This window comes from Aeromonas sp. A600620 (assembly GCF_029479985.1).
Taxonomy (GTDB): Bacteria; Pseudomonadota; Gammaproteobacteria; order Enterobacterales; family Aeromonadaceae; genus Aeromonas; species Aeromonas veronii_A.
Map to the genome: position 1 here is coordinate 56,182 of NZ_JAAKXB010000003.1, position 57,671 is coordinate 113,852.

Consider the following 57,671-nt stretch of genomic DNA (forward strand, 5'->3'; position numbering starts at 1 on the left):
GGCCCGGGTCGGTTACAGCGATGGGGCCAACTTTGCCAACTGCTTTCGCCGTCTGACTGGTCAGACCCCCGGCGCCTTTCGTCGACTGGGTCGCAAACCTTTTGCAACGGATGTGCAAACTCTTTGAAATTAATGACACAAGCCCCTAGGATCGGCGGGTCCCTGCGTCTAGCTAACCGTTTAGGTACCAAGATCCATGTTTGAAGATAATAACCAGAAACGTCCTCTCTACATTCCCTACGCCGGTCCCGCCCTGCTGGAGACCCCTTTGCTCAACAAGGGCAGCGCCTTCACCAGCGAAGAGCGCAGCAACTTCAACCTCGAAGGTCTGTTGCCCCAGAATATCGAGACCATCGAAGAGCAGGCCGAGCGTGCCTATCGCCAGTTCATGGCGTTTGGCAACGACATGGACAAGCACATCTATCTGCGCAACATCCAGGATACCAACGAGACGCTGTTCTACCGTCTGCTGCACAACCACTTGACCGAGATGCTGCCCATCATCTACACCCCGACGGTGGGCAAGGCGTGCGAGGAGTTCTCCAACATCTATCGCCGCGCCCGTGGCCTGTTTATCTCCTATCCGGACAAGGACAGGATCGATGACATGCTGCAAAACGCCACCAAGCAGAACGTCAAGGTGATCGTAGTGACCGATGGCGAGCGGATCCTGGGTCTGGGTGATCAGGGGATCGGCGGCATGGGCATTCCCATCGGCAAGCTCTCCCTCTACACCGCCTGTGGTGGCATCTCGCCCGCCTACTGCCTGCCGGTGGTGTTGGATGTCGGCACCAACAACCAGCAACTGCTGAATGACCCCTTCTATATGGGGTGGCGCAATCCGCGTATCTCGGGGGATGAGTACGCCGAGTTTGTCGATGCCTTCATTCAGGCGGTCAAACGCCGCTGGCCCGACATCCTGCTGCAGTTCGAGGACTTCGCCCAGAACAACGCCATGCCGCTGCTTAACCGCTACAAGAACGAGCTCTGCTGCTTCAACGACGATATTCAGGGCACTGCAGCGGTGACCTTGGGCAGCCTGATCGCCGCCTGCAAGGCCTCCGGCGCCAAGCTCTCCGAGAAGCGGGTTGCCTTCCTCGGGGCGGGCAGCGCCGGTTGCGGTATCGCCGAGCAGATCGTGGCGCAGATGAAGGCCGAAGGGCTGACCGATGCGCAGGCCCGCAGCCGGGTCTTTATGGTGGACCGCTTTGGTCTTATCACCGACAAGATCCCCAACCAGCTCGACTTCCAGCGCCGTCTCTCCCAGCCGGTGGAGCGGATCAAAGACTGGCCAGTGGGGGACAATATCTCCCTGCTGGAGGTGATGGAGCACGGTCGCCCGGACATCCTGATCGGGGTATCCGGCCAGCCTGGGCTGTTTACCGAAGAGGTGGTCAAGACCATGCACAAGCACTGTGCCCGTCCCATCATCTTCCCGCTCTCCAACCCCACCTCCCGGGTCGAGGCGACGCCGGCAGACCTCATCCGCTGGACCGACGGTCAGGCGCTGGTGGCAACCGGCAGTCCGTTTGCACCGGTGGAGCACAAGGGCAAGCGCTACGTCATCGCCCAGTGCAACAACTCCTTCATCTTCCCGGGGATCGGCCTTGGCGTCATCGCCTCCGGCGCCACCCGGGTGACCGACGCCATGCTGATGTCGGCCAGCCGCGCGCTGGCGGAGTGTTCGCCGCTGGTGAAAGGGGAGGAGGGTTCTCTGCTGCCGGATCTGGCGGATATCCATCAGGTCTCCCGCTACATCGCCAAGATGGTGGCCAAGACCGCCATGCTGCAGGGCAAGGCGGTGCAGACCCCGGACGAGGTGATCGATCAGGCCATCGACGCCAACTTCTGGCATCCGGAGTATCGCCGCTACCGCCGCACCTCGTTCTGATTTCTGCGAGAAGATGCAAAGCAAAAGGGATGCCTCGGCATCCCTTTTTACTGCACGTCTGACATGGTTATCGCCTCAAGATCAACTACTCGCTGGCGCCCTGTACGCCGGTGACGCGCACCTCGACCCGGCGATCCGGCCCAAGGCAGTCTATGAGGGCGGCTCTGGCCTTGATGTCGTCACACTGGTTGCCGGTGACCGGATTGCTCTCGCCATTGCCCTGAATGCTTACCTTGTCGGCAGGCAGCCCTTTGTTGATCAGAAAGTCGGCAACGGTTTGGGCCCGAGCTTCTGACAACCTCTGATTGCTGGCATCCGAGCCGATACGGTCGGTATATCCCATCACCACCGCACTGCCATCCTTGGGTTGTACATCGACGATCTGCTGGTAGAGAGCGTCCAGCGCGCTCATCCCCTCCGGTTTTAGGTCCGCTTTGCCAAAGGCGAACAACACATCGGAACTGAGGTTGAAGGTCTGATCTACCACCTCCGGTTCGGCCGGTGGCGGGGGGACCACGACCGGTGCGGGCGTGGGAGCCGGCTCTGTCGGCTGGCTGCGATTGGGATGGATCACTACTTCCAGGGTTGCTGTGCTGATGTCGCTGACCCAACGCTGGGTGCCGCTGTTTGCCTTGTCATTGTCAGGATCATCGCCGACCCTGACCAGATAACGATACCTGGCCTGGAGATCGACCCAGTCATGGAGCCGGGCCGTCACTCCCAGACCTGCCAACGGTGCCAGGTTGTCGTCCCCGCCATTGATCGATTCAACGTGATAGATATAGCCACCACCCTCGGCAAACACCGAGAACATCTCGCTGAGCGGCAAACGACCAATCACAGACAGGGTAGCTCCCTTGCTGTTGAACTCATGACCGCTGATATCCCAGTCACCTGTGGAGAGGTAACCAATTTCGGCGCCCAGGTTCTCCGTGAAGTTGTAGCCGCCAAACAGGGAGAGCGCAGTCGCATCCTTGCTGACATCCTGGCTGAAATCATTCAGATCGTGGGCTATCGCCCAGCCACCGCCTATCCCGGCATACCAGTCATGGACCGGTACCGCTTGTGCGCCTGTGCTCGCCAATGCCAGTGCAATCCACACAGGTTTTAATCTTATGTTCATCGCGTATCCTCGTCGATGTGTGGTTTAGTGGGGCTGCTTGTTGGTCAAACCCCACACTTATGTATAGGTGACAGGTTGTATTTAACCACTCAAGAGGTGTGGATTGCGGCCATAAGTGAACCTATGTCACTGAAACCATGCGGGAAGAGGAAAGATAGCCTGAGGTGGGCGGCATGGAAGACAATAAAAAGGAGGCCATATGGCCTCCTGCTTATCCAGGTGATCAGGATTATTGTGTGACTTGTTGCACACCGGTGACGCGCACTTCAACGCGGCGATCCGGCGCCAGGCAGGAGATCAGCTGAGCCTTGCCCTTGACGCTGTTGCACTGGGTGCCTGTGACCGGATTGGCTTCACCGCGGCCTTCGATGGCAACTTTGCCAGCCGGCAGGCCCTTGCCAACCAGGAAGTCGGCTACGGTACGGGCGCGTGCTTCGGAGAGTTTCTGGTTGTAGGCGTCAGTGCCGATACGGTCGGTGTAACCGACGACCACGGCACTGCCATCTTTTGGCTGTACGTCGACGATCTGCTGATACAGGGTGTTGAGCGCTGCGACACCTTCTGGCTTGAGGGTGGATTTGCCAAAGGCAAACAGCACGTCAGAGCTCAGGGCGAAGTTCTTGTCAACCACCACAGGTTCTGGGGTTGGCTCGGGTGCTGGTGCCGGAGCGGGGGCCACGTAAGTGGTGCGGTTCGGGTGCATCACCAGCTCCAGGGTTGCGACGCTCATGTCGCTCTCCCAGGTCTTCTGCTCGTCACCCAGACTCCACATGTAGCGGTAGCGGGCTTGCACATCGATAAGGTCGGAGAGCTTGGCTGTCACCCCCAGACCGGCCAGCGGCGCAGTGCCGTTGTCGCTGTTGCCATTGCCGTTGACGTGGTTGAAGTAGGCACCACCTTCGGCAAACACCGAGAAGATGTCACCCAGTGGCAGGCGGGCGATACCGGAGAGGGTTGCACCCTGGGTTTTGAAATCGGCACCGTCAACGCCCGCTTTACCGGCGTAGAGGTAGCCCAGTTCAGCTGCGTAGTAGTCGTTGAAGTTGTAACCGCCGAACAGGCTCAGCGCAGTGGCGTCTTTGTCAGTGTCTTTGCCAAAATCATCCAGACCGTGGGCATATGCCCAGCCTGCACCAACACCGGTGTACCAGTCATCGGCAGCCTGAGCTGTGGTGCCTGCGGCGGCCAGCGCCAGTGCAATCAGGGTAGGAGCCATTTTGAGTTTCATCGGTTTATCCTCGTTGTGTTAGCCCATGTCGGGCAATGCACTTGTTTTTATTGCTGCGAAAAATCGCCAGCAAAGTGGATAGCGAAGGCTTTGGACTCTCATGATGCATTGGCGTCATGGACAACAGACCGGACAAGAAGCGCTTTTTAGTGCTTATCCAATACCTTACAGGCGCAACTACTTTATGCTTTCGGGGCGGGGCAGGCAAGGGTAGGGAGGCGGGAGTGAGGGATGAGGCAAGCGAGAATGAGGCAAACAAAAAGGGATGCCGCAGCATCCCTTTCTTTTGCATTATCTGAACGAGGTCAGATTATTGCTGAACTTCTTGTACGCCAGATACGCGAACTTCTACGCGACGATCCGGAGCCAGGCAGGAGATCAGTTGAGCTTTAGCGGTGATACCGTTGCACTTGGTGCCGGTAACCGGGTTGGCTTCGCCACGACCTTCGATGGCAACCTTGCTGGCAGCCATACCTTTGCTCACCAGGAAGTTGGCAACGGTACGGGCACGGGCTTCAGACAGCTTCTGGTTGTACGCGTCGGAACCGATACGGTCGGTGTAACCAACAACAACAGCGTTGCCATCTTTCGGCTGGAACTCAACGATCTGCTGGTACAGCGCATTCAGGGCTGCAACGCCTTCCGGCTTCAGAGTCTCTTTGCCAAAGGCAAACAGCACGTCTGAGTTCAGTGCGAAGTTCTTCTCTACAACTTGCGGAGCAGGAGCCGGTGCTTCTTCAACAACCGGGGCAGCTACCGGAGCTACGTAGGAAGTGCGGAACGGGTGGTATACCGCTTCCAGAGTAGCGATGCTCTGGTTGGCCTTGTAACGCTCACCGTTGGCGTGCAGGTCAGCCACGTCCCACATGTAGCGGTAACGAGCTTGCAGATCCAGCGCGTCATTTACCTTGTAGGTCACACCGGCGCCAGCCAGCGGGGAAACTTTAGTGTCGCTGGTGCCCAGGCCGTCGGTGTGACCCCAGTAGGCGCCGCCTTCAGCGAACAGGGAGAAGTCGTTGCCAACCGGCATACGGGCGATACCGGACAGGGTGGCACCCTGGCTCTCGTAACGGTTGCCGTCGGTGTTGCCACGACCGGTGTACTGGTAGCCCAGTTCGGTACCGAAGTTTTCGGTGAAGTTGTAACCCATGAAGGCGTTGGCGGCAGCCGCGTCTTCCTGGCCTACATTGGTGCTTTCCAGCTTGTTCAGGCCGTTGAAGTGAGTAGCACCGACACCGGCACCGAAGTAGATGTCGTCAGCGGCGTGAGCAGCGGTAGCACCCAGAGCAGCCATGGCGATGGCGATCATGGAAGGAGCCATTTTCATCATAAAAAAATCCTCGTTGAGATCGCACGTTATTCACGTGCTTCACACTTTGTAATTTATGTAAGCTGCAGGCTCCGCCGTACGGCTGGCGTCGAGTCTGGCAGATGACCCGGTACAACCGGGTTGCACACTCTCCTGGTGTGTCGAGTGCGCTGGCATGGCACGCAATGCGTGAGAAACCACTGCCAGGCAACTGATGTCATTCCGATGACGAGGCGCACTCTATGCCGATTTTAAAACATGATCAAGCTCACAAATGAGCCTTGTGGCAAATTGTGTCGTGACCTTAAATGGCTGTTTATCCAGATTAATTAGTGATCCAGATAGGCCCTGTGCAGTTTTTTTTCCAGTTTCATATAGGCCTGAACCCAGTCGGAGTGCGGGTTGGCAGGGTTTGCTCTGGCAGTGAACACCTCGAGGTAGTCTGCTTCCGTTGCACTTTTCAGCAGGGGAGTAAACGCCATCAGGTAGTGGCGGGCCAGATAGGGATCCAGGGGCCAGATGTTGAGGATGGCTCGTGCCACAGGCTGAACCGCGGCTGAACAGATGAAATGGCGGTGTCCCGCCTCCAGCCAGTCGGCCATCTCGCACATGCCCGATTCAGCTACCAGACCACCATCACCCGGGGCGCTTGCCAGCGCAATAAACTGGCCATTTACCGTGGTGAGCTCTTCATTGTTATGCAGGGCACCATCGTGGCTGCGCAAGGGTAGGTTATGCGATTCCTGTTCAAGAAACAGGCTGCAGCTCTCCGGCAGGGCGGCCAACAGCTCGCTGGCCTGGCTGGACATCAAGGCCGGAAGCCAGAATGCTTCGGCACGATATTGTGCACCTTGACTGAGCTGTTGTTGCAATTGGGCCGGGTCAGAAACCGGGTGCAGGCGAGAGATAATGCCGGGAAACGCCATACTTATTCCTCTTAATGGGTAGCTGGCGGATTATACGAGTTATTCTGGTGGCAACAATAAAGGTTTCTTTTCGAGACTGTTTACCTGAGACAGCTGAGCGATTACCATCCCCCGTTGAAGATAAGGGTTGTCGCCGAAAGGCGCTCATAAAGATAGAGGCTCGACCATAACGAGTCCGTACAAAACTGATACACTTGACTACGAGTCGTCGCGAAAAATAAAGACGGATTTAATCCGTCAAACGGAGTATGGAACATTATGAATTCAAATATCGTCACTGTTGGCAAGAAGATCCGTCAGATCCGTGAAGCGGTCGGTTTGAGCCGTCCGAAGTTTGCTGATTTGCTCGGTGTTCCCCCCACAACCCTGAAAAACTACGAGCTGGGTTACCGTGAAGTTGGGGGCGCCTTCCTGGTTGCCCTGGCGCACCACCCGGATCTGCACAAGTTCACCCTCTGGCTGCTGGCAGACAAGAAAGTCGCCGAAATCGGCCAGATTGGCCCGGATGACCTCGCCAAGGCGTGATCATCGATGTGAATAGAAATGCCGCCTTCGGGCGGTATTTTTTTGGGTCGCCGATCGATATTTTGATCTAACACGCTTTGAATTATCCATGCAGGCCAACGAGAATAAGCGGCCCCGAAAAGTGGGCCCCTGGTGGTATCTGGCCACCTGAACACTATTACATTCAGGATGATATGAGCAATCGTATGGAGTATGGGTATGAGCAGTAATGAGTTGGATAAACGCTATGGCCTGATGACTGCCATTGCGATGGTGGTCGGCGTGGTGATCGGCTCCGGTGTCTTCTTCAAGGCCGATGATGTACTGCGTCTGACTGGCGGTAATCTGGCCATTGCGCTGCTGGCATGGGCGTTGGGGGCATTTTCGATGATCTTCGGCGCGCTGGTGTTTGCCGAGTTTGCCCAGCGGATCGAAAAGTCCAACGGTATCGTCGATTATGCCGAAGCGGCATACGGCAAAATGTTTGGTTATCTGGTGGGGTGGTTCAAAGGCGTACTCTATTACGCCCCTCTTTCCGCCATCCTTGCCTGGGTCGCCGCTCTGTACACCATGATCTTGCTTGGTAGTGATAATCCGACCAACTCTGGTGCGACCTGGATACTGGCGGCTGTCTATATGACGGTCACCTATCTGATCAACTTCTACACCCCGGTCCTGGCGGGGAAGCTGCAAGTGGGCTCTACCCTGATCAAGTTGATCCCGCTGATCCTGGTTGCCATTGTGGGCACCATTTCAGGCTTGCTCAATGGTGTCACCGTGACCAACTTTGTGCAGGCAATGGATGGGATAGGAAGCACCGGAGGCACGCTGGCCACGGCCGTGGTTGCCACCGCCTTCGCTTATGAGGGGTGGATCGCCGCCGTGACCATCAACAGCGAAATTCGCGATTCCAAGAAGAATCTGCCCAGAGCACTGGTGATTGGCACCCTGATAGTCTTTGTGGTCTATGTCACCTATTTTCTGGGGATCGCCAGCGTCTTGCCGACGGACGAGATAGTGGCGCAAGGGGATAACGCGGTTAATCTCGCGACAACCAGCCTGTTTGGCGGGACTGCCTCGACCATTTTGACCGTGTTCGTGATTATCTCCTGCCTCGGCACCCTCAATGGTCTGGTGTTGGCGACCATGCGCATTCCCTACTCGCTGGCGATCCGCAATCAGGGGCCAGCCCCCAAGTGGATGAGCCGTATCGAACCGCATCACCACATGCCAATCAACTCGGCCCTCGCGGCAGCGTTGTTGTCGGTGATCTACTCAGTGCTGTGGTACTGCAGCATCAACGAGACATTCGGTCGTTACATCGCTCTGGACGAGATGCCGATCGTGCTGATTTATGGCCTCTATCTGTTCCTCTATGTCTGGTATATGCGCACCTTTACCGAGTTGGGCCGGATAAAGCGGTTTGTGATCCCGACCTGCGCCACTTTGGGGGCACTCATCATTCTGTATGGCGGTATCACCAATCCCAGTCTGGGACTCTATCTGCTGGTCTCTGTGGGGGTGATTCTGCTCGGGTTGCTCTTCTACCGTAAGGAGTGACCGGGTAAGTGAGTTGAAAAAAAGCGCCGAATGGCGCTTTTTTTCATTTGTAAACCGCAGCATGTCGACAACTAATTGCCCAGCAACCCGAGGCGGCCCAGTTCATCCTTGAGCTGATCGAGGTTGCGCTCGACACAGGCTTCCCCCTCGTTGATGGCATCGCTGGCGCGATGAAAATCCATGATGGAGAAGCTGCCAAGGCGCGGGCAGAGCTGGATCTCCGGTGGGTCACCGGCCATCCGGGCGCGGGTGATCCGCTCCTGCATGATGTTGATGGAGCCACTCATCACGCTCCACAGACCCGGGGTGGTTGGCGCGGATTCTCCGCGATTGAGCCACTGGCTGAGCAGACCGCCGCTGCCGGGTTGATCCGGCTCGTCGGTCCAGGGTTGGTGCATATCGGTGTTGAGGTTGACCGCAATCACCACCTCGGCCCCCATGGCGCGGGCCAGCGAGATGGGCACCGGATTGACCACGGCGCCATCGACCAGCCAGCGGTCGTTGATCCGGGTCGGGGTTAGGATCCCCGGCATACCGCAGGAGGCGCGCACCGACTGGCGCAGCGGGCCCTGTTGCAGCCAGATCTCGCGGCCGGTATCGAGCTCGGTGGCGATGCAGGCGAAGGGGATGGGCAGGCTCTCGAGATCGGGATCCCCCAGATGGCTGGCGGCAAGACCAAACACCTTTTCGCCGCGAAACAGACCGCCGGAGAGGGCCGGGTCGAGCAGGCTGACCACCTGCAGGCGGGTAAAGCCGCGCACCCAGGTTTCCAGCCGATCCAGTTCTCCGGCGGCATAGGCGGCACCGACAAAGCTGCCGATGGAGCAGCCAGCGATCAAATCCGGTTTGATGCCGAGACGTTCAAGGGCGCGGATGACGCCGATATGGGCCCATCCTCTGGCTGCGCCGCTCCCGAGAGCGAGCCCTACGCGGGGTTTACGTGCCACGACAGTCCTCCAAAAAAGGGGTTGAGGGCTCAGCTTACTCCGAGAGTCAGGAGGCGTCATCCTGCCATCTTTCGCTGCGGTTGCGACCGTTGGCCTTGGCCTGATAGAGCGCCACATCGGCGCGGCGTACCGCTTCGTGCAGGGGAAGGTTCTCCTGGTGGGGCAGATAGCCGAGACTGATGGTGACCTCCAGCTCGGGCTCGATGGCGGCCCAGTCGTGATCTGCCACCGCCTTTCTCAGCCGCTCCGCCAGTTCGCCGATCTGTGCGGCGTTACTGCGGCCAATCAGCAGCAGAAACTCTTCACCCCCCCAGCGGATCAGGCGATCAGTGGGCCCAAGCTGCTGCTGGCAGATCTGCACCAGCCGGATCAGCACGATATCGCCGACGGCATGGCCGAAGTTGTCATTGACCCGTTTGAAGTGATCCGCATCGAACATCAGGATCCCCGCTTGCAGCCGGGCCAGCTCTCCCGCCTGCTCCAGTAGCACCACATAGTGGCGGTTGAAAGCGCCGGTAAGGGCATCGTGGCAGGAGAGGTAGTTGAGCCGCTCGTTGAGGCGATGGGATCTCAGGTTGGAGAGGACGGCCAGCAGCATAAAGAGGATGGCGAGCAGGGTCGGCGCGGACTGGCAGAGCATGGCCCACACCAGCGGTAGCAGGGTCACGCTGTGCACCAGCCGCAACGGGGTATCAGGTATCGCCATGGTCAGCTGCAATGTGCCTTGCCGCCATTGATATTCGCCGGTCGGTTCGGTGTTTTGCGGCGCCACGGGTTGGCGCGCGCTGCTGGCCAGCACCTGGTGGTACTGATTGAGCAGCAGATATTCCCCCAGCGCCGGGGTCATCTGATCGAGCTGCTGCTGCAGGCGGGCGAGCAGCACATCCATGTTGATCATTCCCACCAGAGTTCCCTCTTTGTAGAGGGGCTGGGACATGGTGACCATGGGGCCGCGCCCGATAAAGTCCTCATAGGGGCGCGAGAGAACGGTCTTCTTGTCCGGATTGGTGCTGTGCAGCGCATCTTGCCAGAAGCTCTTCTGGTAGATGGTGGGATAAAAGCGAAACCGGCTGGAGGGTTGCCAAGGGTAGAGATAGATAAAGTTGTCCACACCGGTGAAGTAGACCCAGGCGATCTCGTTGCCAAGGCGCTGGCTGGCGGTGGCAAGCAAGGGGGAGAGGCTCAGGGCCAGATGAATGCGTGCCTCACGCTCGCTGCCGGGGGGCGGCAGCGGGCCATCACCGGTGAGGTTGCCTGCCAGTCCGGCCGGCAAATCACCGGGGAGCTTGTCGAGAGCCAGCCCCTCTGGCAGCGCCTCGATATGGCGATAGAGCTGGCGGGTGAGCACCGACTGGGGGTCGCTGCGCAGTCGCTCCTCAGCCTGCCCGCGCATCGCCTCCAGAAATACTTCGGTCCGTTTGAACCGATCCCGCAGGTAGATGGCACTGTTGAGGGTATCGCTTTGATAGAGGCGTTCAATCTGTTTCAGGCTTTGCCACAAAGTCAAACCAATCAGCAGGATGACCACGGCGAACAGGAGCCAGGTCAGGCGTGTGAGAAAACGGTGGCCAGACATGTTGGGCATAGGCAGTCAGTCGGGTTGCGAAGGAAATTGTCGTTAGTGTATGCGATGTGGTGTGAAAACAAACTGAACTACCTGAAACCGGGTGAGTTCACCATGCACCTGTTACGTTTTGTCACATTTATACATAGTCACGGCATAGTCTGGGGCTAAAATGGCCCCCACTCAGATTTCCCCTTCTTAACACTTCATGGATTGTTTGATGAAAATGCGTATCTGGATTGGCCTCGGCCTGCTCTCTCTGGTAGCGGCCATCTGGTGGGCGGTTGGCCACTTGCAACCAGCAGCCAAAGCCCCTTCCCGCGAGATAAATATTCGTACCCAGACCGTCAAGCAGAGTCTGGCCGAGCCGACTCTCAAGCTGGTAGGTAAACTGGCGGCCAACCACTCGGTGGTGATCACTCCCGAGGTGACCGGGCGCCTGGTCAAGATTGCGGTGCAGTCGGGTCAGCAGGTCAACAAGGGCGATACGCTGGTCGCGCTGGATGCGGGCAAGCAACAGGCGGAGCTGGCCGAGCAGAGTGCCAGTCTGCGCGACGAGAATCGCAAGCTGACCGAGATGCGCAAGCTGGTCGCCCGTGGAGCCGTCACCCAGTCGGTGTTGGAGGGGCAGGAGGCCACCGTTGATCAGGTGCAGGCGCGGGTCGATGCCGCCCGTTACGAACTCTCCCAGCGCACTCTCACCGCTCCCTTTGCCGGTACCGTGAGCCTGATTGATTTGAGCGAAGGGGCCCTGGTCAATAGCGGCGATACCCTGTTGCACCTCGACGATATCGACACCCTGCGCCTCGATCTGGCAGTGCCGGAGCGCTACCTTTCCCTGCTGCGCCCCGGCATGGCGGTGACAGCGACCAGCGCAGCCTGGCCGGATCAGCGCTTTAACGGCACCCTCACCACCCTCGATAGCCGTATCTCCAACGAGACCCAGAACATCAAGGCGAGGGTCGAGTTACCCAATAATAACGGCCAGTTGCGCCCGGGCATGCTGCTCAACGTGGAGCTCTTGCTCCCTTCCCGCCAGCTCACTCTGATCCCTGCCCAGTCGGTGGAGTACGCCGGCGAGCAGCGTTTCGTCTATCGCCTTGAGGCCGATGGCCGGGTCAAGCGGGTGCCAGTGGTGCTCGGCGAGACCGAGGGTGAGACTGTCTGGGTTACCGAGGGGCTGAAAGTCGGCGATCGCATCGTGGTCGAGGGGCTGGTCAACTTGCGTGATGGTGCCAAGGTGCACGATCTGGCGGAGGTAAATGGCTGATGTGGCTCTCCGATATCTCAGTACGCCGACCGCTGGTGGCGGTGGTGCTCAGTGCCCTGCTCAGCGTGTTCGGTCTGGTCGCTTTTAGCAAATTGACGGTGCGGGAGATGCCGGACGTGCAGATCCCGTCGGTCTCCATCACCACCACCTATGAGGGCGCGGCTCCCGCAGTGATGGAGAGTCAGGTCACCAAGCCCATCGAGGATCAGCTCTCCGGCATCAGCGGTATCAAGAATATCAACTCGGTGACCCGCAAGGGGCGCTCGATGATCACGGTGGAGTTCAAGCTTGGCTGGAACATGGTGGAGGGGGTCTCCGATGTGCGCGACGCCCTGACTCGCGCCAAGAGCAAGCTGCCGGAGGATGCCGACGAACCGCTGGTGACCAAGGATAGCGGCAGCGGTGATGTGGCGGTCTGGCTCAACTTCAGCAGCAGCCAGATGGATCGTACCGCCATGACCGACTACGCCACCCGGGTGCTGGTCGACCCCTTGAGCCTGGTGGACGGGGTGAGTGAAGTGGCGCTCTCCGGCGATCTGACGCAGGTGATGTATGTGCGGTTGAGGCCGGCCGATATGGCGGCCCGCGGCGTGACGGTGGCGGATGTGCAGGATGCCCTCAAGCGCGAGAACATCGAGCTGCCGGGTGGCGAGATCCGCAACAACTCCATGACCATGTCGGTGCAGATTGCCCGGCTCTACCACACCGCCGAAGATTTCCAGCAGTTGCAGGTCCGTACCGCGACCAACGGTCAGAGTGTCTATCTGGCCGATATTGCCGATGTGGAGGTGGGAGCCAAGAACGAAGACAGTGCCTACCAGCGCAATGGTAAGGAGAGTCTGGGTATCGGCATCGTCGCCCAGTCCACCGCCAACCCGCTGGCGGTGGCACAGGGGGTGGAGAAGAAGCTGGTGGAGATGCAGCGCTTCCTGCCGGAGGGGGCCACCCTTGAGGTTGACTACGACTCCACCATCTTTATCAAGCAGGCCATCGACGAGGTATATGAAACACTGGCCATCTGTGCCGTGCTGGTGGTGGCAGTGCTCTATCTGTTCCTCGGGCAGGGGCGCACCACACTCATTCCGGCCATCACGGTCCCGGTGTCGCTCATCTCCGCCTTTATCGGCGCCTGGTATCTCGGTTTTTCCATCAACCTCATCACCCTGCTGGCGCTTATTCTCGCCATCGGTCTGGTGGTGGATGATGCCATCGTGGTGGTGGAGAACATTCACCACCATCTGCAGCGGGGTGAGCCCCCCCTGCTGGCGGCTTGGCACGGCACCCGCGAGGTGGGCTTTGCGGTCATCGCTACCACCGCCGTGCTGGTAATGGTCTTTATTCCCATCGCTTTTATGGATGGTATGGTGGGCAGGCTCTTTACCGAGTTTGCGATGTTGCTTTCGTTGGCGGTGCTCTGCTCCTCGCTGGTGGCGCTGACCCTCACGCCAGCCATGGGCTCCTGGCTGATGCGCCCGCTCGACAAGCCGAACCGGCTGACGGCGGCCCTCGATCGCGCTTTGGGCCGGATGGAGGGGCACTATCGTCACCTGCTGCAGGGGCTGCTTCGTCGCTCCCGCTGGATGCCGCTGGCGCTGCTGCTCTGTCTGGCCGGTATCGGTGCCCTCTTTACCCAGCTGCCTAGCAGTCTCACCCCGACCGAGGATCGCGGTGTGGTCTTCGTCTTCGTCAAGGGGGCGGAGGGGACCAGCATCGAGCGGATGAAGCGCAACATGCAGCAGGTAGAATCGACCATCATGCCGATGCTGGGCCAGGGGGTGGTCAAGGCGATGAGCTTCAGTACCCCCGCCTTTGGCCGCGGCGGTGATCAGACCGGTATGGTGATTATCCAGCTCACCGACTGGGCCGAGCGTGATGTGACCGCCACCGAGTTTTCCCGCTCGCTCGGGGCCAAGCTGTCGGTTATTCCCGATGTGATGATCCGCACCTTCCAGCCAGGCTTTCGTGGCGGCTCTACCGCTGCGGTGCAGTTCGTGCTGCAGGGCAACGACTATGCCGAGCTCTACCAGCAGGGGCTGGCGCTGCAAAAAGCGGCGCAGGCGAGCGGCCTGATGATAAGCCCGGATCTCGACTACGCCGAGAAAACGCCGGAGCTGCAGGTGACCGTCTCACGTGACAGCGCCAGCCAGCTCGGCATACCGGTCTCCACCGTTGCCAGCACTCTGCAGGCGATGCTGGGCGGGGTGAGCAAGACCACCTATGTGGACAGGGGCGAGGAGTACGACGTCTACCTGCGCGCCAACCAGAAGGAGTTCAACGGCATCTCGGATCTCGGCCGCATCTACCTGAAGGCGGCCAATGGCGAGATGGTGAGCCTTTCGACGCTGGCGACCGTCAAGCAGGTGGCGACCGCCAACCGCCTCAACCACTATCAACGCCAGAAGGCGGTGACCCTGACCGCCGATGTGGCACCGGATCACACTCTGGGCGAGGCGCTCGACTTCCTCGATGGCTGGGCCAACGAGCATCTGCCGAGCGGCATGACGGTCGATTACGCCGGTGACTCCAAGGATTACCGCGACAATCAGGGGGAGATGGCGATGGTCTTCGGCCTCGCCCTGCTGGTGGTCTATCTGGTGCTGGTGGCCCAGTTCGAGAGCACCCTCACCCCGACCGTGGTGATGATGACGGTGCCGCTCGGCATCTTCGGCGGTCTACTTGGCCTCTGGTTGACGGGGCAGGAGATGAGCATCTACAGCCAGATCGGGATGATCATGCTGATCGGCATGGTGACCAAGAACGGTATTCTCATCGTCGAGTTCATCAACCAGTTGCGTCAGCGCGGTGAAGGATTCGAAGAGGCGATCATCGCGGGTTCGGTGCGCCGTCTGCGGCCGATCCTGATGACCTCGCTCACCGCCATCATCGGCGCTGTGCCGCTGATGCTCTCCATGGGGGCTGGCTACGAGAGCCGGATGGCGGTGGGGACCGTGGTCTTCTTCGGTCTCTCCCTGGCGACCCTGGTTACCCTGCTGGTGGTGCCCGCCACCTACCACCTGATCGCCCGTCACGCCAGCATGACCGGGCAGCGGGATCAGCAGGTAGATGAGGCGCTGGCCGCCAGGGGGGACACTTCTGAGCCATAACGGCAGTGTCCGATGCCAGCTTTGACTGGGGCCGCGGAGCGTATCAGTCCGCACCCGCAAGCGTGTAGAGCCCGATAGCCGGCTCTGCACGCACCATCCCCCCGGACTGATAGCCCGTCGAGTGGTTAATCTTTACAACAAACCACTGGTCAAGTGGCTCGACAAACATCACGGTTCTACGGTGTGGCCGGTTACGGAGCCGTGCCGTGCGTGAAGCGGCCTATTCCCCGATCCCCCTCATCATCTCTTTCTCCCCTCCATTTCTGCGGCTTGAGATCGTTTTTACCTAATTGGCACTTTTATTGCTTTGGTCCGTCAGCGTCAATGATTTGTCTGGGGACAGAAAATGGAAATTAGTGCAAGCAGCCTGATGCAAGAGATGCAGGCTCTCAAGGTAGAGGCCGGTGCAACCCCGCTGTCACAGCCTGGCCGTCAGGTGACCTCCGATTTTGGCCTGCTGTTGCAGCAAGCACTCGGTAACGTCAACGAGTTGCAGGGCGCAGCCAATGATCTGCGCACCCGTTTCGATATGGGCGACAAGTCGGTGGATCTGGCCGAGGTGATGATCGCGGGCCAAAAATCCTCCATCGCCTTTGAGGCGACGGTGCAAGTGCGCAACAAGATGGTTGATGCCTACAAAACCATCATGAATATGCCGGTCTGAGCGATGACCGTGCATCATGACATGTCAGCAATAAGGACATAAATCGTGGCTACTGACCAAAATGGCGATCTGCTGATAAACGATGAGGGCACCGCCGCCCTCGATGCCAACGAGCAGAAGAGCTCGGCACTGGGATTCTTGTCCAATACCGATGTACTGCGCCAGATCACTCTGATCCTGGGGCTTGCCATCTGCCTCGCCATCGCCGTCTTCATCCTGCTGTGGGGCAAGGAGCCGGATATGCGCCCTCTTGGCACCTATACCACTCAGGAGCTGGTGAAGACTCTCGACTTCCTCGATCAGCAGAAGATCCCCTATGAGGTCGATGGCAAGAGCGTGCTGGTCAGTGCCGAGAACTTTGCCAGTATCCGGTTGGCACTGACCCGGGCCGGCCTCACCAATGCGGCCGATGTAGCCAATGGTGGAGAGGATATTCTGCTCAAGGACTCCAGTTTCGGTGTCAGCCAGCGGATGGAGGCCGAGCGGCTCAAGTTGAGTCGCGAGCGCCAGTTGGCGAGCGCCATTGAACAGTTCCAGAATGTGGCCAAGGCCCAGGTGCTGCTGGCCATCCCCAAAGATAACGTCTTTGCCCGCAACGAGCGCAAGCCCAGTGCTACCGTGGTACTCAACCTGAAAGGGGCGGCACTGGGGCAGGGGGAGGTGGACTCCATCGTCGATATGGTGGCCTCTGCGGTACATGGCCTGGAGCCGACTCGTGTCACCGTCACCGACCAGAATGGCCGCCTGCTTAATTCCGGCTCCCAGGATCCCGTCTCTGCCCAGACGCGCAAGGAATTTGCGATGCAACAGAAGCAGGAGCTGGAGTATAAGCAAAAAATTGACGCCATTCTGATCCCGGTGCTTGGCGCCGACAATTATACGGCGGAAGTGGATCTCTCCCTCGACTTCTCCCAGCAGGAGCAGACCCGCAAAACCTACAACCCGGATCTGCCTGCAGTGCGCTCCGAGATGACGTTGGAAGAGAACAGCTCCGGCGGCAGCAATGGCGGAGTGCCGGGGGCTCTCAGCAACCAGCCCCCTGCCGCGTCCAATATTCCTGAACAGGCCACTGGCGGTGATGGGGCCAGCGTTGCTGCCTCGGGGCGTTCTCGCAAAGAGGCGACCCGCAACTTCGAACTGGATACCACCGTCAGCCATACCCGGCGCCAGATGGGGGGCATTCGCCGCATGACCGTCTCGGTCGCGGTGGATTACAAGGCGGTGCCCGGTGCCGACGGGGCTGTGACCCGCGAAGCGCGCACCCAGGCGGAACTCGATACCCTGCGCCGTTTGCTGAGCGGTGGCCTTGGCTTTGATGTGACCCGTGGTGATACCCTCGAGGTGGTCGCCATTCCGTTCAATCGTCCCGAGCTTGATACCGTGGCCGAGGTGCCGCTCTACGATCAGCCCTGGTTCTGGCGTGCGGTACGGATTGCCGCCTCGGTACTGGTGATTATTGTCTTGATCGTCACCGTGGTTCGCCCCATGCTCAAGCGGTTGCTCTATCCGGATGCCAAGCCGGAAGGGGAAGTTGACTTTGACAACCACACCGTATTGGGTGGTGACGACGAGCTCAGCTTGCTGGCAGCCCAGGTTGAGGGAGAGCAGGTATTCGGGGTGCGCGATGGTCAGCTGAAACTGCCGGATCTGCACCGTGACGAAGATTTGCTCAAGGCGGTGCGTGCGCTGGTGGCGAACGAACCGGATCTGGCCGCTCAGGTCATTAAAGAGTGGGTAACCAAAGATGCCTGAAGAAACTAAAAGCCAGGTGACCGGCAACGACATTACCGACAGCCAGCGCCAGTTGCTGGATCAGATGTCCGGTATGGAGATGGCGGCTGTATTGATGTTGAGCCTCAACGAAGAGGATGCCGCCCAGATCTTCCGCCATCTCGAACCCAAGCAGGTGCAGCGGCTCGGTATGTCGATGGCCTCCATGTCCGATTTCAGTCACGATCGGGTGGCGGCGGTGCACCGTCAATTCATCGACGATATCCAGAAGTACACCAACATAGGTATCGGTAGTGAAGACTTTGTGCGCAAGGCGTTGGTGGCGGCCCTTGGCGAGGACAAGGCGAGCAATCTGGTGGACCAGATCATTCTCGGTTCCGGCGCCCGTGGCCTCGATTCGCTCAAGTGGATGGATGCCCGTCAGGTGGCCAGCATCATCCAGAACGAACACCCGCAGATCCAGACCATAGTGCTCTCCTATCTGGAGCCGGAGCAGTCCGCCGAGATCCTGAGCCAGTTCCCGGAGCAGGTGCGCCTCGATCTGGTGATGCGTATCGCCAACCTCGAAGAGGTACAACCGGCGGCACTGCAAGAGTTGAACGACATCATGGAGAAACAGTTCGCCGGTGCGGCCGGTGCCCAGGCAGCCAAGATGGGCGGCCTGAAGGCAGCCGCCAACATCATGAACTATCTGGATACCAATATCGAAGGCCAGTTGATGGACTCCATCCGCGAGTCGGACGAAGAGATGAGCCAGCAGATCCAGGATTTGATGTTCGTGTTCGAAAACCTCATCGATGTGGACGATCGCGGTATCCAGACTCTGCTGCGGGAAGTGCCTGGGGATCTGTTGCAGCGCGCCCTCAAGGGGTCCGACGATCAGATGCGCGAGAAGATCTTCAAGAACATGTCGAAACGGGCGGCAGAAATGCTGGCAGACGATCTGGAGGCCATGGGGCCGATCCGGGTCTCCGAGGTGGAGGCTGCCCAGAAGGAGATCCTCTCCATCGCCCGCCGTCTGGCGGATGCCGGCGAGATCATGCTGGGTTCCGGCGGTGGCGAGGAGTTCCTCTAAGCCATGGCCCATAAACCGAATTGCGATGCCAAACCCGCATCAGGCAGTGGTGAGGAGCCGCGCAAAGCATGAACAACAAACTGCGTGGGTATGTGCTCCCCGAGGGCGATGATGCCCGGGTTGAGACCTGGGGCTGGCCCGAGATGGAGGTCGAGGTAGAGGCGGGAGCGCCTACCAATGCCCTTGGCCTGGCCCCTGACTGGTATCAGCAGGAAGAGGAGGTGGTGGAGCCGGAGCCCGAACAGGAGCCGGCCCCCAGCATCACCGCCGAAGAGCTTGAAGCGATCCGTCAGGCTGCCTGGGAAGAGGGGATGGCCGAGGGGCGCGAGTCCGGTTATGCCAAGGGGATGGAAGAGGGCAAGCTGGAAGGATTGCAACAGGGCCACTCTGCCGGTCTCGAACAGGGGCGCGAGGAGGGGCTGGCTATGGGGCGCGAGCTGGTGGAGCAGGAGATCGCCCACTGGCAGGGGCTCGCCGCCCGCCTTGCCAATCCGCTTAACGAGCTGGATCAGGCGGTGGAGCAGCAGTTGGTCTCGCTGGTGATGCAACTGGCTCGTGCGCTTATTCGTCACGAAGCGGAGACCTCCCCCCGCATTCTGCTGGAGGCGCTTAAAGAGGGGCTGGCCTTGCTGCCTGCCGCCGAACAGGGGGTGACTCTGATGCTGCATCCCGACGATATCGCGCGAATCGAACAGGCATTTGGCGCCGACGAGTGCGCCAAGCGCCACTGGCGATTGCAGAGCGATCCCACCCTCTCCCCCGGCGATCTGCAATTGGCTACCGAGCTCTCCAGCATCGATTTGACCCTCTCCGGGCGCATCGATCAGTTGCTGCGCAACTTCTTGCGGGACAATGCGTCGCAGAAACCGGCTTCGCAGGATCCACGCCCATAACCGATGCCGGACGTTGCTGTCCGGCTGCACTTTTTAGCTCTCAGGAGGCCAGATGAGCGGCTCGCTACTGAACCGGTTGCAAGGGTACAAGGTACGCGACAGCGCCCCCAAACCGCCGGTCGCCGGTAAATTGACCCGGGTGGTGGGGCTGACCCTCGAAGCCATCGGCTGCCGTGCCGCCATCGGTGCCCTCTGCCGTATCGATACCCTTGATGGGACGCTGGAGGCTGAGGTGGTCGGCTTCTCTGGCGATCGCCTCTATCTTATGCCGAGCGAGCAGCTCAAGGGGGTCATTCCCGGTGCTCGGGTGGTGCCCATCACCGAAGAGCACGGTATTCCTGTTGGCATGAACCTGCTTGGTCGGGTCATCGACGGCATCGGCCAGCCACTCGATGGGCTCGGCCCCATTTTCTCCTCCCAGACCGTGCAGTTTGCCCAGCATCGCATCAACCCGCTCTCTCGCCGCCCGATCCATCAACCGATGGATGTCGGGGTGCGCGCCATCAACGCCGTGCTGACGGTGGGTCAGGGCCAGCGGATGGGGCTGTTTGCCGGTTCCGGTGTCGGTAAATCGGTGCTGCTTGGCATGATGACTCGCGGCTCGGTGGCGGATGTGGTGGTGGTCGGCCTCATCGGTGAACGGGGCCGGGAGGTGAAAGAGTTTATCGAGGACATTCTGGGGGAGGAGGGGCGTGCCCGCTCCGTGGTGGTGGCCGCTCCCGCCGATGCTTCGCCGCTGATGCGGCTCAAGGGGTGTGAAACGGCGCTGGCCATTGCCGAGTATTTTCGCGATCAGGGGCTCAATGTGCTGCTCTTGATGGATTCGCTGACCCGTTACGCCCAGGCTCAGCGGGAAATCGCACTGGCGGTGGGCGAGCCGCCAGCGACCAAGGGCTATCCACCGTCGGTATTTGCCAAATTACCGGCGCTGGTAGAGCGGGCTGGTAACGGCAGCGACGGCCAGGGCTCCATCACCGCCTTCTTCACCGTACTGACCGAGGGGGATGACCTGCAAGATCCCATTGCCGATGCGGCGCGGGCGATCCTCGATGGCCACATAGTTCTGTCGCGCGATCTGGCCGATGCAGGCCACTATCCGGCCATTGACATCGAGAAATCCATCAGCCGGGTTATGCCCATGGTCACTTCACCTGAGCACATGGAGTTGGCGCGCACCCTCAAGCAGTTTTACTCCCTCTATCAGCAGAACCGGGATCTCATCACCATCGGTGCCTACAGTCAGGGTTCCGACCCCCGCATCGACCGCGCCATCATTCAAAAACCCTACCTGGATCAGTTCTTGCAGCAGGGGATGCGCGAGGTCATTCACTACGATGATGGCCTGCAAGCCTTGCAGATGGTGGCGATGCCCTTGATGCGTTGATGACGGTTGGGAAGAGAGGGTGCGGCTATGAGTAAAGGGTTGCTATTGTTGGCAGAGCGGCTGGCTGAGGCAGAGCAGCAGTGTGCGCTGGCGCTGGTGAAGGCGCAGCAGGATCTCAAGCTGTTTATGGATCAGCAAAATGCCCTCAACCAGTACCGCCAGATCTACCACCAGCAGTGGACCGATCGCGGTTTACAAGGGATTTCACCCCAGCAAAACAGCCAGTATCACGCCTTTATCAACAAGCTTGAGCAGGCGGCGACCCAGCAATACGAAGGGGTGCTGCAGGTGCGTCAGGCGCTGGAGCAACGTCGTGGAGAGTGGCTGGCTGCCCAGCAGCGACGCAAGGCGGTAGAGCTGTTGCTGGAGAAGCAGGCGAGCCGCGAGCAGCAGAAAGCTCTGCGTCAGGAGCAGAAGATGCTGGATGAGTACGCCATGTTGCGGCGTTTTCATCAATCTGGCCTGTAACTTGCTTTGATCTGGACATTGTCGGCGGCCATCTCGTAGGGGGCCGCCAGAATTCAGGGATGCCATCATGATGCAGACAGTGTTGACACAAACGCCTTCGGCTGCGGCCAACGGATTGGACAAAGCGCCTCTGAGCAGCTCAGTCGAGAGCAATGGCATCGATCTGGGGGGGCGCGACAGCAAGGGTGATTTCGCCACTCTGATTGCCAAGGCCCGGAACAGCGAACAGGGCGCCGCCGAGGCTACTCAGGGCGATAAAAATGTCCGATCAGCCAAATCTTTGGCGACCGAGGGCGCCTCTCCCAAAGAGGAGGCCAGCAAGGAGCAGGAGCCTGGCGCCGACAACAAGGCGGAGGAGCTCCCTGCCACCGACTTTCTGCTCCGTCTGCAAGACTCCCTCAAGCTCGATACCTCGCTAGTGACACCCCAACTGGCGGTGGCGGCCCAACAGAGCGCCACTGCGGCAGACGGCAATCCGTTGCCGCAAGAGGGTGCGCTGGAGGGGATTGCGCTTGATGAAAGCGAGCAGTCCCCTGCAACTGTCAGGACTGTACGCCAACTTGCCGATCAGTCCGGGGCGCAGTCGCTTCTGGCTACGACTGGTAAATCTTCCCTTGAAACTCCGGTTTCACTCTCTGCAGGAGGAGTGATTGAGCAGGGCGACGCCTCGACCGCCGTACTGTCCTCCGCTCCCAACACTTCTGAGGGGAAGGATGCCGCCGCCACCCAAGATGGTCAGCCCGGGGAGAAAGTCTCTGCCAAGGGTGAAACTCTCGGGGCAGATGGCAAGCTCACCAAGCCCCTTACGGGGGCTGAGCGGATGGCCCAACTGGCCAGGGTGTTGCCGGTTGAGGCGTCCGCCAATGCGGCAAATAGTGGTGAGTCACCCGCAGTGAAAGAGGGAGATGACAGCAAATCCGACCCCGCTGCCAGCAGCGTCGTGACCGGCAAGGGACAAGCTGCTCAAGCCACGACTCAGGGGGCGGTGCTCAAGGCATTCGGTGAGGGGGGCAAACAACCAGATGCGGGTAGCTCAACCACTTCTACTGCCGTAGAGAGCACCGCTAATGGGTCTGGCAAGGGAGCTGATAAGAGTAGCGCCGAGGGGGGACAGCAGGCAGCGACAACCACATCCTCCAATCCAGGTGCGGCGCAAGTGACGACAGTGCAAAGTGCCACAGCCCAGAGCAGCGTGACGGCAAATGTGACGACTCAGACCGATAGCGCTGCCGCACCCGTGATGGTGGCGCCGCAGCAGGTGTTGGCGCAGTCCGAATCTCAGGGGCCGCAAGCGCCGCTGTCGAGCATTTCAGCCGGGATCAGGCAGATGGAAGTGACGGGCACCGACGAGGTGCGCAAAGCGGTTTCGCTTGAGGTAAAACCGAAGGTCGGTGAGTCTGAGAAGAGTCTTGTCGCTACGACATCGAGCAGCGAGAGCAGCCAGAGCCAGACTGTACAGCATGGCCAGAACAGCCAGCCTCAGCCCCAGGTGGCCGACAGCCGGGCGCCCGCCGCTGAGGGCACGTTGCGCCGTGAACCGCAGAATTTACCCCATTTGAAACTGTCTAGTCAGGAAGCACCCGCCGAATTGCACCAGAAGGTCAACCTGATGCTGGCCGACAAGCTGCAGCAGGCCGAGCTTCAGCTAGACCCCATCGGCCTTGGCAAGATGAAGATCAAGATCCAGATCGACGTATCCAGCCAGGCGAGCGTCCATTTTGTAGTTCAGCACGGACAGACCCGTGAGATGCTGGAGCAGGCGATGCCCCGTCTGCGTGAAATGCTGGCGGGGCAGGGGATCCAGCTTGGCCAGACCCAGGTGCAGCAGCAGTCACAACAGTCACCGCAGCAACAACAGCAGGGTCAGTCGGCGTTTGCCGGGCAGGGACAATCAGGAGAGGGACACTCCGGTCATAGCCATCTTGACGGGGAGGTCACTACGACCAACCCCAATTTGTCGGTGGAATCGACAAACGGTTCAGGAATAGATTTCTATGCTTGATGCAATCCCGAGTAAGTTTATGATATCGAACAAGTTTGAGACTAGGGTGGACAAGGGATGGCTGACGATAACGAATTGACGCTAAAAGACCCGGCTGCGGGCAAGAAAAAGAAGCTGATTATTATCATTGCCCTGGCGGTCATTTTGCTGGGCGGTGGTGGAGCTGGCGCCTGGCTTATGCTGTCCGGCTCGGATACCCCCCCTGCCGAAGCGGCGGAGGGCGCCGAGGCCAAACCCAAGGTGGAAGCACCCCAGCCATCCCTTTATGTCGGGATGCCGCGCCCCTTTGTCTTCAACGTCGCGGGAGCCCAGCGGGATCGACTGGTGCAGATCAAGATCCAGCTGATGGTGCGCGGCACCGCCGACGAGACGCTGGCCAAACAGAATATCCCCCTGATTGAAGGCACCTTGCTGCGGGTGTTCAGTGCAGCCAGTGCCGAACAGCTGATGACCTTTGAAGGCAAGGAGAAGCTGCGCAAGGATTCACTGGAAGAGTGCCGTCGGGTGCTTAAGGACCTGGTCTCTTCCCCCGTTATCGAACAAGTGCTGTTTACCGGCTTTGTAATGCAGTAGGTGAAGCGTGAGCGATCTGTTAAGTCAGGACGAAATTGATGCCCTCTTGCACGGTGTCGATGATGTCGAAGAGGAAGAGATAGGCGGCGCCGGAGACCCCGGCGTTGCCCAGTTTGACTTCTCCTCCCAGGACCGCATCGTCCGTGGCCGGATGCCGACCCTGGAGCTGGTGAACGAACGTTTTGCTCGCCACATGCGGATCAGCCTGTTCAACATGATGCGTCGTACCGCCGAGGTCTCCATCAACGGGGTGCAGATGCTGAAGTTTGGTGAGTATGTTCACACCCTGTTCGTGCCGACCAGCCTCAATATGGTGCGTTTCCGGCCATTGAAAGGAACCGCACTCATCACCATGGAGGCACGACTGGTTTTCATCCTGGTGGAGAACTTCTTCGGTGGTGACGGGCGCTACCACGCCAAGATTGAGGGGCGCGAGTTCACGCCGACCGAGCGACGGATCATCCAGATGCTGCTCAAACTGGTGTTTGAGGATTACAAGGATGCCTGGGCGCCGGTGATGGACGTAGGGTTCGAGTATCTCGACTCTGAAGTGAACCCGGCGATGGCCAACATCGTCAGCCCGACCGAAGTGATTGTGGTGAGCTCGTTTCACATCGAACTCGATGGTGGCGGCGGCGATTTCCACGTGGCCATGCCCTACTCCATGCTGGAGCCGATCCGTGAACTGCTCGATGCCGGTGTACAGAGTGACAAGGGTGACACAGACGTGCGCTGGAGCAAGGCACTTCGTGACGAGATCATGGATGTAAAGGTCGAGTTGAGGGCCAAACTGCTGGAGACCGAACTCACTCTGCGTGAACTGATGGAGCTGCAGCCGGGAGATATTATTCCGGTCGACATGCCCGAACATTTGCTGGTCTACGTGGAAGATTTGCCCACCTTCCATGCCAAGATGGGGCGGACCAAGGAGAATGTGGCACTCAAGATCACCGACAAGCTCAAGCGCCCGGAAGGGGTCAAGACCGAGATGCATCTGGTGACCCGGGGTGGTGTACGTATCGATGGTGAGGCCGAGCTTGAAGAGCTTGAGCGCAGCATCGAAGAACAACAGCGTTAATCGACGGTTTGCAGTTATTGATCGTCACGAAGTGGCATAAGGAAACAAGATGAGCGGAACAGAGGAAGAGGATCTGATGGCTGATGCCTGGGCGGCAGCACTGGAGGAGCAGGTGACGGCGGAAGCCAAACCGGCCCCGCTGGAAGAGCTCAAGGACGATGCCCCTATCAGTGCCGAGGAGCGGCGCAAGCTTGACACCATTCTGGATATTCCGGTCACCATCTCGATGGAGGTCGGTCGCAGCCAGATTAGCATTCGTAACCTGCTGCAGCTCAACCAGGGCTCGGTCGTGGAGCTGGATAGGGTGGCGGGCGAGCCCCTCGACGTGCTGGTTAACGGTACCCTGATCGCTCACGGCGAGGTGGTGGTGGTGAACGACAAGTTCGGTATTCGCCTGACCGACGTCATCAGCCAGATTGAACGGATTAAGAAACTCAAATGATGCGTCTGCTGCTGTTGTGGCTGCCATTGCCGGTGTTTGCCGAGGTGGGGGGGGCCGCCAACCCTCCCAGCCTGAGTTCCTGGCTGCTCTCCAGCCTGATGGTGATCGGGCTTATTCTGGTGCTGGGTTTCTTGCTCAAGAAGAGCAAAATTGCCACCGCCATGGGGGGCGGGCAGATGAGAGTGATTGCTACGCTGCCTGTGGGCTACAAGGAGAAGTTGCTGGTGGTCAAGGTGGGTGAGCAGCAGCTGCTGGTCGGCGTAACGCCGCAGCAGGTCAACTTTCTCTATCGGCTGGAGGAGCCGCTGGACGAACAGCAGCCGCAGGCATTTTCCCAGCAGCTGGGTAAGTTGATGGGCAAACATGAAAAAAACTAACGGCTTGTTGTGGCAAAGCGGATTGCTGGCCAGCCTGTTGATTTCGCTGTTTTGCGCCTGGCCTGCGTTGGCGCAGGACGGCATGTCGGCAGTGACCGTCAAGACCATGGGGGATGGCTCTCAGGAGTACAGCCTGACCCTGCAGGTGCTGGCGTTGATGACGGCACTTTCATTCCTGCCGGCAATGGTCATCATGATGACCTCGTTTACCCGTATCATCATAGTGTTGGGTATCTTGCGTCAGGCGATCGGTCTGCAACAGAGCCCCTCCAATCAGGTGTTGATCGGCATCGCCCTGTTCATGTCGTTCTTCATCATGTCGCCTGTGCTGGATCGCATAAATGACGAGGCACTGCAGCCCTATCTGGCCGAAACCATTGAGGCCAAGGAGGCGCTGGAACGGGCTGAATTGCCCATCCACCAGTTCATGCTGGCCCAGACCCGGATCAAGGATCTCAATACTTTTATGGAGATCGCCAACGTGCAGGTGGAGAAGCCTGCCGATGTGCCGCTGCGGGTGCTGATCCCGGCCTTTGTCACCAGCGAACTGAAAACAGCCTTCCAGATTGGCTTTATGCTGTTCTTGCCGTTTCTGGTCATCGATCTGGTGGTCGCCAGTATCTTGATGGCGATGGGGATGATGATGCTCTCGCCGATGATCGTCTCGTTGCCTTTCAAACTGATGCTGTTTGTGATGGTGGATGGCTGGAACCTGATCCTGGGTTCGCTGGCCAACAGTTTCGGACTGGGTGCCGGTTAACCGGTCCCATGCAAGGAGCCCGAACATGAGTCCAGAAACCTTTGTCGATGTATTTCGTGAGGCGCTCTGGCTGGTCAATATCATGGTCAGCGCCGTGATCCTGCCCAGCCTTGCTATCGGGTTGGTGGTAGCCATCTTTCAGGCCGCCACCTCCATCAACGAACAGACCTTGAGCTTTCTGCCCCGTCTCATCGTGACCCTTTTGGCCCTAGGGATTGGTGCTCACTGGGGAATGCAGAGTCTGATGGACTTCTTCATCCTGATGGTCAATCAAATTCCCGAGGTGGTGGGGTGACCTATACCACCGCTCTGATCATGGAGTGGTTGTCGTCCATTCTCTGGCCACTGGCTAGAATAAGCAGCCTTTTCATGGTGATGGCGGTATTTGGCAGCCGGCTGGTCGCCGCTCGGATCAGGTTGGGGCTGGCGGTAGCCGTGACGTTTCTGGTTGCTCCTCTGCTCCCTCCCATGCCCCCAGTGGAGCTCTTCTCTGCCGGCAGTTTTCTGGTCTTGGGCCAGCAGCTGCTGATCGGTATTGCGCTGGGGTTGATGACCCAGTTTCTGATGGAAAGCTTCGTGATGGCGGGGCAGGTGATAGCCATGCAAACCAGTCTGGGTTTTGCCACCCTGGTGGATCCGATGAATGGCCAGTCGGCCCCTGTGGTCGGTCAGTTTTATCTGATGCTGGCGACTCTGGTATTTCTGGCGCTTGATGGTCATCTGGTGATGCTACGCCTGGTTATCCTCAGTTTTGAGACGCTACCCATCTCCGATAGCGGTCTGTCACTCTCTTCTATGCAAACCCTGAGCGCGTTCCTGGGGGTCATGTATCAGGCCTCGCTGGTGATGGCCCTCTCTGCCATCGTGGCGCTGTTGCTCATCAACTTCGCTTTTGGCGTGATGACCCGGGCAGCCCCCCAGCTCAATATTTTCAGTATCGGTTTTGCCGTCAGCATGATGTCGGGTTTGCTTATCCTCTGGCTTACGATCGGCGGGTTCCTCGGCCATTTCGACACCTTGTGGGAGCGGGTGCAGGAGGTCAGTTGCGAGCTGATTGACACCCAATGTTTCGGAGGTGTCAATGGCTGATACCGACCAGGAACGTACCGAACAACCCACGGGCAAACGACTGCAACAGGCCCGTGAAAAAGGGCAGATTGCACGTTCAAAGGAGCTGGGAACAGCCAGTGTGCTGTTGTCAGCCGTATTTGGCCTGCTGTTTATCAAGGGTTACCTGGCGAACGCCATGCTCAAGGTGGTGACCATGGGCTTCACGCTGAACAGAGAGCAGGCTTTCGATCCCAATGCCATGGTTGCCATGGTGCCGGCGCTGCTGGGGGAACTGGTGTTTCCGCTCGGATTGCTATTCGCTCTGGTCGCTATTGCAGCTTTTATCGGCAATATCCTGATGGGGGGGATGAACTTCTCCACTGAAGCAATGATGCCGAAATTCAGCAAGATGAGCCCCATCAGCGGGTTCAAGCGGATGTTTGGGGTGCAGTCACTGATTGAGCTGGTCAAGTCCATCGCCAAGGTGGTGTTCATCACCCTGTTTGCCTGGTGGATGCTCTCCAGCCAGTTTGATCATCTGCTCAACCTCTCCATGGAGGGATTCCCCGGTGGGATTATAGATGCCCTCGACCTTTTTTTGTGGATGCTGATCATTCTTTGCTGTGCCCTGTTGCCTATTGTGGCCATCGATGTGCCGTTCCAAAAATGGAACCATATGCGTCAGCTCAAGATGACCAAGCAGGAGGTGAAGGACGAGTTCAAGGATAGCGAGGGTAAACCCGAGGTAAAGGGCAAGATCCGCCAGTTGCAGATGCAGATGGCGATGCGCCGGATGATGGGGGATGTACCCAAGGCTGATGTGGTGATCACCAACCCGACTCACTACTCGGTAGCGCTCAAGTATGATGCGGGCAAACCCGGTGCTGCGCCCAAGGTCTTGGCCAAGGGAACTGATGAAATTGCAATGAAGATCAGGGAGATAGCTAGAGAATACGAGATACCCATCATGCCGTCACCGGCCTTGACCCGGGCTATCTACCACTCTACCGAGTTGGGCCACGAGATCCCGGAAGGGTTGTTTGCGGCGGTTGCCCAGGTTCTGGCCTATGTCTTCCAGCTCAAGAAATTCCGCCGTGGCCAGGGGCGCCGTCCTCAGCCGCTGGCTAAAGATCTGCCCATTCCGACCGAATATCGCAAATGACAAAGTTCTGACGTTGTCAAAATAAATTCATTGCATTTCAATGTGTTGCATTGTTGGCTTAATGTTTGCTTTAATCTGGCACCAGCAGGTTGACATTGAGAAGAGCGATGGAATTCAAGGCAGTATTGGGCCAGTTAAAACAGTCTCGGGGAGTATTGAGCAAAGGCCTTGGTACCCCTCTGCTGGTATTGGCCGCGCTCGGCATGGTGGTGTTGCCCATCCCGCCACTGATGCTGGATGTGCTCTTCTCCTTCAACATTGCGCTCTCTATCGTGGTGCTGCTGGTATCCGTCTATACCCGGCGCCCCCTCGAATTTGCTGCTTTCCCGACCGTATTGCTGCTGGCCACCTTGCTGCGGTTGGCATTGAACGTGGCCTCGACCCGAGTGGTGTTGCTGGAAGGTCACAATGGCAGTGCAGCGGCAGGCCATGTGATCGAGGCATTCGGTAATGTGGTGATCGGCGGTAACTATGCAGTCGGCATCATCGTCTTTACTATCCTGATGATCATCAACTTTGTGGTTATCACCAAGGGGGCCGGGCGGATCGCGGAAGTGAGCGCCCGTTTTACTCTGGATGCGATGCCGGGCAAACAGATGGCCATCGATGCCGATTTGAATGCCGGCCTCATCAACCAGGAAGAGGCGAAGAAGCGTCGCCAGGATGTGACCCAGGAAGCGGACTTCTATGGCTCTATGGATGGTGCTTCCAAGTTCGTCAAAGGGGATGCCATTGCGGGCATCATGATCCTCTTCATCAACATCATCGGCGGCTTTATCATCGGGATGATGCAGCATCATCTTACCTTCAGGGAGTCTGCCGAGATCTATACCCTGCTGGCGATAGGTGACGGTCTGGTGGCGCAGATCCCCTCCCTGTTGCTCTCTATCGCCGCCGCCATCATAGTGACCCGTCAGAATACCGATCAGGATATGGGCACGGCGGTATTGGGCCAACTGTTCGACAATCCCAAGGCCTTGATCATCTCTGCCGGTATCCTGCTGATGATGGGACTGGTGCCGGGGATGCCGCACTTCGCCTTCCTGAGTCTGGGGGCGATCGCTGCCGCTGGAGCCTGGTGGCTGCTGCGCCGCGAGAAGCTGGCGGTAGCCAAAGCAGCCAGCGGCGAGTTGATGCCGACCAGTACTGACCAGCCATCGCATGAACAGAAAGAGTTGAGCTGGGACGATGTGATGCCGGTAGACATCATCGGGCTGGAAGTGGGTTACCAGCTAATCCCGCTGGTGGATCGCAATCAGGGGGGCGAACTGCTCAACCGGATCAAAGGGGTGCGCAAGAAACTCTCGCAAGAACTGGGCTTTCTGGTGCCTGCCGTCCACATCCGCGACAACCTGGATCTGGCACCAAATCAATATCGCATCACCTTGATGGGAGTCAGTACCGGCGAGGCCAGCGTCTACCATGATAAAGAGATGGCCATCAACCCGGGGCAGGTATTCGGCCAAATTCAGGGGATTGCTACCCGGGATCCCGCGTTTGGACTTGAAGCAGTGTGGGTAGCCAAGGAGCAGGTGTCACAGGCGCAGACCCTGGGGTATACAGTGGTGGATACTGCGACCGTAGTTGCCACCCATTTGAGTCAGATCTTGACCAACCATGCCTCACTGTTGCTCGGCCATGACGAGGTACAACAACTGCTCGACATGATTGGCAAACACCAGAGCAAGTTGGTCGAAGGGCTGGTGCCGGAAGTGATCAGCATGGGTAACCTTGTGAAGGTATTGCAGAATTTGCTCGATGAAGGGGTGCCAATCCGCGATATGCGCACTATCCTGCAGACCCTGGTTGAATACGCGCCGCGCAGTCCGGATCCGGAAGTGCTCACCGCGGCTTGCCGGATTGCCCTGCGTCGTCTGATTGTGCAGGAGATTGCCGGCCCAGACCCAGAGCTACCGGTGATAACATTGGCACCTGAATTGGAACGTATATTGCATCAATCCCTGCAGGCGGGTGGAGGTGATGGTGCCGGTATTGAGCCGGGTCTGGCGGAGCGAATGCAGCGCTCGCTGGTGGAAGCCACTCAACGACAAGAATTGGAAGGCCAACCGGCCGTGCTTCTGACATCGGGGATCTTGCGCAATACCCTGGCAAAATTTGTCAAGAATGCCATTCCTGGGTTGCGTGTTCTGTCTTATCAGGAAGTGCCCGACGACAAGCAGATCCGCATCGTCAGTGCGGTAGGGCAGAACTAGTTAGCGGAGACGATGGGTGAAGATTAAGCGGTTTTTTGCCAAGGACATGCGAACGGCTCTGGCCGAGGTCAAGGAGACGCTCGGGCCTGACGCTGTCATCATGTCCAACAAGAAGGTCACCGGAGGGGTAGAGATAGTCGCCGCAGTCGATTATCAATCCCAGGTTCCGGGGCCCAAAGATGCGCCGGTTCGCCGTCAGCTGAACGATGAGAGTGTCAATATTTCGTCTGCTGCTCGGCAGATGACCCGCCCCGAGCCCACAAAGGTTCAGGAACAGAACGAACATTATGCCGATACCCTGGCAGCCTTGCTGGCGCGCCAGCAGAAGCTCAAGCCGGGCAATGGGGCGCCAATGGGCAATACCCAATCGGCCGGTCTGGCCGCTGCCAATGCAGCGCCCAGAACATTGGCCGAGCAGGGGCAATGGGGCGCCGCCCCGGAACCTGTCAAGCCCAAAGCCCGGGTTGCCTCCGCCCAGCGTTCTTCTCAACCTGCTCAGCGGGATCAGGAGATGGAGGGGATGCGCAAGGAGATGGCCAGTATCCGCAAATTGCTGGAGCACCAGATCTCCGGTCTGATGTGGCAGGAAGTTGAGCGACGTGAGCCGATGCGGGCTCTGCTGATCAAGGAGCTCAAAAAGATGGGCTTTGACGATGCGTTTGCCGATCAACTGGCGGGGCTGATCCCTGAAGACATGCCCATCCATCAGGCGATGGCCCAGTTGGCGGAAGTGTTGACGGCTCAGCTCAAGATCAGCGAGGACGAGATTTTACGTCAGGGGGGCGCCGTTGCCCTGCTGGGGCCGACCGGGGTGGGCAAGACCACCACCATCGCCAAATTAGCCGCCCGTTTTGCCATGAAGTATGGTGCCGAGCAGGTGGCCCTTATCACCACTGACAACTACCGGATCGGTGCTCATGAGCAATTACAGACTTATGGCCGGATCATGGGCTGTCCGGTACGTCAGGTGCGTGATGCCGAAGAGCTGGCCAATGCCCTCTATCAGTTCCGCCACCGTCGGCTGGTATTGATCGATACGGCAGGCGTGGGGCAGCGGGATATCCGTCTGACCGAGCAGCTCGATACCCTGGTCAAGAATGCCAAGGTGAGGATCCGCAGCTATCTGGTGATGTCGGCAACCTCCCAGCGTCGGGTAATGCAGGAAGCGGTTGACCATTTCCGGCGCATTCCCTTGAGCGGCTGCATACTTACAAAGTTGGATGAGAGTCTGAATCTGGGCGAAGTAATTAACGTGTGTATCCAGAATGCCTTGCCTATCAGTTACATCACGGATGGGCAGCGGGTTCCGGAAGATATTCAGGTTGCCAATGCGGCGCAGCTTGTCGGCGCGGCCATGGGCTCGCTGGAGCGAGAAACAGAAGAGCCCTATTTCTGGGGCACAGGCTTTGGCGAGGCCGAAGATTCGGAGTTTTATGAGTAACATGTATATGGATCAGGCGAGTGGTCTGCGCAAAATGCGTCAAAACAATCGAGTAAAAGTGATCGCCGTTTCCGGTGGTAAAGGTGGCGTGGGCAAGACCAACGTGACCCTGAACGTGGCCGGAGCCATGGCGGCCCAAGGCAAACGGGTAATGGTGCTGGATGCTGACCTTGGTCTGGCCAACGTCGACGTCATGCTGGGGCTGCGGGTTCATCGCAATCTCTCTCACGTGCTGGCAGGTGAGTGCACTATCGACGACATTATCGTTGAGGGACCGTATGGCATGATGATTGTGCCTGCAACCTCGGGGACCCAGTCCATGGTCGAGCTTTCACCGGTACAACATGCCGGACTGATCCGCGCCTTCAGCGAGATGAAGACCCAGGTCGATATTCTGATGGTGGATACGGCGGCGGGGATCTCGGACATGGTTTTGAGTTTCACCCGTGCTGCGCAGGACATCATGGTGGTGGTGTGTGACGAGCCGACTTCCATTACCGATGCCTATGCCCTCATCAAGATCCTCTCCAAAGAGCACGGTGTATTTCGCTTCAAGGTAGTGGCAAATATGGTGCGCAGCCTGCGTGAAGGGCAGGAGCTTTTTGCCAAGCTGACCCGGGTAACCGATCGTTTCCTCGATACGTCACTGGAACTGGTTGCCTGCGTGCCTTATGACACCAATCTGCGTGCAGCCGTGCGCAAGCAGAAACTGATTGTCGAGGCGTTTCCCAAGTCGCCGGCGGCTTTGGCTTTCCGCGCATTGGCCAACAAAGCAGCTAGCTGGCCGGTACCAAACCAGCCTGGCGGTCATCTGGAGTTTTTCCTGGAGAATCTGTTGCAGACTCAGGCCACCACACAGGAAGGTTCCCGTGAATAAAGCCCAAGCGTACTTGCGTCATCAGGATTCCTATCTGCTGGTAGAGCGCCATGCTCCACTGGTCAAGCGGATTGCCCAGCATTTGCTGGCTCGCCTGCCAAGCAGTGTCTTGCTGGATGACCTGATACAGGCAGGTATGATTGGGCTGCTCGAAGCGTCACGGAACTTTGATGGTAGCAAGGGAGCCAGTTTCGAGACCTATGCCGGGATCCGTATCCGTGGTGCCATGCTGGATGAGATCCGGCGTGGTGATTGGGTGCCCCGTTCCGTGCATCGAAACAGCAGAGCGATTGCCGAAGCGATCGAAAATGTGGAGCAAGCCAATGGACGGGATGCTCGCGACGCGGAAGTCGCAGCGCAAATGGGGGTCTCTCTCGCTGATTATCATGTCATGCTGCAGGATGTCTCCTGTGGCAAGATCATCGGTATCGAGGATCTGGGGGTCAGTGAGGATGTGATCGGTAACCCTGATGAAGCTCCGTCAGGCTCGGGGTTTGATGAACTGGCCACAGAACGATTTCAAATTCAACTGTCGGAGCAAATTGGTCGCTTACCGGAGAGAGAAGCCCTGGTTCTCTCTCTTTACTACGATGAAGAGCTGAATTTACGTGAAATTGGCGAGGTTTTGAATGTGAGTGAGTCGCGCGTGAGTCAGATACATAGTCAGGCAATGCACAGACTACGCGCTCGTTTGAGAGATTGGCATCTATAAGTGTTTGTACTGGCTACACTGAGATGAAACTCTAAGGCATAATCCGCATGACACAACCCGTTTTTAGCATCATGTAAGTGAGCCACTGAGGTGGCTATTGAGGAGGGAATTTTGGACAAGAACATGAAAATCCTCATTGTTGACGATTTTTCAACGATGCGCCGGATTATCAAGAACTTGCTTCGCGACCTTGGGTTCAACAATACCCATGAAGCGGATGACGGCAACACAGCATTGCCGATGCTGAAAAATGGTGATTTCCAGTTTGTGGTTACCGACTGGAACATGCCAGGCATGCAAGGTATCGACCTGCTGAAAGCCATTCGTGTCGATGAAAAGCTCAAGCATCTGCCGGTACTGATGGTGACGGCAGAAGCCAAACGCGAGCAGATCATCGAAGCCGCGCAAGCCGGCGTTAACGGTTATATCGTCAAGCCTTTCACTGCAGCAACGCTCAAAGAAAAACTCGACAAAATTTTTGAACGCCTTGGCTAAGGAGCAGCAGGGATGATGGCCAAAACGAAAGCAATGATTTCGCTCGACCAGGCAAGGATGCTTGTTGCTCATCTGGAGCAAGGTGAATTCGAGCTGGCCGATGAACTGCTTGCCAATGTATGTGCCCCCAACGCAGCCGATCTGTTTGAAAAAGTTGGTCAGCTGACCCGACAACTGCATAACTCACTTCAAGAATTTCGTCTCGACCCCCGAATTCCCGATTTGGCCACCCATGACATTCCCGATGCGAGGGAGCGCCTCAATTACGTCATAGATATGACCGACAAGGCTGCTAATCGCACCATGGATGCGGTAGAGGCCAGTCTGCCAATAGCGGATCGCCTGAATGATAATATCCAGCTGGTGATGCCCAACTGGAATGCACTGATGTCCAGAGATATGAGCGTGGGGCAGTTTAAGTCCTTATGCCATCAACTTGATGATTTCATTAAGGCTTCTGAGTCAGATGCCGATAAGTTACGACAACTGCTGACAGAAATTCTGATGGCACAAGACTTTCAGGATTTGACAGGCCAGATGATCCGCAAGGTCATAAAACTGGTTCAGGAAGTTGAAACAAAATTAATAGAAATGCTGACTATGTTTGGTGAGGCTGCAGCTGAGCATTCAACTCGTACTCTCCCTGTGAACGGGATTGAAGCCGAAGGCCCAATCATGAATCCAGAGGCGCGTGCCGATGTAGTCAATGGTCAGGATGATGTGGACGATCTGCTGTCTAGCTTGGGATTCTAATGGAGTGACGCATGGCCTTCGAAGTTGATGAAGACATACTGCAAGACTTTCTGGTCGAAGCATCCGAAATATTGGAACAGTTGTCTGAGCAACTGGTCGACTTGGAAAAGCGGCCTGATGACAAGAATCTGTTAAATGCCATCTTTCGCGGTTTCCATACCGTAAAAGGTGGTGCCGGTTTCCTGTCTTTGGGGGAGTTGGTTGACGTATGCCACGGCGCTGAAAACGTATTTGATATCTTGCGTAATGGCAAGCGAACCGTGACTGCCGAACTGATGGACGTGATCCTGCAAGCGCTGGACGCCATAAACGTCATGTTCGCCCAAGTACAAAACCGTGAAGCGCCAAGTCCTGCGTCTGATGATCTGCTCCATGACCTCCACGAGTTGTGCAAGCCTGAAGGAGAAGAGCAACTCCGAACCGCGACAAGTGGCGCTATTGCCATGGAGCAGGAGGCTGTCACTCCTGTTGTTGAGGTTGTCTCCGACCCCGAGGTTGTTGAACCGATAAACCAGGCCAGCGATCCTGCTCCTGTTAACGGGGGCGGATCCATAGACGAGATTTCAGCTGATGAATTCGAGCGTCTGCTGGATGAGCTGCATGGCGTGGGGGGCACACCAACCAAGAGTGCGGCAGGAGCGACTGTTGCTGGCGAATCTGGCGATATAACCGATGATGAGTTTGAGGCCTTGCTGGATCAACTCCATGGTCAGGGACAGCACATGGGGGCGCCAGAGGTGAATCCTCTGAAGTCGGTGCAAAAAGAGGTGGACGAGCTTATCGATGATGATGAGTTTGAACGCCTGCTTGATGAATTGCATGGTCGTGGCCAAGGTCCTCAGAGTAGTATGGCACCTGCCGCACCTGCCGCACCTGCCGCACCTGCCGCACCTGCCGCACCTGCCGCACCTGCCGCGGTGACTGCGCCCAAACCGACAACACCTGTAGCCAAACCTGTACAGGCTGACCCCGCAAAACCTGCCGAAGCAGCCAAGGCATCAGCGCCTGCCGCCAAGGCTACGCCAGCTCCTGCCGAAAACAGTGCAGTGCAAAGCGATACGACGGTACGGGTGGATACCAAGACCCTTGATGTCATTATGAACATGGTAGGTGAGTTGGTACTGGTTCGTAACCGGCTGGTGAGTCTGGGTATTGCCAGTAATGATGAAGAGATGTCAAAGGCGGTTGCCAATCTGGATGTGGTAACGGCTGACCTGCAAGGTGCGGTGATGAAAACCCGCATGCAGCCAATCAAGAAGGTATTTGGTCGTTTCCCGCGCGTGGTGCGTGATCTGGCCAGAACCCTCAAAAAAGAGATTGAGCTGGTGATGGTTGGGGAAGAGACCGACCTCGACAAAAACCTGGTGGAGGCGCTCGCCGATCCTCTTGTTCACCTTGTTCGCAACTCCTGCGATCACGGGGTCGAAATGCCGGATGTGCGGGAGAAAGCGGGCAAGCCGCGGCAAGGGACGATCACCCTTAGCGCCTCCCAGCAAGGCGATCATATCCTGCTTTGCATTGAGGATGATGGCGCCGGGATGGACCCGGAAAAACTCAAGTCTATTGCCATCAGCCGCGGTGTGCTGGATGCAGATACTGCCGCGCGCATGAGTGATAACGATGCCTATAACCTGATCTTTGCCCCCGGATTTTCGACCAAGTCCGAGATTTCCGATATCTCTGGCCGTGGTGTCGGAATGGACGTGGTTAAAACCAGTATTGTCAGCCTCAATGGGTCAGTGCACATCGATTCTACCTGGGGGAAAGGCACCCGTCTCGAAATCAAGGTTCCGTTGACGCTAGCCATTCTGCCGACCCTGATGGTTGAAGTGGGTGAGCAGACCTTCGCTCTTCCCCTTGGTTGTGTGAACGAGATTTTCCATCTGGATCTGAAAAAGGCCAATATGGTCGATGGTCAGCTCACCATCATTGTGCGTGATAAGGCGATTCCCCTCTTTTATCTACACAAGTGGTTGATCCGTGGTACCAACAAGCGCTCACGTCAGGATACCGGGCATGTGGTGATCGTGCAGATTGGCACTCAGCAAATCGGGTTTGTGGTCGACAGCTTGATTGGTCAAGAAGAGGTGGTGATCAAGCCGCTCGATAATCTGCTGCAAGGCACCCCGGGGATGGCTGGTGCAACCATTACCAGCGATGGCGGTATTGCCCTTATTCTGGATGTACCGAGTCTGCTCAAAGCATATGCGCGTAGACATTAATCGCTCAGGCCCAAGGAGTTAGAAAAATAACAATGGCAGTCAAGGTATTAGTTGTCGACGATTCGAGCTTCTTTCGCCGCCGGGTGAGCGAGATAATCAATCAGGATCCCATGCTGACGGTGATAGATACTGCTCAGAATGGGCGTGAAGCCGTAGACAAGGCCATGTCGCTGCGCCCTGATGTGATCACCATGGACATCGAGATGCCCGTGATGGATGGCATCAGTGCAGTGCGGGAGATCATGGCCAAGTGTCCAACTCCCATTCTGATGTTCTCCTCCCTGACTCATGAAGGCGCCAAGGCAACGCTGGATGCACTGGACGCCGGTGCTCTTGACTTCTTGCCCAAAAAATTTGAAGACATTGCCAGAGACAAGGACGAAGCGGTCAGACTGTTGCAACAACGGGTGAAGGAGATCTCCCGCAAGCGCTTCCTGATGACATCCGCTGCTCGCCCCAAAGCACCTGAACCGGTTGCTCGTGCTCCGCTGGGTAGCACTGCGCCCAGATCTTCAGAGCGTCAGCCTGACCTGCAACGCACTGTGCCAAGTGCCTCATTCAAGCGAAGTGGCAAGAGTTATCAATTGGTGGCGATCGGGACTTCTACCGGCGGCCCGGTAGCCTTGCAAAATGTGCTGACCAAGTTGCCAGGGGATTTTCCTCACCCAATATTGCTTATCCAGCATATGCCTGCCACCTTCACCGCAGCTTTTGCTGCCCGTCTAAACGGGTTATGCCAGATAGGTGTCAAGGAGGCCGAGGATGGAGACGTCCTCAAACCGGGCCATGCCTACCTGGCCCCCGGTGGCAAGCAGATGCTGTTGGAGGGTCGTGGTGCAGGCGCCCGTATTCGCATCGTTGATGGCAACGACAAGGTAAATTACAAGCCTTGCGTGGACATTACCTTTGCCTCTGCTGCCAAGACCTATGCCGACAAGGTATTGGCGATTGTGCTAACCGGTATGGGGGCTGATGGCCGTGATGGTGCCAGACTGCTGAAAGAGCAGGGCTCTACAATCTGGGCTCAGGATGAGGCTTCCTGCGTGGTATATGGCATGCCTCAAGCGGTTGCAAAGGCAGGTATTGCCAGTGAATCACTTCCTCTGGACAAGGTGGCCCAGCGTATTCTGGTTGAGTTGGGGCGCTAATCATGGGCTTGCTCGGTCTGCTCCTCGCACTGGGGGCTATTGCTATTGCCCAGCTGTGGCATGGTGGCTCCCTGTTGACGTTGTTGGACGGGCCTGCTTTTCTCATTGTTCTTGGCGGTACAGTTGGTGCCGTTACATTGCAGACCCCTGCCAAGTTTGTTTTGCTGGCATTGCGCCAGTGTCTATGGATTTTCAATCCGCCACGGCAGGATCTCTCTGCCCAGGCTGAACGGCTACAATCCTGGGCTGCCTTTGCACGCCAGCAGGGGCTGCTGGCCCTCGAAAATCAGGCTGAGCAGGAGGAGGACCATTTTACCCGCCAAGGGTTGAACATGATTGTCGATGGTGTCTCCACGGAGGATATTCGCATGTTGCTCGAAGCCGATATCGATATCGAGCAGGAGCGTAATGAACATGCGGCCCGGGTGTTCGAAGCCATGGGGGGATATAGTCCGACAATCGGGATTATCGGCGCTGTCTTGGGCCTTATCCAGGCCATGTTTCATCTTGAAGAGCCATCTGCTCTGGGGGCTGGCATCGCAGTGGCATTTGTGGCAACCATCTATGGTGTCGGGTTTGCCAACCTGATCTATCTACCGATAGCCAACCGGTTGCGAGCGTTTCACTATCACTATGCACTGTTTCAGGAGATGACCCTGGAAGGGCTGTTAGCCATTGCCCATGGTGAGAATGGTTTACAGGTTGAACGTCGGCTCAGGGCCTATTTGAAAGGAGAGTAGCCATGCGCAAGCGCTATCGTTTGCACTTGCAGGGGCGTGAACACCTTGACCGTTGGCTGGTCTCCTATGCCGATTACATGACGCTGATATTTGCTCTGTTTGTGGTGCTCTACTCTGTTGCGCTGGTGAACAAGGACAAATATCGTGCGGTGATAGATGGCATGAGTCAGGCGTTCAGTGTCATGCAGTCTCGCAGTGATGGTCTGCTGGAGGGGCAGGGCAATTCACTGTTGGAGAATGCTGTTTCTGCCTCCCCCTCGTTGCTGGAAAGCGCAACGTCCCCCTCTCCTTCACTTGCCCCCATTTCTGGTGTCCCTGTGCTGCAAGATGGCACGACACTTGCCAAACTTGATATGCAGTTGCAAGAGAGCATGGGGTCACTGGTGGATGCCGGGATAGTCAAAATGACGCAAGACGAGAACTGGCTGACTGTGGAACTCAGTTCAGGTCTGCTGTTTGGCAGTGGCAGCGCCTTTATGGGACCGAATGCTGCACCGGTAATCAATACTCTTTCAAGTATTCTCAAACCGGTCGATAACTATATAAGGGTCCGAGGATATACAGATAACCAACAGATAAATAATGAAATTTATCGTTCTAATTGGGCGCTTTCTGCTGCGAGGGCCGAAGCGGTGCTCAATGGCTTGATTGCTGATGGCATCGCACCCCAGCGTCTGGCCTTTGAGGCATATGGCGAGTTTTCCCCTTTTGCCGATAACAGCACTGAGCAAGGCCGGCTGCAAAATCGCAAGGTTGTGGTCGCAATTTCCAAATTCGCCTGGGTGCCGCCAGCTCCTGTGGCGGTAAAGCCCCCGGTGGTTGCCGAACCGGTTCCTGTGGTGCAGCAGGCGGTGGATGCTGGAGAGATAAAGGTTATCTCTTTGCCCGGTGGCGGCATACGTATAACAACAAGGCAGGATTGATACAGTGATTGTTTGGACGGTTGCCAACCAGAAAGGTGGTGTGGGTAAAACCACCACAGTGGTCTCGCTTGCCGGGATCCTGGCCCAGCGTGGTCAGCGAGTGCTGTTGATTGACACCGATCCTCACGCCTCGCTGACTGCATATCTTGATTTTGATTCAGATCGTCTGGATGGAACCCTCTATGAGTTGTTTCAAGCTGTCAAACCGACAGCCGAGCTTGTCAATAAACTGACGCTCAAGACCAAGTTCGAGAATATCAATTTACTACCCGCATCTATTACCCTGGCGACTCTTGATCGGGTAATGGGAAATCGTGAGGGAATGGGGCTGGTGCTGAAGCGGGCGCTGCTGCGCATTCAGGATCAATATGATTATGTGCTGATCGACTGCCCGCCTGTGCTTGGGGTGATGATGGTCAATGCGCTGGCTGCCTGCGATCGTATTCTTGTGCCGGTTCAGACCGAGTTTCTCGCTCTCAAAGGATTGGAGCGGATGATGAAGACATTCGAGATCATGCAGCGTTCCAAGCGTGACAAATTCCGTTATACCGTGATCCCGACTATGTTCGACAAGCGCACCCGTGCCTCTCTGATGACCTTGAAGTCGATCAAGGATCAATATGGAGATTCAGTGTGGAATGCGGTGATCCCTATTGATACCAAGTTTCGGGATGCCAGCTTGCTGCATATCCCCCCGTCTATCTATTCTCCCGGGAGTCGTGGAACCTATGCCTATGAGACGCTGCTCAACCATCTTGATGCCCTTGAGCGGCAACGGGTTCATGAGGTGACGGCATGAGAGATACCATTCAAGTACGGGCGATGGATGACTATTTCCACTCCCTGCTGCTCGATGAGCCGCTGGTGCTGGATGAGGTGGAAGAGGTTCAATCCGCCCCTGTTTTACAGTTGCAACGTCAGCCCCACAGCGTCCCCGAGGTGGTTGCTGCACCTTATTTGGAAAGTGATCCACGCCTTGCCCAGCTTGGCGAACTGTTGGCTCAGGTGGGACAAGTTCAGTTTGAGAATGATGCCTTCACCCAGGAAGTGACTCTCACCGCACCGCTGGAGATTGTGGCAGAGGAATCACTGCTGCCGGTGGAGCCAGAGTGGCCTGCGGAGGTGCTGCTCCCCGAGGTTGCGGAGCCCCATACTACTATCCTGACCGAAACAGCGCTGGAGGTTGCTCCGGTAGAGGCCAGTGAACCGGTTGCCTGGGAAAATATCGATACCGGTAAAGAGTTTCAGGCCCTCTTTTTTGAAGTTGCGGGTGTGACGTTTGCGGTGCCGCTGACCGAGCTGGGTGGTATCCATCAGCTTGGCGAGATCACCTCCCTGTTTGGCCAGCCTGGCTGGTACAAGGGGATCATGACCTCCCGCGAGCAGAAGATGAATGTGGTCGATACAGCCCAATGGGTCATGCCGGGTCAGCATTTGGAGATGGATGATTACAAGTATCTGATTATGCTGGGTGAATCCCCTTGGGGGCTGGCTTGTCATCATCTCAAAGGAACTGAATTGTTACACCGTGACCAGGTGAAATGGCGCCATCAGGAGGGTAAGCGCCCCTGGTTGGCGGGCATGGTCAAAGAAAAAATGTGTGCCCTGTTACACGTTCGCGAACTGCTCCTGTTGCTGGAGCGTGGGGTTAACATAGAAGGTCGCTGATAACTTCTGCAATCGAGCTGTTTTATTGCTAGTTTTAGCAGTAGACGTTTTCATAAAAGGAATAAAAACATGACAGAAAAGCGCAATATCGCACAGAATCTGGCCGAAGATGAAGTGCTGCAATGGGTAACCTTCCAACTGGAAAACGAAACCTACGGCATCAATGTGATGCAGGTTCAGGAGGTGTTGCGCTACACCGAAATTGCACCGGTGCCGGGTGCGCCTGAGTACGTACTGGGGATCATCAACCTGCGTGGCAATGTGGTGACTGTCATCGATACCCGTTCCCGTTTCGGTCTGCCTTCCGGTGATGTGAGCGAAAATTCCCGTATTGTTATCATCGAGGCCGAGAAGCAGGTGATTGGCATTATGGTCGATAGTGTGGCGGAAGTGGTTTATTTGAAATCTTCCGAAATCGATGCGGCTCCGGCCGTGGGAACCGAAGAGAGTGCCAAGTTCATTCAGGGAGTCAGCAACCGTGACGGTCAACTGCTGATCCTGGTTGACTTGAACAAGCTGCTCTCCGATGAAGAGTGGGAAGATATCGGTTCCCTCTGACAAATAAGGTGATGTTTTGATAATCGAGATGGTTGCCTTGGGGGTGTCCCTGATTGCCTTGGTGTTTGCCTCTTATAACTGGTTCAAGAGCAAGCGTAGCAAGCAGGAGTCCGAGGCCAGTGTGGCAACGCTGCAAGGTCAGTTGGAAAGCTTGCGCAAACAGATGATGGAGCTTCATAGCGGCTCCATTGGCATGGGACAGCGGTTACAGTCGGTAGAAGGCGCGATGCAGCAGGTCAATGAACGCCAGCAAGAACTGACCATGCAAGATCCCGAACGCAGGCTCTACAGTCGAGCGGCTAAGATGGTCGAACTGGGCGCCGATCTTGATGAAGTCATGAGTGAGTGTGAGTTGCCAAAGGCAGAAGCAGAGCTCTTGATATCGTTGCGAAAAGGTCGCTCTTGATTATTCAGGGAGGCAGTCGCCTTCCTGAATTTTTTTCTGCTCCTTGCATACAGCTCTCTGATGTAGCGCGATGTACAGTGAGATGATTGAATTATTATGTTTTAAGATGATTTTTTATTAATCTTTTCGATTTGATGTATTTTGAAGTCGTTGATTGTCATCATTTTTCCCGCCTATTTTCTCTTATGCGCGATCTTCTCCACAAAAACAGTGGATGATGGGCATCTTGGAAAAGACGTATTCCAATACTGTGTTAAGATGCAGGCCGCTTCATTTTCTCTGAAAAAATCTCCATGCTGCTTCAAGTTAACAATCTGAGCTGCGTGCGTGAAGATCGCACTCTGTTTGAACATCTCTCCTTTGCGGTAGTTCCCGGTGATCTGGTGCAAATTGAAGGTCCCAACGGGGTAGGCAAGACCAGCCTGCTGCGCCTGCTGACTGGGCTGTCTCAGCCGTTTGCCGGTGAAGTGTGCTGGAATGGTGAAAATATTCGCCATTGCCGTGATGAGTACCATGCCAATCTGCTCTATCTCGGTCATCAGCCCGGGGTCAAAGCTGCTTTGACTCCGCTCGAAAATCTCGCCTTTTACCAGAAGCTGCATCATGTGTCCCGGCAGACGGTCGATTTGTGGCAGGTGCTTGCCCAGGTTGGGTTGGCCGGTTTTGAAGAGAACCCGACCGGGCAGCTCTCGGCAGGTCAACAGCGCCGGGTGGCTCTGGCCAGGCTTTGGCTCAGTGACAAAGCGGCTCTCTGGATCCTGGATGAGCCCTTTACCGCCATTGACAAGCAGGGGGTCAAGGTGCTGGAGAGGCTGTTTCTGGCTCATGCCGAGCGGGGGGGGATGGTAATCCTCACCACTCATCAGGATATGACGCTGATGCAGGGGCGACTGAAGACCCTCTCGCTTACGCCCTTGCTGCAGGAGTAGTTTCGATGTTGCGTGCCGTCATGCATTTGATCCACCGCGAGTTATTGATGGCCTTGCGCCAGCGTGCAGACATTCTTAACCCGCTCTGGTTTTTCCTTATTGTCATCACCCTGTTCCCACTCGGTATCGGCCCTGAGCCCAAGTTATTGGCTCGCATTGCTCCCGGCATCATCTGGGTTGCGGCTTTGCTGGCGGCCATGCTGTCGCTGGAGCGGCTGTTTCGCGACGACTTTGCCGACGGTTCGCTGGAGCAGCTGATGTTGATGCCCCATTCACTCGGGTTGCTGGCGCTGGCCAAAGTGATTGCTCACTGGTTACTGACTGGATTGCCGCTGCTGCTGATTTCGCCCTTGCTGGCGATTTTGCTGTCGCTGGATATGGACAGTTATCTGGCGGTAGTCGCCACTCTGGCACTCGGCACTCCGGTGCTGAGCCTGCTCGGTGCGGTCGGTGTAGCCCTTACGGTCGGACTGCGCAAAGGTGGAGTGCTGCTCAGTCTGCTGATCCTGCCGCTCTATATTCCGGTGCTGATTTTTGCTACCTCTGCTATTGATGCGGCGGGGATGGGCTTGCCCTATGGCGGTCAGCTTGCCATTCTGGCCGCCATGATGGTTGGTGCCTTGACGCTAACGCCACTGGCCGTTTCGGCTGCCTTGAGGGTCAGTCTTAACTGATGGTCTATTGGTAGAACGCAGTGTGGTTTCGTGTGGGGCTTTCTTTTCCTGAAATAAAGTTGCGATGGATCAAGCGGATTGCCGCTTATTGCTTTCGAGGTATTTGATGTTATCCCGAGGTCAGTATGTTTAGGCCTCGCCAAACAATTAATAACAAAAAGGTTTGTGAGTTATGTGGAAATGGTTGCACCCTTACGCTAAACCCGAACGGGCATATCGGTTGGCAGGAACCTTGTTACCCTGGTTTGCCGTGATAAGTCTGCTGTCGTTCATCATCGGCACTGTTTGGGGGCTGGCTTTTGCCCCCGCCGATTATCAGCAGGGTGACTCCTTCCGGATCATCTATATCCATGTTCCTTCCGCCATTCTTTCGATGGGAGCTTACTCTACCATGGCTGTGGCAGCCTTTATCGGGCTGGTATGGCAACTGCGGATGGCGGACATGACAGTGGCGGCTATTGCTCCTGTCGGTGCCGTGTTCACTTTTATTGCACTGTTTACCGGTGCAGCCTGGGGCAAACCCATGTGGGGAACCTGGTGGGTGTGGGATGCACGGCTCACCTCCGAGCTGATCCTGCTGTTTCTCTATCTTGGCGTGATTGCCCTCTACAACGCCTTCAGTGACAAGGTTGTTGCTGGCCGTGCCGCCGGCATTCTGGCGCTGGTCGGGGTGATCAATCTCCCCATCATTCACTACTCGGTTGAGTGGTGGAATACCCTGCACCAGGGGGCCACTATTACCAAGTTTGACAAACCCTCTATCTCTCCCGAGATGCTTTGGCCATTACTCATCATGATCCTGGCGTTTGCTGCCTTTCTCGGGGCCCTTACCCTGATGCGTTTTCGAAACGAGCTCTTGATGCGGGAGTGGCATCGCCCTTGGGTTCAAGAGATTGCCGAGCAGGAGAAGTAAGCATGTACTTTGCCTCATTCAGTGACTTTCTGGCGATGGGCGGTTACGCCTTTTACGTCTGGCTCTCCTTCGGACTGACCTTGCTCTGTCTGGTCGGTATCATCATTTCCACCCGTATGAAAACCCGTAGTCTGTTTAATGAGTTACGCAGCAAGCAGGCACGCGAGAGCCGTCGCAAGGCAGCTCGGCAGATGGAGAACACCCTATGAACCCGAGACGCAAAAAACGCCTCACCATTATTCTGGCCATCACGCTGGGCCTCGCTACCGTGAGCGGGCTGGTGCTTTACGCCCTCAGTCAGAATATCGACCTCTTCTATACCCCGAGCGAGCTGGTGGAAGGGAAGGGGCCGGACAAGATCAAACCGGAAGAGGGGCAGCGCCTGCGCATTGGTGGTCTGGTGGTCCCCGGCACAGTCAAGCGTGATCCGAACAGCCTCAAGGTCAGCTTTAACCTGATCGACAATGGTGGTCATCAGGTGATGGTGCAATTTGATGGCATCCTCCCGGATCTGTTCCGCGAGGGGCAGGGGATTGTGGCGCAAGGAACTCTCAAAGATGCCACCACGGTCGAAGCCTTCGAGGTACTGGCCAAACACGATGAAAACTACATGCCGCCAGAAGTGGCCGATGCCACCAGTGGCATGCACTTCAAACCGGAATACACTGATGCGCAGTTGAAGGGGAATAAGCCATGATCCCGGAATTAGGACAGTTTGCGCTGATCCTGGCCTTTGCGACCTCTCTGTTGCTGGGTAGCTATCCGCTGCTTGGTGCAAGTTGGGGGCGTCTTGGCATGATGTCGGCAGCGCGTCCGCTCGCCTATGCCCAGTTTTTGTTACTGCTGCTGTCGTTTCTCTGCCTGACCTGGGCCTTTATCGACAACGACTTCACCGTGCAGTATGTGGCCACTAACTCCAACAGCCTGCTGCCGCTTGCCTATCGCATTTCCGCAGTATGGGGCGCCCATGAGGGCTCTTTGTTGCTGTGGGTGCTGACCCTGGGCGGCTGGACTGCGGCGGTGGCCATGTTCAGCCGCCGTCTGCCGCTCGATGCGGTGGCGCGGGTGCTTGGCGTGTTGGGGCTGATCTCGGTCGGTTTCACCGCGTTCGTGCTGTTCACCTCTGATCCCTTCACCCGCACCTTGCCCTATTTTCCGGTCGATGGCCGCGACCTCAATCCGCTGCTGCAGGATCCGGGTCTGATCTTCCATCCACCGATGCTTTACATGGGCTATGTGGGATTCTCGGTGGCGTTTGCTTTCGCCATAGCCTCATTGATGACCGGTCGTCTCGATGCAACCTGGGCCCGCTGGTCGCGCCCCTGGACCATGGCGGCCTGGGTATTCCTGACCCTCGGCATAGTGCTCGGCTCCTGGTGGGCCTACTACGAGCTCGGTTGGGGCGGCTGGTGGTTCTGGGATCCGGTAGAAAACGCCTCCTTCATGCCCTGGCTGGCGGGTACGGCCCTGCTGCACTCGCTTGCGGTGAGCGAGAAGCGCGCCACCTTCAAGGCGTGGACCGTGCTGCTGGCCCTCTCGGCCTTCTCGTTGAGCCTGCTCGGTACCTTCCTGGTGCGCTCCGGCGTGCTGGTGTCGGTTCATGCGTTTGCCTCCGACCCGACCCGCGGCCTGTTTATTCTCGGCTTTTTGCTGGCGGTGATCGGCTCATCCTTGCTGCTGTTTGCCTTTAAAGGTTCGCAGGTGAAAAGTCACGGCAAGCATGAGCTGTGGAGTCGCGAAACCCTGCTGCTGGCCAACAACATCATGCTGGTGGCGGGCCTGCTCACCGTGCTGTTAGGCACCTTGTTACCGCTGGTGCACAAGGAGCTGGGGCTGGGGAGCATCTCTATCGGTACCCCCTTCTTCAACCATATCTACAGTTGGCTGATCATTCCGTTTGCTCTGCTACTGGGGGTTGGTCCGCTGTTTCGCTGGCGCCGCCAGGAGCTTGGCGAGCTCAAGGGCAAAGTGATCCTTGCGCTGGTGCTGAGCCTGGCTGCAGCCCTGCTGTTGCCGCTGCTCTTGGCCGAAACCTTCAAGCCGTGGGCGGCGGTGGGGATTGGTCTGGGGGTCTGGATCATCGTTACCAGCCTGCAGGAGACCTGGGTGCGGGCCACCCACAAGCACCATTTTGCGGTCGGTGTGCGCAAGCTTGGCAACAGTCACTGGGCGATGATCCTTGGCCATGTGGGGCTGGCAGTCAGCATCATAGGCATCGCCTGTACCCAGAACTACAGCATCGAGAAGGATCTGCGGATGCAGGCGGGTGATCGGGTGCACTTTGCTGATTACGAGTTCGTCTTCACCGGTATCAAGGAGAAGAATGGCCCCAACTATGATGGCTTCAAAGGCGTGCTGGAAGTACACAAGAATGGCAAACAGGTAGCCCTGCTCAAACCCGAGAAGCGGATGTACACAGTGACCCGGATGCCGATGACCGAAGCGGCCATTGATGCCGGTTTCACGCGAGATCTTTATGCGGCCCTTGGCGAGCAGCTAGACAATAATGCCTGGGCTGTGCGGATCTACTACAAGCCGTTCGTGCGCTGGATCTGGTTCGGTGGCGTCTTTATGGCTATCGGTGGCGTGCTGGCGATGCTGGACAAGCGTTACCGTTTCGGCCGTCGTGAGGAGGAAGCCAAGGCATGAACAAAAAGGTCTGGTTGTTTCTAATTCCCTTTATCGTTTTTTTGCTGGGGGCTGTGTTCCTGTTCAAAGGGCTCTACTCCGATCCCACCAAACTCGAATCCGTGATGGTGGGCAAGGAGGTGCCGGTATTTACCCTTCAGGACATTTACGATCTGGGTAAACAGCATGATCGCACCATTCTGACCGGCCGGCCCATGTTGCTCAACGTCTGGGCTACCTGGTGTCCTACCTGTTATGGCGAGCACACTTACCTCAAACAGCTGGCAGGGCAGGGGATCCCCATTATCGGCATGAACTACAAGGATGAACGCGCCAAGGCGATCAAGTGGCTGGCTGAGCTGGGCAACCCCTATCAGGTCAATCTCTATGATCCGGACGGCATGCTGGGGCTTGATCTGGGGGTGTACGGCGCGCCGGAAACCTTCTTTATCGACAGCAAGGGGATAATCCGTTATCGCCACGTGGGGGATATCAACCCCCAGAACTGGGTATCGACCCTCAAACCCATCTTTGATGCCATGAAGTGAGGGGTGTTTCGATGAGAGTGTTTATTGCTTCCCTGCTACTGTTGCTGGGATGGGTGGTACAAGCGCCGGCCATGGCTGCTATCGATGTCTACACCTTCGAAAACGACAATCAGGAGCAGGTCTTTCGCGAACTGACCAAAGAGCTGCGCTGCCCCAAGTGCCAGAACCAGGATATCGCCGACTCCAATGCGGGGCTGGCCAAGGACTTGCGCGACAAGACCTACCAGATGGTGCGCGAGGGCAAGAATAAAGAGGAGATCGTGGACTACATGGTTGCCCGCTATGGCAACTTTATCCTCTATAACCCGCCCCTGATGGCTTCGACCCTGATCCTCTGGCTGGGCCCGCTGTTAGTGATCGTTATCGGTCTCGGCGTGGTGGTGATACGTAGCCGACGCTCTGCGGCAACGTCAGAGCCTGTGGATAGCACCCTGAGCGATGAAGAGCAGCGTCGCCTGGCCGAGCTGCTCAAAGAGGAAGAGAAACAATGACCGCCTTTTGGATTGTGATTGCGGCCCTGCTGGTGCTGGTGAGTCTGGCTCTGGTGTTACCGTTGTGGCGCAGTGAGGGGAACCAGAGCATCAGTCGTTCGGCGCTCAACAAACAGCTCTATCGTCAGCGCTTGCTGGAGATCGGCGAGGAGCGAGAACAGGGTGTGCTTGCCGAGGAGCCCGATTCGCTCATCGAGTTGCAGCGCAGCCTGCTGGATGATATTCCCGATGTGGAGCAGACCGCCCGCAGTGGCAAGAGTCTGAGCTGGATCCCGGGTGTTCTGGTGCTGGTGGTGGTGAGCCTGGGAATCTACTACAAGCTGGGTTCATGGCAGGAGGTGAGCCGCTGGCAAGACGCCAGCAGCCGTCTTGGCGAGCTCAGCAACCGAATACTGGTTGAGCGCGATGCCAAGGTAACCGAGCAGGATCTGCTCGACTTCACGCTGGCACTGCGTACCCGCCTCAAGGATGAACCGAACGACTATCGAGGCTGGTTGCTGTTGGGGCGCTTGGCACTGGATGGCAATGATCCCGAGATGGCCAACGATGCGCTGTCGCGTGCCTACAAGCTTGCTCCCCAGAAATCGCTGGTGGCGGTGCCCTATGCCCAAGCGCTGATGATGACGGGGGAGGAGGTGCAGGCCGATGCACTGCTGCGTGCAGCCATCGCGCAGGAGCCTGATAATATCGAGGCGCGCTCCGTCTATGCCTTTATGGCGCTGCAGAAAGAGGACTTCCAGACCGCCCTCGATCGCTGGCAGGCGATGTTGCCCTTGATGGAAAAAGGCTCTCCCCGTTATGTGATGGTTGAGCGCTCCATTGAGTATGCCCGCACGCAGCTCAAGCAGCGTGGCATAGAGGTGACGAATTCAGGCGCAGCCAAAACGGGAACAGAGCAGGTAAAGCAGTCTGACGTTAATGAGGGAGAGTTCCCCATCCACATCACGCTGGCTGCGGGCATCCAGATGCCGGAAGATGCTCATCTCTTCGTATTTGCTGTAGTGCCCAACGGACCACCCATGCCCATCGCGGTGAAACGTATCGCTGGGCCAACCCTGCCTGTCACCCTTTCACTGGGGGATGGTGACGCCATGATGGAGGGCAGCAAGCTGGAAGCGTATCCAGAACTGCAGTTCAAGGCACGTCTCTCCCGCGGTGGCAATGTGATGAACAAGGAAGGAGCCTTCGAAGGGGTATCCGTTCCGGTCAAGACGGCCGAGATCCCTACTGCTCCGATTGACATCCGTATCGATCACGCCCTCTAATATGTCCTTTGAATAACCCGGCTCCTTGATAGGGGCCGGGTTATCTATACTTCTGATAAATCAAAATAAAACGTCAGGACAATCATATGTATCTTCGTTCAGGGGCCATACTGGCAGCCCTCTTGCTGGCTGGTTGTGCCGGTGGCCCGCCCAAGCCTGGCCCAGAGAGTCTGGATCTCAATCCCGGTATGAATCGTCCGGGCGCCACCAGTACGGCGGCCGACCCGCGTGATCCCTTCCAGGGAGCAAACCGGGCCATGTGGGCGGTCAATTATGATGTGCTGGAGCCCTATGTAGCACGTCCTGTGGTACATGCTTACGCTCGCTATATTCCGGTGGGGGTGAAGGATGGCATTGCCAACTTTGTTGCCAACTTTGATGAACCGAGCAGCATGGTGAACCACCTGATCACCGGCGACTTGAAAGGAGCGGGTACCAACCTGGGGCGTTTTACCATCAACACCACGGTCGGTCTGCTGGGTATCTTCGATGTGGCCAAACATGCCGGTCTCGAGCGCAACAAGCTGGAGATGGATACCGTACTTGGCAAGGCTGATATTGGTAATGGTGCTTACATCATGGTGCCTGTTTACGGTCCGACCACCACCCGGGAGCTGGTCGGTGACACCATTGATACCATCTATTTCCCCTATGCCTTGCTGACTATCCCGTTAAGGGTTACCCATTGGGTACTGGATGGTTTGGGTAATCGCGCCAAGCTGATCGATCAGGAGCGGATCATCGACAACTCCCTCGACCCCTATGCGCTAACCAAGGACTTCTATCTGCAGTACAGCCAAGGCAAGGTGACGGGCAAGCAGGCTGAGCTGAAAGCGTCTCAGCAAGAGCAGGCCGACGATGCCAATCTGGATGAATATATGGACGAGTTGGACCAGTAAGTGGGCCATCCCGATATGTAAAAAGGCGCCTGCGGGCGCCTCTTTCATTTCAGCTGCTATATAGAGATAAAAAAACGCCCCGCAGTGCGGGGCGTTTTGGCAAGCGAGGCTTATTAGGCAGCCAGATTCTTGGCCACAAATTCCCAGTTAACCAGAGCCCAGAAGGTTTCCATGTACTTCGGACGCAGGTTGCGGAAGTCGATGTAGTAGGCGTGTTCCCACAGGTCAACGGTCAGCAGCGGGGTGGTACCGGCTTCAGTCAGCGGGCAACCTGCGTTGGAGGTGTTAACGATAGCCAGAGAGCCGTCAGCTTTCTTCACCAGCCAGGTCCAGCTGGAGCCGAAGTTACCGATGGCTGATTTGGTGAAGGCATCCTTGAACTCGGCGAAGGAGCAGAATGCCTTGTTGATGGCATCAGCCAGGGCGCCAGTCGGCTCACCACCGCCATTCGGGGAGAGGCAGTGCCAGTAGAAGGTGTGGTTCCAGATCTGGGCTGCGTTGTTGAAGATGCCGCCGCTGGAGGTCTTGATGATCTCTTCCAGAGACTTGCCTTCAAACTCGGTACCCGGCACCAGATTGTTCAGGTTGACCACATAGGTGTTGTGGTGCTTGCCGTGGTGATATTCCAGAGTTTCCTGGGAGATGTGCGGTTCCAGAGCGTTGATTGCATAGGGCAGAGCGGGAAGTTCGAATGCCATTTTCTACTCTCCATTGGCTGGACCGTGCGAAGGCGACGGTTGCAAGACATTGCGTACTCTTTTCTATATCTGAAAAGAGTTGTTTTTAAAATGATGGGGCCGAGTAGCCCAAAGCCAAGGGATTGTAGCAGTATCAAAGATGGCCTAACAACTCTTGATTGGCGCCATGATCGCGATCAAGCCTGAGTAGGTTCTTTGCACAATTCGAGCCGAGTCACCCCTTTGTCAGTTTGTGCTCTGGCAAGATTGCAGTAGAATGGCCGCCGAAATCGCTCTAGTGAGGCACCTATGGAAACTATTGAAAAGATTAAGCAGCAGCTGGCTGACAACCCCATCATCCTCTATATGAAGGGATCCCCCAAGCTACCCAGCTGTGGCTTCTCTGCCCAGGCCTCCCAGGCACTGATGTCCTGCGGCGAGCCGTTTGCATATGTTGATATCCTGCAAAATCCGGATATCCGTGCTGAATTGCCGAAGTTTGCCAACTGGCCGACATTCCCGCAGTTGTGGGTTGAAGGTGAGCTGATCGGCGGCTGTGACATCATGATCGAGATGTTCCAGGCTGGCGAGTTGCAGAGTCTGATCAAAGAGACTGCTGCCAAGTACAAGAAAGATGATGCAGCAGCCGAGTAATCGGTCCTGTGTTGTCGATAGGGAGCCACATCGGCTCCTTTTTTTATTATCCCGGTTCTGGCAGGCAAGAAACTGATCACCGGTTGCAAAAAGCAACGCGATTGCCCTGAAAAATCTAATCTTTGCCGCTTTGTTTTGGAGTTGTTAACCATATTAATTTTCCAATCTACGATTACTTTTTTTAATAATTTTGGATTCAAGTGTCGCTGTCATCACATTTTTTGATAATTTCACCGTTACGCAGTCTCTTTGTAGATTTTTTTGTGTTTATGCTCACATTAATTGCAAGTGATAGAACCTAGTATCGCTTCGCCCAGTGAAATAAAACCCTACAAATTAATAAATAAAAAGAGATTTGCGATGAAGATGTATAGCAATCTGCCCATTGGTCTTCATGATATTACCGAAGCCAAAAAAAGACTGACCAACCATATATACAAGACCGCGCAATTACCCTCTAACTACATCAGCGAACGTTGTCATGGCGAGGTTTACCTCAAGCTTGAAAACATGCAACGTACTGGCTCTTTTAAAATTCGCGGTGCTTTCAACAAACTCAGTTCATTAAGTCTGGAGGAGCGTCAAAAAGGTGTTGTCGCCTGCTCTGCCGGTAATCATGCGCAGGGGGTATCTTTGTCCAGTGCCATGCTGGGAATTGATGCCAAGGTGGTCATGCCTTGCTGCGCACCCAAATCAAAAATTGCTGCAACCAGCGATTATTCGGCGGAAGTTATTCTGCATGGCAATAGTTTCAATGACACCATTGCTAAAGTCAGCGAAATCGTGGAAATGGAAGGTCGCGTATTTATACCCCCTTTTGACGATGCAAAAGTGATTGCCGGCCAAGGAACCATTGGCCTGGAAATTATCGAAGATTTGTATGATGTCGATAACATCATAGTGCCGATTGGCGGCGGTGGTCTGATTGCGGGTGTTGCCATGGCCATCAAATCCATCAACCCGACTATCCGTGTGATTGGCGTGCAGTCGGAGAATGTTCACGGCATGGCGGCTTCATACTACGCAGGCACCATTACCAATCATAGAACCAGTAGCACGCTGGCTGATGGCTGTGACGTGGCAAGACCCGGCACCCTGACCTATGAAATTGTCAAAGAGCTGGTCGATGACATTGTTCTGGTGACTGAAGATGATATTCGTCACAGCATGGTTGACCTGATTCAGCGCAACAAGGTGATTACCGAAGGGGCGGGAGCTCTGGCCTCGGCAGCACTGCTCAGCGGCAAACTCAAGCATTATGTCGAAGGCAAAAAGACCGTCAGCATTATTTCGGGTGGCAATATTGACCTGACCCGGATCGTCGAAATTATCGAACAGAACAATATCCGTCAATTTAGCCTGTAAGGAATACAGTCATGATCTTGGATAGTGTCGTTAGCAGCAGTAAAGAGAGTGTCAAAGCATGGCGTAAATCGGATACAACCTGGGGACTCGGTCTGTTTGGTACAGCGATCGGTGCAGGTGTTCTATTTTTCCCCATTCGGGCCGGATATGGTGGCCTGATACCAATATTAATCATGTTGGTGCTGGCTTACCCTATTGCATTTTATTGCCACAGAGCGTTGGCCAGATTATGTCTTTCCGGCAGTAACCCATCGGCAAATATTACCGAGACCGTTGAAGAGCATTTTGGCAAAATGGGCGGGGTGGTAATTACCTTCCTCTATTTCTTTGCCATCTGCCCACTGCTGTGGATATATGGTGTGACAATCACCAATACCTTCATGGCATTCTGGGAACATCAACTGCAAATGGCGCCGCTCAATCGGGGTGTTGTCGCCCTTGGGCTGCTGCTGTTGATGGCCTTCGTGATCTATTTCGGCAAGGATCTGATGGTTCGCGTAATGAGCTATCTGGTCTTTCCCTTTATTGCCAGTCTGATCGTTATTTCTCTCTCCCTCATTCCTTACTGGAACAGTGCCGTCTTTGATCAGGTCAACCTGAGCGAGATATCCATGTTTGGTCACGACGGTATTCTGGTCACCGTCTGGCTGGGGATCTCCATCATGGTCTTCTCCTTCAACTTCTCGCCGATTGTCTCCTCTTTCATCGTTTCCAAACGGGAAGAGTATGAGCATGAGTTCGGTCGCGATTTTACCGAGAAACGCTGCTCCAAAATCATCTCCGGTGCCAGCATGCTGATGGTTGCCGTGGTGATGTTCTTTGCCTTCAGCTGTCTCTTTACCTTGTCGCCGCAAAATATGGCGGACGCCAAGGCCCAGAACATTCCGGTGCTCTCCTATCTGGCCAACCACTTCTCCTCAATGACGGGCAGCAAGTCTGCGTTTGCCACCACTTTGGAGTATGCGGCTTCTATCATTGCGCTGGTTGCCATCTTCAAATCCTTCTTCGGCCACTATCTGGGAACGTTGGAAGGGTTGAACGGCCTCATCCTCCGCTTTGGCTATCAGGGCGACAAAAGCAAGGTTTCCAGTAAAAAGCTGAACATGATCAGTATGTTGTTCATCATGGGCTCTACCTGGCTGGTTGCTTATGTCAATCCCAACATCCTCGACCTGATTGAGGCAATGGGGGCGCCGATCATCGCTTCCCTGCTCTGTCTGCTGCCGATGTATGCCGTCAACAAGACACCGGCACTGGCAAAATATAAAGGTCAGGCCAGCAACCTGTTTGTCACCATCATCGGTGTGCTGACCATCCTGAATATTGTTTCCAAGCTGTTCTGAAAACCTTTTCTGCAAGTCATCAGCCATTCAGACCCTGACCCCTTGGCGGGGTCTGCATGGCGTAGTCAGAAGCGCGCAATAACCGGTTCTTGGTTGGCCCAATTATTTGGGCCGAGGGCAAGGCTATCCGTTATTTGGCCACTAAACACAGTGGCAAAGATGCTCTGACTGCAGTGACTCGACAGCATAAATATCGAGGCGATGTAATGAAGTTTGATTCGTTGGTTCTGGTTATCAATTGCGGCTCTTCGTCGGTCAAATTCTCGGTACTGGATAGTAAAACCTGCGAGGTGGTGATCTCCGGGATGGCCGATGGTATTGAGACGGCCCATCCCCAATTGCAAGTGGGTAAAGCGCCCGCAATGTTATTACCTGAAAATAACCACACCTGTGCATTGGCTGCCATCGCGGCGGAATTGAAAAAACGGGATCTGCGTGATGCCATTGCACTGGTGGGTCATCGAATTGCTCATGGTGGGAGTGAATTTAGTGAAGCCGTGATCATTGATGAACATGTATTGGCCAAAATCAGGCAGGTCTCGCCACTGGCCCCGCTGCACAACCACGCCAATTTGAGCGGCGTGATGGCCGCCCGCCAGCTCTTTCCCAACCAGCCCCAAATTGCGGTATTTGATACCGGTTTTCACCAGACCCTGAAGCCGGAAGCCTATATCTATGGGCTGCCTTACCAATATTTGCAGGATTACGGCGTGCGCCGCTATGGCTTCCACGGCACCTCCCATCGCTATGTGGCCGAGCAGGCTTGCGTATTTATGGGGCTGGATGAGCAGCATGCCGGTCTGGTCATCGCCCATCTGGGCAATGGCGCCTCTATTTGTGCGGTGCAGGATGGCAAGAGCGTCGATACCTCGATGGGGATGACGCCGCTGGAGGGGTTGATCATGGGCAGCCGCAGCGGCGATATCGATTTTGGCGCGCTGGCCTATATCGCCAGCAAGACAGGACAATCTATCGAGGATATCGAGCGGGTATTGAACAAGCAGTCCGGCCTGCTAGGTATTTCGGGGCTCTCCTCCGATATGCGGGTATTGGAAGCTGCCTATCACGAAGGACATCCTGGGGCGAAATTGGCCATTCACGCCTTTGCCCATCGTATTGCCCGCCATATCGGTGGTCATGCCACCTCATTGCGCCGACTGGATGCCGTTATTTTCACCGGCGGTATTGGCGAAAACTCGGCCTTTATCAGAAAGCTGGTATGCGAACGACTTCAGGTATTTGGCGTAGCGATCAGCGAGCCGTTTAACCAGCGTCCCAATAGCGAGGGTTGTCGGATTATTTCGGCGGCAGAGTCCATGGTGCTGGCGGCGGTTATTCCCACCAATGAAGAGAAAATGATCGCGCTGGATGCCATTCGTCTGGGGCAGCAGGTTCGTCAGGCCGAGTGCGTCTGACATCTTCCACTGTAGTGTCATGAGTAGTGAATGAGGTTTATTTGATGAAAGTTGATATGCAATTGGATCAGGATAAATTCCGTCAGGCATGGCAAGGGTTTGCCGGTGAAAACTGGAAGCACGAGATCAACGTCCGTGATTTTATCCAGCAGAACTACACCCCCTATGAAGGTGACGAACAGTTTTTAGCAGATGCGACCGAAGCGACCACCACTTTATGGAACAAGGTGATGGAGGGGATCCGTATCGAGAATGCCACCCACGCACCGGTCGATTTTGATACCAATATTGCCACGACCATCACCGCCCACGGGCCGGGTTATATCGAGCAGGGGCTGGAAAAAATAGTTGGCCTGCAAACCGACAAGCCCCTTAAAAGAGCGCTGCACCCGTTTGGTGGCGTAAATATGATCCGCAGCTCTTTTGAAGCATATGGCAGGGAGATGGATCCCGAATTTGAATATACCTTCAGCGAATTGCGCAAAACCCACAATCAGGGGGTGTTCGACGTCTACTCTCCCGAGATGCTGCGCTGCCGAAAGTCAGGGGTATTGACCGGTTTGCCGGATGGTTACGGCCGCGGTCGCATTATCGGAGATTATCGTCGGGTCGCGCTTTACGGCATAGAT

At 56.6% G+C, this 57,671-nt stretch carries 57 protein-coding genes (2 of these 57 only partly in view); 50 read left to right on the forward strand and 7 right to left on the reverse strand.

What is annotated here, in order from left to right:
- A protein-coding gene (locus tag G5533_RS05265; protein WP_441254581.1) for a helix-turn-helix transcriptional regulator crosses the window boundary here: on the forward strand, positions 1-127 show its final stretch. 731 nt of this gene lie to the left of the window's left edge; 127 of the gene's 858 nt are visible here — the last part of the coding sequence; its start codon lies off the left edge, out of view; it ends in the stop codon at positions 125-127.
- 69 nt (positions 128-196) lie between these two features.
- Positions 197-1,891 (forward strand): NAD-dependent malic enzyme, encoded by a 1,695-nt coding sequence (locus tag G5533_RS05270; RefSeq protein WP_100654267.1) that lies wholly within the window; start codon positions 197-199, stop codon positions 1,889-1,891.
- Positions 1,892-1,976: 85 nt separating this feature from the next.
- Here G5533_RS05270 and G5533_RS05275 read toward each other — a convergent pair whose 3' ends face one another.
- The 4 genes from G5533_RS05275 to G5533_RS05290 form a co-directional block, all read right to left on the reverse strand.
- Positions 1,977-3,014, reverse strand: coding sequence for an OmpA family protein (locus tag G5533_RS05275; protein WP_421206207.1), 1,038 nt, complete (start codon positions 3,012-3,014; stop codon positions 1,977-1,979).
- A 229-nt stretch (positions 3,015-3,243) separates the two neighbouring features.
- A complete protein-coding gene (gene ompA, locus G5533_RS05280) occupies positions 3,244-4,242 on the reverse strand; it encodes a porin OmpA (RefSeq protein WP_216951824.1) in 999 nt (332 codons plus the stop codon).
- A gap of 310 nt (positions 4,243-4,552) precedes the next feature.
- Positions 4,553-5,572, reverse strand: a complete 1,020-nt coding sequence (gene ompA / locus G5533_RS05285) for a porin OmpA (protein ID WP_421206209.1) — start codon at positions 5,570-5,572, stop codon at positions 4,553-4,555.
- 308 nt (positions 5,573-5,880) lie between these two features.
- The gene (locus tag G5533_RS05290) at positions 5,881-6,477 is read right to left on the reverse strand and encodes a hypothetical protein (RefSeq protein WP_441254582.1); all 597 of its coding nucleotides are present in this window, start codon (positions 6,475-6,477) and stop codon (positions 5,881-5,883) included.
- Positions 6,478-6,735: 258 nt separating this feature from the next.
- On the opposite strand from G5533_RS05290, the gene G5533_RS05295 reads away from it, so the two are divergent.
- Together G5533_RS05295 and G5533_RS05300 are read left to right on the forward strand one after the other, a co-directional pair.
- Positions 6,736-7,002: a helix-turn-helix domain-containing protein gene (locus G5533_RS05295; protein ID WP_005338367.1), complete on the forward strand. Its 267-nt coding sequence runs from the start codon at positions 6,736-6,738 to the stop codon at positions 7,000-7,002.
- Between the two features lie 198 nt (positions 7,003-7,200).
- Positions 7,201-8,541 (forward strand): APC family permease, encoded by a 1,341-nt coding sequence (locus G5533_RS05300; RefSeq protein WP_441254583.1) that lies wholly within the window; start codon positions 7,201-7,203, stop codon positions 8,539-8,541.
- A gap of 71 nt (positions 8,542-8,612) precedes the next feature.
- Here the strand turns inward: G5533_RS05300 and G5533_RS05305 are convergent, their stop codons facing one another.
- Together G5533_RS05305 and G5533_RS05310 are read right to left on the reverse strand one after the other, a co-directional pair.
- On the reverse strand, positions 8,613-9,488 hold the full coding sequence (locus tag G5533_RS05305) for a patatin-like phospholipase family protein (protein WP_441254584.1): 876 nt from the start codon (positions 9,486-9,488) through the stop codon (positions 8,613-8,615).
- 46 nt (positions 9,489-9,534) lie between these two features.
- Positions 9,535-11,073: a sensor domain-containing diguanylate cyclase gene (locus G5533_RS05310; protein ID WP_227341095.1), complete on the reverse strand. Its 1,539-nt coding sequence runs from the start codon at positions 11,071-11,073 to the stop codon at positions 9,535-9,537.
- 199 nt (positions 11,074-11,272) lie between these two features.
- Here G5533_RS05310 and G5533_RS05315 point away from each other — a divergent pair, with 199 nt between their 5' ends.
- The 41 genes from G5533_RS05315 (at position 11,273) to G5533_RS05515 (ending at position 51,588) form a co-directional block, all read left to right on the forward strand.
- Positions 11,273-12,322, forward strand: coding sequence for an efflux RND transporter periplasmic adaptor subunit (locus G5533_RS05315; protein ID WP_216951819.1), 1,050 nt, complete (start codon positions 11,273-11,275; stop codon positions 12,320-12,322).
- Positions 12,322-15,426: an efflux RND transporter permease subunit gene (locus G5533_RS05320; protein ID WP_441254585.1), complete on the forward strand. Its 3,105-nt coding sequence runs from the start codon at positions 12,322-12,324 to the stop codon at positions 15,424-15,426. The genes G5533_RS05315 and G5533_RS05320 overlap by 1 nt, the downstream gene beginning before the upstream one ends.
- A 346-nt stretch (positions 15,427-15,772) precedes the next feature.
- Positions 15,773-16,090 carry a flagellar hook-basal body complex protein FliE gene (gene fliE / locus G5533_RS05325; protein ID WP_042011636.1) on the forward strand — a complete coding sequence of 106 codons (318 nt, stop codon included), beginning with the start codon at positions 15,773-15,775 and terminating at the stop codon, positions 16,088-16,090.
- 45 nt (positions 16,091-16,135) lie between these two features.
- Positions 16,136-17,842 carry a flagellar basal-body MS-ring/collar protein FliF gene (fliF, locus tag G5533_RS05330; protein ID WP_216951817.1) on the forward strand — a complete coding sequence of 569 codons (1,707 nt, stop codon included), beginning with the start codon at positions 16,136-16,138 and terminating at the stop codon, positions 17,840-17,842.
- Positions 17,835-18,896 (forward strand): flagellar motor switch protein FliG, encoded by a 1,062-nt coding sequence (gene fliG, locus G5533_RS05335; RefSeq protein WP_216951816.1) that lies wholly within the window; start codon positions 17,835-17,837, stop codon positions 18,894-18,896. The genes fliF and fliG overlap by 8 nt, the downstream gene beginning before the upstream one ends.
- 68 nt (positions 18,897-18,964) lie before the next feature.
- Positions 18,965-19,789 carry a flagellar assembly protein FliH gene (gene fliH, locus G5533_RS05340; protein WP_421222777.1) on the forward strand — a complete coding sequence of 275 codons (825 nt, stop codon included), beginning with the start codon at positions 18,965-18,967 and terminating at the stop codon, positions 19,787-19,789.
- Between the two features lie 52 nt (positions 19,790-19,841).
- Positions 19,842-21,173: a flagellar protein export ATPase FliI gene (gene fliI, locus G5533_RS05345; RefSeq protein ID WP_421254383.1), complete on the forward strand. Its 1,332-nt coding sequence runs from the start codon at positions 19,842-19,844 to the stop codon at positions 21,171-21,173.
- A 27-nt stretch (positions 21,174-21,200) separates the two neighbouring features.
- On the forward strand, positions 21,201-21,641 hold the full coding sequence (gene fliJ / locus G5533_RS05350) for a flagellar export protein FliJ (protein ID WP_216951813.1): 441 nt from the start codon (positions 21,201-21,203) through the stop codon (positions 21,639-21,641).
- Positions 21,642-21,708: 67 nt separating this feature from the next.
- Entirely contained in the window at positions 21,709-23,643 is a 1,935-nt protein-coding gene (locus G5533_RS05355) for a flagellar hook-length control protein FliK (protein WP_421255028.1), read from the forward strand.
- 57 nt (positions 23,644-23,700) lie between these two features.
- Positions 23,701-24,216 carry a flagellar basal body-associated protein FliL gene (fliL, locus tag G5533_RS05360; protein WP_227341088.1) on the forward strand — a complete coding sequence of 172 codons (516 nt, stop codon included), beginning with the start codon at positions 23,701-23,703 and terminating at the stop codon, positions 24,214-24,216.
- Positions 24,217-24,223: 7 nt separating this feature from the next.
- A complete protein-coding gene (gene fliM / locus G5533_RS05365; RefSeq protein WP_005343961.1) occupies positions 24,224-25,294 on the forward strand; it encodes a flagellar motor switch protein FliM in 1,071 nt (356 codons plus the stop codon).
- A 49-nt stretch (positions 25,295-25,343) separates the two neighbouring features.
- Positions 25,344-25,736, forward strand: coding sequence for a flagellar motor switch protein FliN (fliN, locus tag G5533_RS05370; RefSeq protein WP_005343964.1), 393 nt, complete (start codon positions 25,344-25,346; stop codon positions 25,734-25,736).
- Complete coding sequence (gene fliO / locus G5533_RS05375) at positions 25,733-26,113, forward strand: flagellar biosynthetic protein FliO (protein ID WP_216951810.1); 381 nt, start codon at positions 25,733-25,735, stop codon at positions 26,111-26,113. The genes fliN and fliO overlap by 4 nt, the downstream gene beginning before the upstream one ends.
- The gene (gene fliP, locus G5533_RS05380; RefSeq protein WP_216951809.1) at positions 26,100-26,873 is read left to right on the forward strand and encodes a flagellar type III secretion system pore protein FliP; all 774 of its coding nucleotides are present in this window, start codon (positions 26,100-26,102) and stop codon (positions 26,871-26,873) included. Before fliO ends, fliP begins: the two co-directional genes overlap by 14 nt.
- Before the next feature lie 25 nt (positions 26,874-26,898).
- Entirely contained in the window at positions 26,899-27,168 is a 270-nt protein-coding gene (gene fliQ, locus G5533_RS05385) for a flagellar biosynthesis protein FliQ (protein ID WP_005334727.1), read from the forward strand.
- Positions 27,165-27,962 carry a flagellar biosynthetic protein FliR gene (gene fliR, locus G5533_RS05390; RefSeq protein WP_216951808.1) on the forward strand — a complete coding sequence of 266 codons (798 nt, stop codon included), beginning with the start codon at positions 27,165-27,167 and terminating at the stop codon, positions 27,960-27,962. The genes fliQ and fliR overlap by 4 nt, the downstream gene beginning before the upstream one ends.
- Positions 27,955-29,085: a flagellar biosynthesis protein FlhB gene (gene flhB / locus G5533_RS05395; RefSeq protein WP_216951807.1), complete on the forward strand. Its 1,131-nt coding sequence runs from the start codon at positions 27,955-27,957 to the stop codon at positions 29,083-29,085. The genes fliR and flhB overlap by 8 nt, the downstream gene beginning before the upstream one ends.
- Before the next feature lie 107 nt (positions 29,086-29,192).
- Entirely contained in the window at positions 29,193-31,298 is a 2,106-nt protein-coding gene (flhA, locus tag G5533_RS05400) for a flagellar biosynthesis protein FlhA (protein ID WP_421206218.1), read from the forward strand.
- A 16-nt stretch (positions 31,299-31,314) separates the two neighbouring features.
- Positions 31,315-32,739, forward strand: a complete 1,425-nt coding sequence (gene flhF, locus G5533_RS05405; protein WP_227341085.1) for a flagellar biosynthesis protein FlhF — start codon at positions 31,315-31,317, stop codon at positions 32,737-32,739.
- Position 32,740: 1 nt separating this feature from the next.
- A complete protein-coding gene (locus G5533_RS05410; protein ID WP_187380375.1) occupies positions 32,741-33,616 on the forward strand; it encodes a MinD/ParA family protein in 876 nt (291 codons plus the stop codon).
- The gene (locus G5533_RS05415; protein ID WP_216951804.1) at positions 33,609-34,328 is read left to right on the forward strand and encodes an RNA polymerase sigma factor FliA; all 720 of its coding nucleotides are present in this window, start codon (positions 33,609-33,611) and stop codon (positions 34,326-34,328) included. Before G5533_RS05410 ends, G5533_RS05415 begins: the two co-directional genes overlap by 8 nt.
- A 123-nt stretch (positions 34,329-34,451) precedes the next feature.
- Positions 34,452-34,823, forward strand: a complete 372-nt coding sequence (gene cheY, locus G5533_RS05420) for a chemotaxis response regulator CheY (RefSeq protein WP_005343983.1) — start codon at positions 34,452-34,454, stop codon at positions 34,821-34,823.
- Positions 34,824-34,835: 12 nt separating this feature from the next.
- Positions 34,836-35,576, forward strand: coding sequence for a protein phosphatase CheZ (locus tag G5533_RS05425; protein ID WP_216951803.1), 741 nt, complete (start codon positions 34,836-34,838; stop codon positions 35,574-35,576).
- 11 nt (positions 35,577-35,587) lie between these two features.
- Positions 35,588-37,798 (forward strand): chemotaxis protein CheA, encoded by a 2,211-nt coding sequence (locus G5533_RS05430; RefSeq protein ID WP_323912702.1) that lies wholly within the window; start codon positions 35,588-35,590, stop codon positions 37,796-37,798.
- A 32-nt stretch (positions 37,799-37,830) separates the two neighbouring features.
- Positions 37,831-38,946, forward strand: a complete 1,116-nt coding sequence (locus G5533_RS05435) for a protein-glutamate methylesterase/protein-glutamine glutaminase (protein WP_227341083.1) — start codon at positions 37,831-37,833, stop codon at positions 38,944-38,946.
- A 2-nt stretch (positions 38,947-38,948) separates the two neighbouring features.
- Positions 38,949-39,686 (forward strand): flagellar motor protein, encoded by a 738-nt coding sequence (locus tag G5533_RS05440; protein ID WP_227341082.1) that lies wholly within the window; start codon positions 38,949-38,951, stop codon positions 39,684-39,686.
- Positions 39,687-39,688: 2 nt separating this feature from the next.
- The gene (locus G5533_RS05445) at positions 39,689-40,609 is read left to right on the forward strand and encodes a flagellar motor protein MotB (RefSeq protein ID WP_216951800.1); all 921 of its coding nucleotides are present in this window, start codon (positions 39,689-39,691) and stop codon (positions 40,607-40,609) included.
- Positions 40,610-40,613: 4 nt separating this feature from the next.
- Positions 40,614-41,408, forward strand: coding sequence for a ParA family protein (locus tag G5533_RS05450; RefSeq protein ID WP_005334696.1), 795 nt, complete (start codon positions 40,614-40,616; stop codon positions 41,406-41,408).
- Entirely contained in the window at positions 41,405-42,277 is an 873-nt protein-coding gene (locus G5533_RS05455) for a chemotaxis protein CheW (RefSeq protein ID WP_421255027.1), read from the forward strand. Before G5533_RS05450 ends, G5533_RS05455 begins: the two co-directional genes overlap by 4 nt.
- 69 nt (positions 42,278-42,346) lie before the next feature.
- Positions 42,347-42,835 carry a chemotaxis protein CheW gene (locus tag G5533_RS05460; RefSeq protein WP_005343991.1) on the forward strand — a complete coding sequence of 163 codons (489 nt, stop codon included), beginning with the start codon at positions 42,347-42,349 and terminating at the stop codon, positions 42,833-42,835.
- 28 nt (positions 42,836-42,863) lie between these two features.
- Positions 42,864-43,241 (forward strand): DUF2802 domain-containing protein, encoded by a 378-nt coding sequence (locus tag G5533_RS05465; RefSeq protein ID WP_216980226.1) that lies wholly within the window; start codon positions 42,864-42,866, stop codon positions 43,239-43,241.
- A gap of 293 nt (positions 43,242-43,534) precedes the next feature.
- Complete coding sequence (gene ccmA, locus G5533_RS05470) at positions 43,535-44,170, forward strand: cytochrome c biogenesis heme-transporting ATPase CcmA (protein ID WP_005343996.1); 636 nt, start codon at positions 43,535-43,537, stop codon at positions 44,168-44,170.
- 5 nt (positions 44,171-44,175) lie between these two features.
- The gene (ccmB, locus tag G5533_RS05475; RefSeq protein WP_005343998.1) at positions 44,176-44,844 is read left to right on the forward strand and encodes a heme exporter protein CcmB; all 669 of its coding nucleotides are present in this window, start codon (positions 44,176-44,178) and stop codon (positions 44,842-44,844) included.
- Between the two features lie 172 nt (positions 44,845-45,016).
- The gene (locus G5533_RS05480) at positions 45,017-45,757 is read left to right on the forward strand and encodes a heme ABC transporter permease (RefSeq protein WP_005344000.1); all 741 of its coding nucleotides are present in this window, start codon (positions 45,017-45,019) and stop codon (positions 45,755-45,757) included.
- A gap of 2 nt (positions 45,758-45,759) precedes the next feature.
- Complete coding sequence (ccmD, locus tag G5533_RS05485) at positions 45,760-45,966, forward strand: heme exporter protein CcmD (RefSeq protein ID WP_005344002.1); 207 nt, start codon at positions 45,760-45,762, stop codon at positions 45,964-45,966.
- A complete protein-coding gene (gene ccmE, locus G5533_RS05490; protein ID WP_005344003.1) occupies positions 45,963-46,454 on the forward strand; it encodes a cytochrome c maturation protein CcmE in 492 nt (163 codons plus the stop codon). The genes ccmD and ccmE overlap by 4 nt, the downstream gene beginning before the upstream one ends.
- On the forward strand, positions 46,451-48,406 hold the full coding sequence (locus G5533_RS05495) for a heme lyase CcmF/NrfE family subunit (protein WP_005344004.1): 1,956 nt from the start codon (positions 46,451-46,453) through the stop codon (positions 48,404-48,406). The genes ccmE and G5533_RS05495 overlap by 4 nt, the downstream gene beginning before the upstream one ends.
- A complete protein-coding gene (locus G5533_RS05500; RefSeq protein WP_005344005.1) occupies positions 48,403-48,933 on the forward strand; it encodes a DsbE family thiol:disulfide interchange protein in 531 nt (176 codons plus the stop codon). Before G5533_RS05495 ends, G5533_RS05500 begins: the two co-directional genes overlap by 4 nt.
- 11 nt (positions 48,934-48,944) lie before the next feature.
- Complete coding sequence (locus G5533_RS05505) at positions 48,945-49,424, forward strand: cytochrome c-type biogenesis protein (protein ID WP_005344009.1); 480 nt, start codon at positions 48,945-48,947, stop codon at positions 49,422-49,424.
- Entirely contained in the window at positions 49,421-50,689 is a 1,269-nt protein-coding gene (gene ccmI / locus G5533_RS05510) for a c-type cytochrome biogenesis protein CcmI (RefSeq protein WP_216979253.1), read from the forward strand. Before G5533_RS05505 ends, ccmI begins: the two co-directional genes overlap by 4 nt.
- Positions 50,690-50,775: 86 nt before the next feature.
- On the forward strand, positions 50,776-51,588 hold the full coding sequence (locus G5533_RS05515; protein WP_005344013.1) for an MlaA family lipoprotein: 813 nt from the start codon (positions 50,776-50,778) through the stop codon (positions 51,586-51,588).
- 113 nt (positions 51,589-51,701) lie between these two features.
- Here the strand turns inward: G5533_RS05515 and sodB are convergent, their stop codons facing one another.
- Complete coding sequence (gene sodB, locus G5533_RS05520; protein WP_441254586.1) at positions 51,702-52,286, reverse strand: superoxide dismutase [Fe]; 585 nt, start codon at positions 52,284-52,286, stop codon at positions 51,702-51,704.
- A gap of 288 nt (positions 52,287-52,574) precedes the next feature.
- Between sodB and G5533_RS05525 the strand changes: the two genes are divergently transcribed.
- The 5 genes from G5533_RS05525 to pflB all read left to right on the forward strand — a co-directional run.
- Positions 52,575-52,919, forward strand: a complete 345-nt coding sequence (locus G5533_RS05525; protein WP_005344017.1) for a Grx4 family monothiol glutaredoxin — start codon at positions 52,575-52,577, stop codon at positions 52,917-52,919.
- Between the two features lie 360 nt (positions 52,920-53,279).
- Positions 53,280-54,284, forward strand: coding sequence for a bifunctional threonine ammonia-lyase/L-serine ammonia-lyase TdcB (gene tdcB / locus G5533_RS05530; RefSeq protein ID WP_005344020.1), 1,005 nt, complete (start codon positions 53,280-53,282; stop codon positions 54,282-54,284).
- A gap of 11 nt (positions 54,285-54,295) precedes the next feature.
- Complete coding sequence (tdcC, locus tag G5533_RS05535; protein ID WP_216979252.1) at positions 54,296-55,627, forward strand: threonine/serine transporter TdcC; 1,332 nt, start codon at positions 54,296-54,298, stop codon at positions 55,625-55,627.
- A gap of 206 nt (positions 55,628-55,833) precedes the next feature.
- Positions 55,834-57,042: a propionate kinase gene (gene tdcD, locus G5533_RS05540; RefSeq protein WP_421259957.1), complete on the forward strand. Its 1,209-nt coding sequence runs from the start codon at positions 55,834-55,836 to the stop codon at positions 57,040-57,042.
- 44 nt (positions 57,043-57,086) lie between these two features.
- Positions 57,087-57,671 carry the 5' end (the start) of a formate C-acetyltransferase gene (gene pflB / locus G5533_RS05545; RefSeq protein WP_337072580.1) on the forward strand. The gene runs 1,710 nt beyond the window's last position, so the window shows 585 of its 2,295 coding nt (coding positions 1-585); the start codon lies at positions 57,087-57,089; its stop codon lies beyond the right edge, outside the window.

Bases quoted from the DNA above. Each gene is read 5' to 3' on its own strand.
- G5533_RS05270 (WP_100654267.1), top strand. From the start codon at position 197: ATGTTTGAAGATAATAACCAGAAACGTCCTCTCTACATTCCCTACGCC.
- G5533_RS05275 (WP_421206207.1), bottom strand. From the start codon at position 3,014: ATGAACATAAGATTAAAACCTGTGTGGATTGCACTGGCATTGGCGAGC.
- ompA (WP_216951824.1), bottom strand. From the start codon at position 4,242: ATGAAACTCAAAATGGCTCCTACCCTGATTGCACTGGCGCTGGCCGCC.
- ompA (WP_421206209.1), bottom strand. From the start codon at position 5,572: ATGATGAAAATGGCTCCTTCCATGATCGCCATCGCCATGGCTGCTCTG.
- G5533_RS05290 (WP_441254582.1), bottom strand. From the start codon at position 6,477: ATGGCGTTTCCCGGCATTATCTCTCGCCTGCACCCGGTTTCTGACCCG.
- G5533_RS05295 (WP_005338367.1), top strand. From the start codon at position 6,736: ATGAATTCAAATATCGTCACTGTTGGCAAGAAGATCCGTCAGATCCGT.
- G5533_RS05300 (WP_441254583.1), top strand. From the start codon at position 7,201: ATGAGCAGTAATGAGTTGGATAAACGCTATGGCCTGATGACTGCCATT.
- G5533_RS05310 (WP_227341095.1), bottom strand. From the start codon at position 11,073: ATGCCCAACATGTCTGGCCACCGTTTTCTCACACGCCTGACCTGGCTC.
- G5533_RS05315 (WP_216951819.1), top strand. From the start codon at position 11,273: ATGAAAATGCGTATCTGGATTGGCCTCGGCCTGCTCTCTCTGGTAGCG.
- G5533_RS05320 (WP_441254585.1), top strand. From the start codon at position 12,322: ATGTGGCTCTCCGATATCTCAGTACGCCGACCGCTGGTGGCGGTGGTG.
- fliE (WP_042011636.1), top strand. From the start codon at position 15,773: ATGGAAATTAGTGCAAGCAGCCTGATGCAAGAGATGCAGGCTCTCAAG.
- fliG (WP_216951816.1), top strand. From the start codon at position 17,835: ATGCCTGAAGAAACTAAAAGCCAGGTGACCGGCAACGACATTACCGAC.
- fliH (WP_421222777.1), top strand. From the start codon at position 18,965: ATGAACAACAAACTGCGTGGGTATGTGCTCCCCGAGGGCGATGATGCC.
- fliI (WP_421254383.1), top strand. From the start codon at position 19,842: ATGAGCGGCTCGCTACTGAACCGGTTGCAAGGGTACAAGGTACGCGAC.
- fliJ (WP_216951813.1), top strand. From the start codon at position 21,201: ATGAGTAAAGGGTTGCTATTGTTGGCAGAGCGGCTGGCTGAGGCAGAG.
- G5533_RS05355 (WP_421255028.1), top strand. From the start codon at position 21,709: ATGATGCAGACAGTGTTGACACAAACGCCTTCGGCTGCGGCCAACGGA.
- fliL (WP_227341088.1), top strand. From the start codon at position 23,701: ATGGCTGACGATAACGAATTGACGCTAAAAGACCCGGCTGCGGGCAAG.
- fliN (WP_005343964.1), top strand. From the start codon at position 25,344: ATGAGCGGAACAGAGGAAGAGGATCTGATGGCTGATGCCTGGGCGGCA.
- fliO (WP_216951810.1), top strand. From the start codon at position 25,733: ATGATGCGTCTGCTGCTGTTGTGGCTGCCATTGCCGGTGTTTGCCGAG.
- fliP (WP_216951809.1), top strand. From the start codon at position 26,100: ATGAAAAAAACTAACGGCTTGTTGTGGCAAAGCGGATTGCTGGCCAGC.
- fliQ (WP_005334727.1), top strand. From the start codon at position 26,899: ATGAGTCCAGAAACCTTTGTCGATGTATTTCGTGAGGCGCTCTGGCTG.
- flhB (WP_216951807.1), top strand. From the start codon at position 27,955: ATGGCTGATACCGACCAGGAACGTACCGAACAACCCACGGGCAAACGA.
- flhA (WP_421206218.1), top strand. From the start codon at position 29,193: ATGGAATTCAAGGCAGTATTGGGCCAGTTAAAACAGTCTCGGGGAGTA.
- G5533_RS05410 (WP_187380375.1), top strand. From the start codon at position 32,741: ATGTATATGGATCAGGCGAGTGGTCTGCGCAAAATGCGTCAAAACAAT.
- cheY (WP_005343983.1), top strand. From the start codon at position 34,452: ATGAAAATCCTCATTGTTGACGATTTTTCAACGATGCGCCGGATTATC.
- G5533_RS05425 (WP_216951803.1), top strand. From the start codon at position 34,836: ATGATGGCCAAAACGAAAGCAATGATTTCGCTCGACCAGGCAAGGATG.
- G5533_RS05430 (WP_323912702.1), top strand. From the start codon at position 35,588: ATGGCCTTCGAAGTTGATGAAGACATACTGCAAGACTTTCTGGTCGAA.
- G5533_RS05435 (WP_227341083.1), top strand. From the start codon at position 37,831: ATGGCAGTCAAGGTATTAGTTGTCGACGATTCGAGCTTCTTTCGCCGC.
- G5533_RS05440 (WP_227341082.1), top strand. From the start codon at position 38,949: ATGGGCTTGCTCGGTCTGCTCCTCGCACTGGGGGCTATTGCTATTGCC.
- G5533_RS05445 (WP_216951800.1), top strand. From the start codon at position 39,689: ATGCGCAAGCGCTATCGTTTGCACTTGCAGGGGCGTGAACACCTTGAC.
- G5533_RS05455 (WP_421255027.1), top strand. From the start codon at position 41,405: ATGAGAGATACCATTCAAGTACGGGCGATGGATGACTATTTCCACTCC.
- G5533_RS05460 (WP_005343991.1), top strand. From the start codon at position 42,347: ATGACAGAAAAGCGCAATATCGCACAGAATCTGGCCGAAGATGAAGTG.
- G5533_RS05465 (WP_216980226.1), top strand. From the start codon at position 42,864: ATGGTTGCCTTGGGGGTGTCCCTGATTGCCTTGGTGTTTGCCTCTTAT.
- ccmA (WP_005343996.1), top strand. From the start codon at position 43,535: ATGCTGCTTCAAGTTAACAATCTGAGCTGCGTGCGTGAAGATCGCACT.
- ccmB (WP_005343998.1), top strand. From the start codon at position 44,176: ATGTTGCGTGCCGTCATGCATTTGATCCACCGCGAGTTATTGATGGCC.
- G5533_RS05480 (WP_005344000.1), top strand. From the start codon at position 45,017: ATGTGGAAATGGTTGCACCCTTACGCTAAACCCGAACGGGCATATCGG.
- ccmD (WP_005344002.1), top strand. From the start codon at position 45,760: ATGTACTTTGCCTCATTCAGTGACTTTCTGGCGATGGGCGGTTACGCC.
- ccmE (WP_005344003.1), top strand. From the start codon at position 45,963: ATGAACCCGAGACGCAAAAAACGCCTCACCATTATTCTGGCCATCACG.
- G5533_RS05495 (WP_005344004.1), top strand. From the start codon at position 46,451: ATGATCCCGGAATTAGGACAGTTTGCGCTGATCCTGGCCTTTGCGACC.
- G5533_RS05500 (WP_005344005.1), top strand. From the start codon at position 48,403: ATGAACAAAAAGGTCTGGTTGTTTCTAATTCCCTTTATCGTTTTTTTG.
- G5533_RS05505 (WP_005344009.1), top strand. From the start codon at position 48,945: ATGAGAGTGTTTATTGCTTCCCTGCTACTGTTGCTGGGATGGGTGGTA.
- ccmI (WP_216979253.1), top strand. From the start codon at position 49,421: ATGACCGCCTTTTGGATTGTGATTGCGGCCCTGCTGGTGCTGGTGAGT.
- G5533_RS05515 (WP_005344013.1), top strand. From the start codon at position 50,776: ATGTATCTTCGTTCAGGGGCCATACTGGCAGCCCTCTTGCTGGCTGGT.
- sodB (WP_441254586.1), bottom strand. From the start codon at position 52,286: ATGGCATTCGAACTTCCCGCTCTGCCCTATGCAATCAACGCTCTGGAA.
- G5533_RS05525 (WP_005344017.1), top strand. From the start codon at position 52,575: ATGGAAACTATTGAAAAGATTAAGCAGCAGCTGGCTGACAACCCCATC.
- tdcB (WP_005344020.1), top strand. From the start codon at position 53,280: ATGAAGATGTATAGCAATCTGCCCATTGGTCTTCATGATATTACCGAA.
- tdcC (WP_216979252.1), top strand. From the start codon at position 54,296: ATGATCTTGGATAGTGTCGTTAGCAGCAGTAAAGAGAGTGTCAAAGCA.
- tdcD (WP_421259957.1), top strand. From the start codon at position 55,834: ATGAAGTTTGATTCGTTGGTTCTGGTTATCAATTGCGGCTCTTCGTCG.